The organism is Pedobacter segetis, from assembly GCF_016623585.1.
In the GTDB taxonomy this organism is placed as follows: domain Bacteria; phylum Bacteroidota; class Bacteroidia; order Sphingobacteriales; family Sphingobacteriaceae; genus Pseudopedobacter; species Pseudopedobacter segetis.
On record NZ_JAEHFY010000012.1, the window covers coordinates 57,672 to 113,379 of the forward strand.

The following is a 55,708-nucleotide window of genomic DNA, read 5'->3' on the forward strand; positions in this document are numbered from 1 at the left end:
GCTTTATTTGGCCAGTTATTTTAGAAAGAGTGGTGTACGCATAAATGCAATTTCTGCCGGTTTGGTAATGACAACCTCTGCCGGCGGTATAAACGGAGTAAGGAAGCTTAGAAAATTAGGTAAAATAACCGCTCCTTTGGGTAATATCGCTGCCGCTGATGTTGCCGATGGTGCATTATATTATTTCTCAGATCTATCTAAAAAGGTAACAGGAAACATCCATTTTGTAGATGGAGGTTTTAACATTATGGGAGTTGCAGTTGATGAGGATTGATTTATCAGAAAAAGTTGAAGAAATTACAGAGGGGCAAGATTTTGCAATAGGTAATGATCTGGTGTTTCTCCCTGATTTTGAGAAATCTTTCAATTTGCTGTTTAAGAAGAGGGTTTATACCCAAAAAGAAATTGATTATTGTGATCAATTTGATAACCCGATATTAAGGTACGCATCTACTTGGGCGGCAAAAGAGGCTGTTTATAAATCCATCAAACAGATAATCCCTAAGGCTATTTCGTTTAAGAAAATAGAAATTACGCGTTCTAAAATAGGAGGAAAACCAAGTGTTGTACTACCAGAATTATATAAAAACTTAAAACTTGGTTTAAGCTTAACCCATGATGGAGATTATGTTTGGGCGGTTGTTATCCTAAAATTGATAAATAATTGATAAATAATTTGTTTATCTTAAACAAATGTCTTAAATTTATGGACATAAGTCTAATGTTAAAGATATGGCAACTACTAATAAAGTAAAAGAATACAAAATAGATCAAGAGCTAACTTCGTTTTTTAGTGAGCCAGATGTGATGTATTACAATACCAAGCCAAAAAGTAGTGTTAAATATTCGGATTTTTTGGATGATAAAATGATGATCATTTCTGCAATTAGAACTGGCATCCCGTATTCATTATTTGATGTGATACAAGAGCAGGCTCCATTTACAGAGTCTGATTGGGCTAGTTTTTTAGATGTTTCTACTAAATCTTTACAACGCTATAAGGTTTCTGCTACACATCATTTTAAATCTATACATTCAGAAAAAATAATAGAAATGGCCGAAGTAACTAAGATAGGCTTGGATTTTTTTGGTGATATTGAGAAGCTAAAGTTATGGTTAAATACGCCCAATTTTGCTTTATCTAGTCTAAAACCCATAGAATTACTAAAAGATTCTTATGGTAAAGAATTAGTGTTAAGCGTATTAAACAATATGAGCCATGGCATTTTTGTTTAATGGAGGTTTTTAGGCTTACAAGAGAAAGGTATGCCAATACGTTTTCTGGTAAGGGTGCTTCTATTAAAGGTGCCAGGTGGAATTCTATTGGGGTAGAGCTGATCTATACTGCGGGCAATCGTTCTTTGGCTATGGCAGAGGTTGCTGTTTACCTTACTTTGGCCACTTTGCCAAATGATTATTTGATGTGGACAATTGAAATACCCGATGATATGCCTGTTAAACAAGTTTTACGGAGTGAGCTGCCCCAAAATTGGAACCTTTTCCCTCACCCGTCTGCAACCCAAAAAATAGGAAATGAATTTGTTTATGAAGGCAAGTTTTGTGTGCTAAAAATACCGTCTGTTGTTACGCAAGGCGATTTCAATTTTTTGATCAATCCAAACCATCAAGATTTTAAGTATATAAAAATAGTTAAATCAGAAAAATTTCCCTTTGATAAACGTATTTTCAAATAAAAATGACCGACCATTATTTTGAGAATAGGTTTGTAAAAATGCACTATTATAAATTTGGTGATGGCAATAAGGTAATGCTGTGCTTTCATGGTTATGGGATGCATGGCAAGCAGTTTAAGGTTTTAGAAGATAGTTTAGGTACGGTATATACTTTTTATGGCTTTGATCTGTTTTTTCATAAGGAGACCAAACTGATTGACCAAGGTTTGAATAAAGTAAAACAAGGGATTTCAAAAAGAGAGCTAAGCCATTTGTTTTTAGAATTTTGCGAGTCTTTAGCGATAAAGCGTTTCTCTGTGATTTCTTATTCTATGGGTTCTTTTTATGCCACTGCATTAGTTGAGGAAATCCCAGAAAAAATCGATGAATTTGTTACCGCCGCCCCATCTAGTTTAAATGCGGGCAAATTGATAACCTTTTTAAGTTCTAATAAGTTAGGTAATAAATTCTTAGAACGGTTGGCACTTAGCGATAATGGGATGATTCGCTTACTTTCGGTTTTAAAGAGCTTAAAGGTAATCGATCAAAAAGCGTACGAGATTTTATATCGCGAAATTGCAACTCCAGAATTAAGGTTTTCTTTTTTTGCCTGCACAACCTATATGCGGTTCTTAAAAATCGATATTGGAAAATTTATAGACCAATTAAATGTGCATAAAGTAAGGAGTATTTTTATTTTTGGGAAAAGAGACAAAAGCTATCCTGCTAAGATAGGGGCATCTGTAATCCCCAAGATTAATTTATCCAGGCAGTTGATCATCGATGAGAATCATGATATGATCAATAAGAATTTTGCTCAAAATTTAGTTAGATTGTTAAATGATCATTAAAGCAAAACTACTCCCTGCACCAATTATAAAGGCTACTGCTTATTTTTTGACTTGGATCTTTAGGAAACGGTTTAATAAAATGGTTATTAACGAAATTGGTATCAAAAAGCAGCATTCTTACCTGTTAATGTGCAATCATTTTAGTTTTTGGGATGGCTTTTGGGCAGCTTATCTGTGTCTGCATGCCATACATAAAAAACAAGAAATGACAGGCTTTTATATCATGGTTTTAAAAAAGCAGATGCAGATGAACCCTTGGTTAAGGTATTTTGGATGCTTTTCTGTTGCGCCAGGTACAAGTACGGTAAATGAGAGTTTAAGTTATGCTGCCGAATTATTGAGTAAACCCGGAAACTTGGTATTGATATTCCCGCAAGGGAATTTAGAAAGTAACCATGTTAGGGATATTGTAATGAAAGATGGCATCAACCAGATTGTGCCACAAATAAAAGGAGATTGCCAATTGATTTGGAGCAGTAATTTTATCGAATATTTTGAAAGCCTAAAACCATCCGTATATTTCAATATGTTAGATTGTGGCACCAACCATCATTTTAATTTCGAGGATACAAAATCAAAGATTAATAGCCATCACAAAGCGGCAATGAAAAAGCAGTTCAGGTTTACCGATGATTAAAATTAAACAACCTTAACGCCTTTCCAAAAGGCAACATGATCTTTTATCTCTTTGGCGGCATCTTTTGGGTTTGGATAAAACCATGCTGCGTCTGTATTTTCCTGTCCATCAACTTCTAAGGTATAGTAAGAGGCTTCGCCTTTCCAAGGGCAGCTGGTATGCTTGTTAGAAGGCTTAAAAAACTCTTTTTTTATTGAGGATGCAGGGAAATAATGGTTATTTTCTATAACGATAGTTTCATTGCTTTCTGCTACGGTTTGCCCGTTCCAACTTGCTTTCATGATTTTGAGATTTTATAATTAAACCAATTGATAAATATTTTGTTTTGAGAACCCAAAAATTATGGACTTTTTAATCTAACGATAGAAACGGTATCCTTTTTTCTGTCTTGGGCATTGCTATTTTGAGCGTAGCCGAAGAGAGAGCCGGCGCACAGAAAAAAAGATATAGCGGATAGCCCACCTTTACGGGCAGGCGTGTTAAAACGCCATTCTTAGATTAGAAATCAATGAAATATTATTTTGGTAAAGTTGCTAAAACGCTTATCCCACCTTTAACTATTTCATTTAGGTTAACGTTTATTTTAGAGCCTAGAGGCAAAAAAACATCAACCCTAGAACCAAATTTTATAAAGCCAAATTGTTCGCTTTGTTTAACCGGATCGCCTTCTTTTACATACCAAACAATTCTACGGGCCAAGGCACCTGCAATCTGACGGTATAAAATTTGAAATCCTTTTTCGTTTTCTACAACTGTTGTTGTCCGTTCGTTTTCTGTACTAGATTTTGGGTTCCAAGCCACCAAATATTTGCCGGGATGATATTTGAAGTATTTTACAACGCCGCTTATTGGGTTACGGTTAATATGTACGTTTACCGGCGACATGAACACGGAGATCTGGATCCTTCTATCCTTAAAAAATTCGGTTTCTTCAGTTTCTTCAATTACCACAACCTTTCCATCGGCGGGGCAAATGATCTGCAAATTATTTGTATTCCATTTTCTTAACGGGCTTCTAAAAAACTGTAAAATTGTTAAGAATAAAAAAACAGAAATACCATACCACAACCATATAAACCAAGTTATATCTGGCAGGTAATAATGGATGATCGCGTTGCTTACAAAGATAAATAAGATGCAAATTGCTAATGAGGTATATCCTTCTTTATGGATGGTCATATTAGTTAATTAGTTTATTAGCCATTAGTTTGTAAGGCTTGTATGTTTTTATGATTAGCTTTTTTAACTAATCGATGCTTTTTTTGCGAAAATACTAATAAGTAATTAAATAAAGATAAACAAATATTATGGGTGCTGATAGTAATAAGCCATCAAAACGATCTAGTAAACCGCCATGCCCTGGTAAGATCTTTCCAGAATCTTTTATCTCTATGCTACGTTTAAACATAGATTCTACCAGATCACCCAGGGTGCCAAAACAAGAAATAATGAAGGCCATTATCATCCAATGATAAAAAGCGTAATCTGTGAAATAGATTGATAAAATATAACCTACCAGCATACTGGTAAACACGCCGCCTATGAAGCCTTCCCAAGATTTTTTAGGCGAATGACGCTCAAATAACCGCGTTTTACCAAATTTAACGCCAAATAAGTATGCGCCCGTATCGTTTCCCCAAAGCATCAAAAAGAACCCTAATGCAATATGTAGATTGTAAATCCCAGAAATAAATGCCGACGAAACGTAAAAAACAAAAGGCACCACGGCATAAATTAACCCTAAAAAAGTATAGGCGATATTATTGAAAGGTAGTTTAGATTTTCTGTAAAGCTCCTTAATAAAAATCCCAAAAAATAAAGGAATATTGATCAATAACCATTTGGTTTCAAACTGGAATAAAAATCTGCCGGCGATAGAAAAAAATAGAATTATAGCAGCCACGTACCCTATTGTGCTGTGCGGCCTTAAACCTGTTGTTTTAACCAAGGTAAAAAACTCGATTAAACAAACAAGGCTTAAAAACATATAAAAACCTACAAAAACGTAAGTTCCTGTTAATAATGACGCAAGCATCACCAAAACAAAAATTGATCCTGTAACGGCCCTGGTTTTCAATTATAGATCGTTTTCTAGGATAATTGCTAAAGCTTTATCAAAATTGGTTTGATTAATATGCACTTCAACTTCCCCAAATTTGTAAGAAGAATCTTGTTTATTCATGATGATGGCATCTATATCATGATCTACCAAAACTTGTTTTACTATTTCTGATTGGAAGTATTGGTTTGATGAATATATTTTAACCCATTTATTATCCATAAGTTATTTTTTTGTTTTTTCTTTGGTTTGTTTAAAGAATATGATGAGCAAAACTAAAGTAATTATTGCACTAATTAGATAATTGATGCTATTAAATGAAGCGGTATTATCCAAGCTATCTAAACTTTTACCTTGTTTCTGATAAATATATGCCATTATAACGGCACTTCCGTTGTTTAAAAAATGCCCTAATATAGCTAGCCAAATGCTTTTGCCATAAACCAATACATAACCAAACAATGCCCCTAAAAGCATCCGTGGCAAAAAGCCATAAAATTGCATGTGGATGCTGCTGAAAATAATTGCCGTAACCCAAATTGCAACATGATGATTTTTAAACCATTGGCCAAAAACGTTTTGCATCCCACCTCTAAAAAAAAGCTCTTCCCCTATTGCCGGGATAATGGCAATCATCAAAATATTGATCGCTAAATCGCCATAATCTTTCATTATCAGCATCTTTTTTGTGATAAGGTCTGCTTGGTCTTCGCTTTGCTTCATCCAAATTTCTATGTTTTTTAAAGCGTCTGGCAAACTCATTTTTTGATTTATTAAAGTTATCCATTCAAACAAAGGGATAGAAAACAACATTATGGCAAATACCAAAAGCAATAAAACGCCTCTTAAAGGATTATCGAAATAAAAATAGTGCGAGGGCTTAGTTTCTATCAGATAGGCAAAAGCGATGGGGCCGGCAATAAACATCCCAAAAGAGCTGCTAATTTGTAAAGCCCTTATGAAGCCAATATCCATATTGTTCATGTCTCCTCCGGCCAAGCTTTTTAAATCTATACCGTTTGTGCTTAAAAAGAAATAAAGGAGCAAGCCAATAACGGTAAACACTAATGCTCCAATAATTGCCATCATGATCAAAAATATCAATTGAAAAAAAGGATGATAAGCGTTTGATTTTTGCATGGGTATCATAATAAATTCTTTTTGGTAAATTTGCGGTTAAAATACAGAATAGATTTTTGAATGTCGGTTAAAATTGGAAATATTGATTTAGGGAATTTCCCGCTTTTGCTTGCGCCGATGGAGGATGTAAGCGACCCACCTTTTCGTTTTGTTTGTAAACAGAGCGGTGTTGATATGATGTACACCGAATTTATTTCTTCTGAAGGATTGATTAGGGACGCGGCAAAAAGTCGCCAAAAGCTTGATATTTTTGAATATGAAAGGCCTATTGGCATCCAGATATTTGGATCTGAGATTGATCACATGAGGCAAGCAACAGAAATATCTTCATTGGCAAACCCAGATTTGATAGATATTAATTATGGTTGCCCCGTAAAAAATGTGGCTTGTAAAGGTGCCGGGGCAAGTTTGTTGCAAGATATTGATAAAATGGTAGCCATGACAGCCGCCGTTGTAAAAGCTACCCATTTACCCGTTACTGTAAAAACCCGTTTAGGTTGGGATGATAACACCAAGAACGTTTATGAAGTTGCAGAACGTTTACAAGATGTTGGTATCCAAGCTTTAACCATCCATGGGCGTACACGTTCTCAAATGTACAAAGGTGTTGCCGATTGGAGTTTGATCAGGGATATTAAAAGAAATCCTCGTATAAAAATCCCGATTTTTGGTAACGGCGACATAGACTCGCCAGAGAAAGCTGCCAATTGGAGGTTAGAGTACGAAGTGGATGGGATCATGATCGGGAGGGCCGCAATTGGTTATCCTTGGATATTTAGGGAGATCAAGCATTTTTTTGAAACCGGAGAACATTTAGCAGGGCCAACCTTAGAAGAAAGAATAGATACCTGTAATACCCATTTAATAAAATCTATTGAGTGGAAAGGGCCAAAAACAGGTATATTTGAGATGAGGAGGCACTATGCTAATTATTTTAAAGGGATTCCAAATTTTAAAGAATATAGGATAAAACTGGTTTCTTTAGAGAGCATAGAGCAGATTCAAGAAGTTTTAGAAGAAATAGCTGATAAATTTGAAACAGAAATGGCTTAAATTTTGTTATTTAAGATATTTTCTGATACATTGAAAAAAATCTAAATAGTATGGTTGCAAAAATTACCGAAGGAGTAAAGGTTTCTGTAGAAACAACTTACCAGCCAGAATATTCTAATCCGGCTAACGAGCATTTTATGTTCGCTTACAAGATCATGATTGAAAATTTAAGCGATTATAGCGTTCAGTTAATTAGCAGGCATTGGAATATATTTGATTCTAACGGTACAAAGAGAGAAGTAGAAGGGGAGGGTGTTGTTGGTTTGCAACCGATTATAGAACCTGGGCAGTTTCATGAATATGTTTCTGGATGTAACCTAAAGACAGATATGGGTACCATGCAAGGCACTTACCAAATGAAAAGGTTGGTAGATAATGATTTGTTTGATGTTAAAATCCCAGAATTTAATTTAGTAGCTCCTTTTAAGTTGAATTAGAAATATTCTTGATGTTAAAATATTAGACTTGCTTTTAACGATATTTGATTGATAATCAATAGTTATATCATATAATTGGCCTCATTCTGTTGCGAGTTTTAATAAAATTAACCCTCACTTTGTAATAAAGTTATAAAATGTTTGAAAGAGAGATGCGCAAGCGGTAAGAGATATAGATTGTTACACCTTCCCTATTATTTGGTTCTCCAAATTTATAATTGTTTAGAGTGGTTTGAAAACGAGGTTGAAAACAATATAAAAAAAAGAGGTTTTTCAAACACATAACACTTTAAAATGTCAATCTATTTGGAAAACCTCTAGTTTAATAGAACATTTAATCACATAAAGTTATCGCCAACCACCACCTAATTGTTGGTAAATAGCCGTGATGGCATTAAATTGTTGTTGCTTGGTTTCTATCAGCTCTAGTTTAGATGATAAAGCATCTCTTTGGGTTAAAAGAACTTCCAAATAATCTGCCCTAGCAGATTTGAACAAATCATTAGAGATAGTTATAGATTTGGTAAGCGCATCAACTTCTTTAGATTTTAGATCATAGCTTTTTTCTAAATTAGATACGTTTGAAAGTTGGTTAGAAACTTCCATATAAGCATTTAATACCGTTTTTTGATAATTGTAAAGTGCTTCTAACTGCATTGCATTAGCTGTATTATAAGCTGCTTTTATCGTATTTCTGTTGATCAAAGGCCCTGCTAGATCACCAGCCAAAGAATATAGAACAGATTCTGGGAACTTAAATAAAAAGCTGGGTTTAAAAGCTTGAAACCCGGCAGTTGCAGAAATACCTAAAGAAGGATAAAATTCTGCCCTTGCTACTTTAACATCTAATTTTGCGGCAGTTAATTCTAGTTCGGCTTGTTTGATGTCTGGCCTGTTATTGAGCAACTGTGATGGGATACCACTCAAAATTTTTGAAGGTATAAGTGTTAAAAAATCTGTTTTATCCCTAGGTATTTCTTGCGGATACCTTGCTAATAAAAAATTGATCTTGTTTTCTGTCTCTTTTATTTTTTGGAGAATATCAAATTCTAAACTTTCAGAATTAAAAACCTCTGCCTTAAATTTTTGTACAGCAAGCTCTGTTTCCCTCGCAGCCTCTTTTTGAACTTTGATGATCTCTAGCGCATTTTTTTGAATGGCGATATTTTGTTTAACCACTGCCAATTGATTGTCTAACGATAATAACTCGTAATAAGAATTGGCAACTTCTGCCACCAAATTGGTTACCACAAAGTTTTTGCCTTCAACAGATGCTAAATATCTGCTGATTGCGGCTTTTTTGGCATTGTGTAATTTTTTCCAAACATCCACTTCCCAATTTGCAGAAGCCGCTAAAGTAATATCAGTAAGTGCATCTGGTACAGGTTTTCCCGGCGTAATTTCTGTGGAAGCATCGCCAGCTCCTTGGCTGGTATATCTTCCAACTTTTTCTACGCCCGCTCCAATTCCTGCAATTACAGAAGGCAATAGCTCACCCTGCCTAAATTTAACATCATTTCTCGCAATTTCTATTTCTTGCAGGGTAATTTGTAATTCTTGGTTGTTTTTTAATGCTGTATCAATCAGGTTTACTAGATTTTTATCGGTAAAAAAAGATTGATAAGGTATGGTTGCCACATTATTACTATCACTAGGTAGCCCATAAAATTTCGGGGAAACTTTATTGTTTGCCAATTTTGTAATAGCCGGCACTTTACAGCTAATTACTGCCGAGGATAAGCCCAGCAGTAAAATATATTTATTTATCTTATACATTGTGGTCTATTTCTTCTGTTAACGGATTTTCTTCTTCATCTTTAACTAGGTTATTCCTTTCGGATATTTTACCGAATATGTAGTACAGGCCTGGTATAAGCAATACACCAAAGCCGGTGCCTATCAACATTCCACCTGCAGCGGCAGATCCTATTGTTCTGTTACCTATCGCACCTGGGCCAGATGCTATTACTAAAGGGATCAAACCTGCAATAAAAGCAAATGAGGTCATTAATATGGGGCGAAATCTTACAACTGCACCTTCAATAGCTGCCGCTAATAATGGTTTGCCGGCCCTATGTTTTTGAACTGCAAATTCTATGATCAATACCGCATTTTTACCTAATAAGCCTATAAGCATTATCATAGAAACCTGTGCATAAATGTTGTTTTCTAAACCTAGTAATTTGAGTAATAAAAATGCTCCAAAAATACCTGTGGGTAAAGAAAGTATCACCGGAAAAGGCAGTAGAAAACTTTCATATTGGGCGGCCAAAAGCATATAAACGAAAACCAAGCAGATCAAAAAGATGTAGATTGCTTGGTTGCCCGTTGCAACTTCATCGGCAGATATGCCTGCCCACTCTATACCAAAACCTCTTGGTAAACTAATTTTTGCTACTTCTTCAATCGTTTTTATGGCTTGCCCGCTACTATAACCAGGTGCAGAAGCACCACTTATTTCTGCAGAATTATAAAGATTGTGCCGTGTGATTTCTGATAGGCCGTAAACTTTATCCAGCTTCATAAAAGCAGAAAAAGGTACCATTTCATCCCTATTATTTTTTACATAAAGCTTTAAAATATCTTCTGGCAAGGCTCTATATTGAGGTAAAGCCTGCACCATTACCTTATATTGCCGGCCAAATTTTATAAAACTGGTTTCATAATTACTACCAATTAAGGTAGAAAGTGTGTTCATGGCATTATCAATAGTAACCCCTTTTTGCTGTGCTAGATCATTATCTATCCTTAACATAAATTGAGGGAAACTGGCACTGTAAAAGGTAAATACTTGCGATAGTTCTGGCCTTTTATTTAGCTCTTTCACAAAATCTTTACTCGCTGTTTCCATTTTCTTATAATCGCCGCTACCTGCTTTATCTAATAGGCGAAGCTCAAAACCTCCGCCTGCACCATAACCCGGAACCGCTGGCGGTTGAAAAAACTCTATGGTTGCACCAGAAATATTTTTAGATTTCTCTTCCAGTTCATCAATCACTTGTTGTACAGAATGATTTCTTTGATCCCAACTTTTTAAATTGATCAAACAAGTACCAGAGTTTGATCCCGTTCCTTCAGATAAAATTTCATAACCCGCTAATGATGATACCGATTTTACATCTGGGATTTCTTGTGCGATTTTTTGTAATTGTCTAGAAATTTCATTGGTTCTTTCTAAGGTAGATCCCGGTGGCGTTTGGATAATGGCATAAAACATCCCTTGGTCTTCATTGGGGATAAACCCTGATGGGATAGAGGAGTTTAATGCCCAAATGCCTATACAAAATGCGATCAATAGCCCAAAAGTAACAGTTCTTCTATTTACGATTTTTGTAAGCAGGTTTTGGTAGCTTCCGGTAATCTTGTTAAACTTATTGTTAAAACCTGCCAAAAAGCTATTTAACCATGTTTTCTTTTTAGGCTTGCCATGTTCATTCTTTAGCATCATTGCGCAAAGGGCAGGAGTTAAGGTTAATGCCACCAATCCCGATAGGATAATTGATGTGGCCATGGTAATAGAAAACTGACGATAAAAAATCCCAACCGGGCCAGACATGAAAGCAACAGGGATAAAAACAGCGGCCATTACCAAAGTGATCGCGATAATTGCCCCACTAATTTCATGCATCGCCTCTTCAGTTGCCTTTAATGGCGATAGATTTTTCTCTTCCATTTTAGCATGTACGGCTTCAATTACCACAATGGCATTATCTACCACAATCCCTATAGACAATACCAAAGCAAATAGCGTAATCAGATTGAGGGTAATACCAAAATATTGCATGAAGATAAACGTACCGATCAATGATACGGGAACGGCGATCGCAGGGATAACGGTAGAGCGCCAATCGCCGAGGAAAATAAAAACAACCAAACCAACCAAAATAAACGCCTCTATTAAAGTATGGATTACCTTTTCAATAGAGGCATCCAAAAATTTAGAAACATCATAACTTATTTCATAATCTACGCCTTTAGGGAAAGAGTTTGATTTAATCTCTGCCAATTTGGCCTTTACATCTTCAATTACCTGCGTTGCATTGCTACCATAAGATTGTTTAAGAACAATTGCAGCAGATGATTTCCCGTTTAGATTAGAATAAAGGTCATAATATTCACTTCCAAACTCCACATCGGCAACATCTTTAAGCTTTAAAAGCTCGCCGTTTGCGCTTGATTTTATGATAATATTCTCATATTCTTCTTTTGTTGTAAACCTACCGGGATATTTTAGAACATACTCAAATGATTGGCTTCTTTTTCCAGAGCTTTCGCCTATTTTACCAGGAGATGCTTCTAAACTTTGTTCGTTTAAAGCTTCTAAAACTTCATCTGCCGAAACTTTATGGGCAAGCATTTTATCAGGCCTAAGCCAAACCCTCATGGCATAATCTCGGTTTCCCAAAATATCGGCAAAACCAACGCCCTTTACCCTTTTTAACTCAGATAAGAGATTGATATCTGCAAAGTTGTAAAGAAATTTTTGATCCATCTTAGGGTCCTTGCTATACAAGTTAATGTACATCAGCATATTAGATTCTTCTCTGGTAATCTTTACGCCCTCACGTACAACGGCAGGCGGAAGTTTATTTACTACCGATGCCACCAAATTTTGTACGTTTATAGAAGCTTGGTTAGGATCTGTACCTAAATTAAAAACCACCTGTATGTTTCCCTCGCCATCGTTGCCCGCATCAGACTCAATGTATTTCATCCCCGGAACACCATTTATAGCCCTTTCTAACGGGATGATTACAGATTTGATCATTAATTCTCCGTTTGCACCAGGGTATTCTGCCGTAACGTTTACCTTTGGAGGTGAGATGGATGGAAATTGGGTAACAGGGAGTTGTGTGATTGCCAAAGCTCCCAAAAAAGTAATGATAAGGGATATAACTATTGACAGGACAGGCCTGTGTATGAATTTATTAAACATAGAATTATTTTTTAAGCTATTGCAACACTATTCTGCCTGTAATTGAAGATTATTTATCACTTTTTTTGGAGCAACAAATTTGACCTTGATCTGGTCATCGTCTTTTACTTTTTGTACACCTTCTAATAAGATTTTATCGTTTTCTGATAGTCCACTTGCTACAACGTATAAATCTGATAGTTCACTAGCAATGGTGATTTGTTTAGATTTAACCGTTCCTTTGCTATCAACCAAAAACACGTAAGTTTTATCCTGTATTTCATAAGTGGCTTTTTGTGGGATAACCAAAGCATTCTTGAGCGGGATGGTCATCTGCACCTTGCCGCTTTCCCCGTTCCTTAATAGTTTATCGGGGTTTGGGAATTTTGCCCTAAAGGCGATATTGCCGGTCTCATTATCAAACTGCCCTTCTATGGTCTCTACATCGCCTTTGTATTTTAAAGGCTGATTGTTAGCTAATATCAAGCTTACTTTTTTACTGCCGCGATCGGCAACATCTTGTTGGTAATTCAAATATTCTGGTTCAGAAACATTAAAATAGGCATATACCTGGCTGTTGTCCGATAGGCTTGTCAGTAAGTCGCCTTCATCTACTAGGCTTCCTAATTTTAAAGGAATACGATCAACGGTGCCATTAAACGGTGCTTTTATATCTGTAAAAGATAAGTGAAGCTTTGCCGATGAAACCTCAGCTTTGGCTTGATCTAATTTAGCTTGCATCATTACCTGCTCATTTCTTGAAACTATATTTTTATCTGCCAAGGTTTTGGTGTTCTGCAAATCTACTTCTGCAGATTTTTCCTCTGCCTCTGCTTTTAAAAGATCGTTCTGATACATATTGGGCATGATCTTAAATAATAATTGACCTGCTTTAACAGATTGGCCTTCATCAACATAGATTTTTTGTAAGTAGCCTTTTTCTTGTGCCCTTAATTCTATATTTCTAACAGATTTGATTTGTGATACATATTCTTTTGTAAAAGAAGTATCGATTTTTAACGGACTGGTTACTTCATATTCGGTAGATTCTTCTTTGGCCTGGGTTTTAGGTTTACAGCCTATTTGAATCAATATTGCACAAGCAAGTGCAAGCATTAAGACTTTTTTCATTTGTTTTATGAAATTTTAAAGGATAAAATATGTGAATGGAATAATAAAGTTTGAAACAACAGAAATGAATAAGTGAAATGGACTTATTTCTATTTCAAACTAAATGATGGGTTTATCAAATCCTCAATACCTTTTGCCACAAATATTTAGGGGTGGTGGTATAAGAAAAATCGGTGTTTGGGGTAGATTTATCTGATAAACATGCAGAACAGAAAATTAAAAGCGCCGAGAATAAATAAGTGATTAAATAACGAATTGGCACAATGTGCTTTCTAAAAAACAATAGATCATCATCATCATTATCTGAGCTTAATAAATCATTTTTATCAACAAGAGCATCCGTGTTTTTTAAAACCGGATTATCTTGGTTTTCTGCCTGTAATAAGATATTAGAAAGTGGGTTTTGCTTGATTTCTGCAGATAAATGGTTTTTGAAAACATTTCCTGAAAAGGTGGATAAATACCCAACCAACATCAGAAATAAAAATATCGAAAAGGATAATATTTTAGTCTTCATTTTTTTTGTAAAAGTATCACAAGGATCAGTAAAGTGTTTCTTATGGAATAAATTTGTTTGTCATTATTTTGTAAACATATAATTTGCTTTATTTATTATCGTGGTTAGGGATAATTTCACAAACTTTAACATTAAAGTCTTTCTATTAATCAGAAAGACTTTTTTAATTTAGTGCCTTATGGAAGAACAGAACGATAATCAACTAAATATAGAGCTTTCTGAAGAGATGGCTGAAGGAATTTATGCCAACTTAGCAATTATCACACATTCAAATAGCGAGTTTGTATTGGATTTTATTAGGGTAATGCCCGGTGTACCAAAAGCTAAAGTGAAGAGCAGAATTGTATTGACCCCTGATCATGCGAAGCGTTTATTAAATGCTCTGGCAGATAATATAGAAAAGTTTGAAATGAATAACGGGACTATAAAAGTTGGCGGTAACGATCAAGGTGGGATGCCGTTTAATTTTGGCGGCCCAACTGCGCAGGCTTAGGTTTTATAGATTTTCTCTTTTATAAAAGAAAGGATCTTTTCTTCTTCATCGGGTTTAAACCAAACTACGTCTTTATTTCTTCTGAACCACGTAAGCTGCCTTTTGGCAAAGTTGCGGGTGTTTTGTTTGATTTTATCGATGGCTTGCGCTAATGTCCATTCTCCGTTTAAATAGTTAAATATTTCTGAATAGCCTACGGTTTTAAGGGCGTTTAAATGTTGGTATTCTTTTAAGCTTTCAACTTCTCTTAACAAACCTTTGTTTATCATCAAATCAACCCGATGATTGATTCTTTGATAAAGTGTTTCTCTATGGCTATCTAGCCCGATAATTATGGTATTGAAATTTCTTTGTTTGATTGGTGCGTTGCGGAAAGAAGAAAATGGTTTCCCGGTACTTAAGCAAACTTCTAAAGCTCTGATTACCCTTTGTGGGTTATTGGTATCAACTTGATGGTAATAATCTGGGTCTAATTCTTTTAGTTGGTGTTGAAGTGGCTTAATCCCTGCCTGCTTAAATTGCTGATTTAGGTTTTCTCTGATGTTTTCATCTGCTTTGGGTATCTCATCAAAACCGTATAAAACAGCATTAACGTATAAACCAGAACCACCGGCCATGATCAAAACATCATGTTTAAGAAATAACTGGTCTATTTTGTTTATGGCTTCTTTTTCAAAAGAGCCAACGCTTACTTCTTGGGTTATGGATTGCGAATTGATAAAATGATGTGGAGCGGCGGCGAGTTCTTGCTGATCGGGCTTTGCGGTGCCAATACTCATTTCCCTAAAAAACTGGCGAGAATCGGCAGATATGATTTCTGTTTTGTAATGGTTTGCGAGCGCAATGGCCAACGCCGTTTTACCTATGGCCGTTGGGCCAACAATTGTAATGAGGGTTTTATTGGTTTTTAGATCGATCACCTGCTGGGTTTTTGCATTAGGGATAGTAGCGGCAGCTTTTTGTTGGCTTTTTGGCCAACAAAAACTAAAGCGGATAGCCCGTTAAAATGCCCAAATAAATTATTAAACTCAATCTCCTAGTCCCTTTCTAATTCCTCATCATCGTAACTTTCGTTATCAGAAAATTCATCGGCAAATTCATCGTCCTCGTCTTCTGTGTTTTCTCCTTCGGTGTCTGTATTTAAGCCTTCCAATTCGTCTTCATCGGCAATTTCTACTTCGCTATCATCGATCATATCTTCCTCGTCGCCGATTATATTTTCTGGGGTAAAGTTAGGAAGTACAATTTTTGGTGCCTCGCCAATGGTTTTAAACAAACTTGGCAAAGTTAACTCTGGGTTGTTGTCTAATATTTTGATCAGTTCTACATGAAACTCATAAGGTTTTTCAAAATTATAGATATAGTAAAATTTTTGGTGGGGATCATCTATAAATTTAGAAAATTTCGAGTTTTCCATCAGTGCAACGCTGTTATTGGTCTTTCTCTCGTTAGGAAGATAAGCCAATTCTTCATTTTTGATCCATTGATCGTTGCTCACATAAAATGAAGAGCTTTTTTCTGGATCATAGCCTATGTTTTTCAAAAAGAAATCGTGTAAATCTTTGAAGGTTTGGGTGGATTTGATGTCGATCTCTCTCACTACCTCATCGTAGTCTTCAAAGCTTATCCTAAATCTATAAATTGCCATGCTGCAAAAGTAATTTTTGTTTTTATTTTATCATCAACTAATCTTGTTTACCATCACTAAATTTAGGTTTTTTCCTAAATTTCGCATCAAATTAATTGCTTCTTCCCTGTTGTTTTTTATTTCTCCTTCTAAAATAGCTTCTCTTATCTGATTTTTTATCACCCCAACTTCTCTGCCAGCTTTTAGGTTGAAAGCTTTCATAATATCTTCGCCAGAAATTGGTGGTTGCCAGTTTCTTAGCTTATCACGTTCTTCAACATCTTTGATCTTTTGCTTAACCAGCTCAAAATTAGATCGATATTTCTTTTTCTTGTATTCGTTTTTGGTGGTTACATCGGCATGGCAAAGCTGCATTAGGGCTTCAATGTCTTCTCCGGCCTCAAATAACAAACGTCTCACGGCAGAATCCGTAACTATTTCTTTTGCCAAAACAATTGGGCGCAAATGTAGCAAAACCATCTTTTGCACAAATTTCATTTTGTCGTTTAACGGAAGCTTTAAATCGGCAAAAATTTTGGGTACCATCCTAGCTCCTTTGTCTTCATGGCCGTGAAACGTCCATCCGTGGTTTTTCTCGAACCTTTTTGTGGCTGGCTTTGCAATATCATGTAAAATAGCTGCCCAACGTAACCAAAGATCATCCGTTGTTTGGCAAATGTTATCTAGTACTTCTAAAGTGTGGTAAAAATTATCTTTATGCCCTTTTCCATTGATATACTTTACGCCATATAGATCAGACATGAGCGGAAAAATCTCTTTCAGCAAACCGGTATCAAACAAATAATTAAACCCGATAGAGGGAATAGGGGATAGGATGATTTTATTTAACTCATCCGTTATTCGCTCTTTAGAAACTATCTGTATGCGATTTTTATTTTTTTTGATGGCTTCAACGGCATCATCAGAGATCTTGAAGTTAAGTTGGGTAGCAAACCTTACTGCCCGCATCATTCTCAATGGGTCATCAGAAAAAGTTTCTCCCGGGTTTAAAGGTGTGATTAAAATTCTTTCTCGCAAATGTTGCATACCATTAAAGGGATCAAGCAATTCGCCAAAATTATCTTTAGAGAGATTAATTGCCATGGCGTTAATGGTAAAATCGCGACGTTTTTGGTCATCTTCTAAAGTGCCATCTTCTACAATAGGTTTGCGAGAATCTATGCGATAGGATTCTTTTCTTGCGCCCACAAATTCTACCTCTAGATCTTGGTGTTTAAGCATTGCCGTACCAAAACTTTTAAAAATATTTAGAGGCACATTTAGTTCTTTGGCTACCGCCGATGCAAAATCGGGACCGTTACCTAAAACTACGATATCAACATCTTTAGAGGGTCTGTTTAAAAAAATATCCCTCACAAAACCGCCAATCACAAAACTTTCTACATCTAATTGTGCAGCTACTTTTGATATGATCTTGAATACAGGGTGTGTAAGGTGGTTTTTCAAATTAAGAATTAAGGATATTTTCTTTTTTGCAAATATAATAATATAGCCCAAGGTTTTAACCTTGGGCTATATAGTTTGGTTATTTCTTTATAAAAGCAAACTGCCCAGCAGCACCCAATTTAATAATGGTAGATGATTGTTTTTCTTCTGTACTTTCTTGCTCCAGATCAACCACGTAGTCAACACCGTTTAAAATCTCATCAGAAATTTGAAAAAAATTGAAGGGTGTAGGTTCCCCGCTAATATTAGGCGAAGTAGAAACTATGGGTTTCCGAAAACGCTGGATCAGTTGCTCGCAAAAATCATGTTTTGGAATGCGTATGGCAACGCTGCCGTCTTCATTGATCAAGTTCTTGGCCAAATTTTTTGCGCCATCGTAAATGATGGTCAAAGGTTTTTCTGTGTATTCTATTAAATCATAAGCAACATCGGGGATCTCTGAAACATAACTTTGCAACTTGTTTTCCGTATCGATAAGAAAGATCAAACTTTTGCTATCTACCCGCTTTTTTAGAGCAAATATTTTAGCCACCGCTTCTTCATTTGTTGCATCGCAACCCAAACCCCAAGCGGTATCTGTTGGGAAAACGATAATTCCCCCAGCTTTTAATACCTCTAGTGCTTTGTTGATTTCTTCTTTTAGCATTATTAAACCTCAAACTGTAAAGCACTCAAATGTTTATACAAACCATCTTGGTTTTGCAAAAGTTGCTGATGGTTTCCGCTTTCCACAATTTGGCCTTTATCCAAAACTATAATTTGATCGGCCTCTCTAATAGTAGATAAACGGTGCGCAATAATGATAGAGGTTCTTCCTTTCATCAAAATCTCTAAGGCTTCTTGTACCAATCTTTCAGATTCTGAATCTAAGGAAGAAGTTGCTTCATCTAAAATTAATATAGCAGGATTTTTTAATAAAGCCCTTGCAATGGCAATTCTTTGCCTTTGCCCACCTGAAAGCTTTACACCTCTTTCGCCAACTACGGTTTCATAACCTTCCGGGAAACCGGTTATAAATAAATGTGCATTTGCTTTTTTAGCAGCATCTGCAATTTCCTCATCTGTTGCGGTTAATTTGCCATAGGCGATATTCTCTTTGATCGTTCCGCCAAATAAAATCACATCTTGCGGCACAATGGCTACTTGATTTCTAATATCCGTTAATGCAAAACTGCTGAATGGTTTCCCATCAAAAAGGATTTCTCCGTTTTGGGCATGGTAAAAACCCAAAATTAAGCTGGCAATGGTAGATTTTCCGGCACCTGATGGGCCAACAACGGCAATTTTTTCTCCGGCTTTTGCAGTAAATGAAACACCATCTAAAACTATAATGTCTTTCCTTGAGGGATAACTGAAATGGACATTGTTGAAATTCAAATCTCCATAAATAACATCTTTTATTTTATGGTCTGTTTGATGGATGGATATAGGTTCATTTTCTTCTTTTAATATTTCTAAAACTCTTTCAGAGGCACCTAATGCTTTTTGAACGTTTGCATAAAGCTCTGGGAAACTCCCCATCGCCGCACCTACAAAAACAGAATAAAGCATATAAGCCAATAAATCGCCGACTGATAAACCACCCTGTTGCACCAAAATAGAACCGTACCAAATTACGCCCATAATAGCCCCGAAGAGGCAAAATATAATGAAAGATGCAAAACCACCGCGATAATTAGAACCTCTTACGGCAATTTTCACTACTTCTCTTAAGCTTTTATCATATCTTTTGGCTTCATAAGGTTCATTCACAAAAGCTTTCACGTTAGAAATCCCTTGCAGGGTTTCTTCCACAATGGTGTTAGATTCTGCCAATTTATCTTGTGCTTGTCGCGATATTTTTCTGATGGCCTTACCGAAGAAAACCCCGGCGACCACAATAACGGGAAGTATAGATAAATTGAATAAAGTAAGTTTACCAGAAACCACTATCAATATAGAAATACCGCCAATTAATAAAATGATCTGCCGGATCATTTCTGCCAAGGTAGTAGTTAAAGTATCTTGTATTTGCGATAAATCGGCCGATATTCTGCTATTTAACTCTCCAACCCTTCTGTTTGCAAAGAAATTCATGGGCAGGGTAATCATTTTGAAATAAGTATCCCTTCTAATATCTGCCAAAGCTTTTTCTGCAACTTCTACAAATAGCCTTATCCTAAAAAAAGAAACAAAGGCCTGTACAAATAAAATTGCGAAGGCAATATAACCGATGGTGTTTACAGAATTTGGCATTCCATAATCTGCTTTGATACCTTGGGCAACATCAACCATCACTTTGATCAATGCAGGAAATGCCAAGCCGGTTAAACTTGATAAAAGCAAAAAAACCATACCCAACGCAAACTTCGTTCGGTATGGCTTAAGGTATTTTAAAAGTTCTGATATTTTTTGGAGATTCTCTTTGTTGATCTTTGATTTTGTAAATTCTTGCCCAGGGGTTGAGCTGCTGTTTAATCCGTTTCTCGCCATTCTAAATTTTATTTTTCAGCATTAAAAATGCTTTAGGCTTGCAAAATAGGCATATAAAAAACAAGCTATGATCTTTTTGGAGAAATTTTACGGAATACAAACAGAGCAAAGCTGATGATAGCCAATCCTAGCGCATAAGAAACAATTTGGAAAAACTTTTTGCTCTTTTTATTGCTTTCTGATTCTTTAACCAATTTTTCGTTTTCTGTTTGTAACTTATTGATGGTGTGCATATAAGCCAAGTTCTTAGATTCGTAATCTTTACCTTGGTTGGCAACCTGCTCTTGCTGAAATGTTTTGAAGTCTAGCAGGGTTTTGGTTTCCCTCAAAATATCGTTATCGGTTTTGATGATATCCGTTAAGATATCCATACTCTTTTGCATATCTTTTTTGGTTTTAAAACCAAAAATACCGGTATGCTGGCTTAGGCTATTATCAAACTGGCCAAATTTGGCACTTCTTGCATCCAGCATCCCATTAATTTTATTCCTTTGCAAGTTATAGGTTAAACTATCCACATTTTGAAATGCGTTTGCAAAAAAGCTGCTCAATATTAAAACACATAATATAAAATATCTCATCTCTTGTTTTTTATGATAAACTCCACGCTTCGGCTTTTTCCTTAAATAAAGGTTTTACCTGCTTCCAAGTAGTTATAAATAAATCAGAATTTCTGTAGTTTTCTAAAGCAGCTTCATTTGCCCAATGGCTGATCGTAAAAAATATCTCTGGATTTTTGATGTCTTGATGGAGATCAACCTGCAAACAACCTTGCATAGATATAATTTTAGGTTTTGCCATTTCAAAAACCGATTTAAAACTATCTATTTTATCTTTTTTGAGATTCATTTTCACTAAACGCACCATCATCAATGAAATTCTATCCTAATCATGTCATTGGCTTTTAAACCTAATAACCCGCTTGCTTTACCTTTGTTAATGGCAATTTCTAAATGATCAGAGATGCCAAACAAGCATAATTTCTCTCCTTCTTGTACCTCGTCGTAATGCCAACTTAACTGATTGATGGTTTCGTTTCGCCTAAAAAAAAGCGTAAAATTTCTACCGTTTTGCACCTTGGTAAATAAATCTTTGGTAACGTTGGTTACTACGTTCTCAAAAGAATCTATAAAAATTACGCAACCTTTTATCTGGTTTTTTTCTACCACGGGGTTAAAATTCATCCTATGCTCAATCTCGAAAGTTGGATCACCAATTTCTTTTAACTCGCCACCAGATGCTAAATGACAGGCCGCTTTCACAAAAATATCCGCTAAAGGGAAATGTAAAAATTTTAAGCTTTGCAAAATATTTAACTCTACAACTTCTTGTGGCGTTTCTTCAAATATCAATGAAAATATGCCATTATCAGATCCTACAAAGTAATGGTCGCGATATTTAACGGCCAAATATTTGTTAGAGGCACTGTAAACTGTATCTATACCAATTAAATGTACGGTATATTTTGGAAAATAATAAAAGCTGTTTTTTAATAAAAATGCAGCCTTAGAAATATTAAAAGCTTCAATTTCATGTGTAATGTCGATAATATTCACGTTAGGCAAAGTATTTAGGATACTTCCCTTTAATGCCGCCTGATAAAAATCTTTATAACCTAAGTCGGTTGTTAAAGTAATAATTGCCATTAATATTGTGAATATTTATTCTTAATCTTGTATCTCAAGATTAATGCTACAAATATTAAATTTTTAATTTACTTTCATATCAGAAACATAAAATCTCTAGCTTGAACGAACTTAAAATCATTTTAGAATCTGTAAACCCAGTTGTATTATGGGGGCCAAACAACGAGTATTACGATATTATAAAACGCTCATTTCCAAAGCTTAAAATAGTTACCAGGGGCAACGAGGTAAAAGCCTTGGGCGATGAAAGCGAACTTGTTAATTTTAATGAAAAACTAAATGCCATAATTTCACATCTCGATAAGTATCAAAACTTATCTACTGGTGATATAGATTCAATTTTAGGTACAGACAGTTCTGCCAGGTTAGCGCAAGTAAAAGAGGGAGAAGCACCGGCCTCAGCTTCTGAGGTTATTGTTTTTGGGCCCAATGGGATAATGGTAAAAGCGAGAACTGCCAACCAGCGTAAAATGGTTAGCAGTATAGTAAAAAACGATGTTTTATTTGCCATTGGCCCTGCCGGAACGGGAAAAACCTACACGGCAGTTGCTTTGGCAGTAAGGGCTTTAAAAAACAAAGAAATTAAAAGAATCATCTTAACTCGCCCGGCGGTTGAGGCCGGAGAGAATCTAGGTTTTTTACCGGGCGATCTAAAAGAAAAAATAGACCCTTATTTGCGCCCTTTGTACGATGCCTTGGACGATATGATACCTGCGGATAAACTAAAAACTTATTTAGAAAACAGAACTATTGAGATTGCACCTTTAGCTTTTATGCGTGGTAGAACCTTGGATAATTGCTTCGTGATTTTAGATGAAGCCCAAAACGCCACAGATATGCAATTGAAAATGTTTTTAACCCGGATGGGGCCAACGGCAAAATTCATAGTTACCGGAGATGTTACCCAAATTGATTTACCCAAAAAGCAACAATCGGGCTTGTTTAACGCCCTCAGGATTTTAGAAGGTATTAAAGGAATTGATATAATTTACTTGAGCGGTAAAGATGTGGTGCGCCATAAGCTGGTGATTAAAATATTAGAGGCCTACGGGGATATTCAGTAAGGTAAAAGGCTTAAGGCACCTTATGATTGGCATATAATAGTTCGTTTTTTTAATATCAACAAATCTAAAAAGAAAAAATAATTTTGAAAGTTTTTTGGCTTTTAGCCTTAAGCTTTCAGCATAAAAGGAATGCAAGCAATAAAAGAAACAAATTATAAATTCCCACAACAAACCAATTTTTACAAGGGTAAAGTGCGGGATGTGTACACCATCAATGATCAATATCTAGTAATGGTAGTGAGCGATCGCATATCTGCATTTGATGTGGTTTTGCCAGAGGCGATTCCTTTTAAGGGGCAAGTGCTTAATCAAATAGCTGCGATTTTTTTAGAGGCCACAAAAGACATTGTGCCAAATTGGGTAATCAATGTTCCAGATCCTAGCGTTACCATAGGCAGAATTTGCTCGCCTTTTAAGGTAGAAATGGTTATTAGAGGATATTTGGCAGGCCATGCAGCAAGGGAATATGCTTTAGGTAAGAGAGAGGTTTGTGGTGTAAAATTACCCGAAGGCTTAAAAGAAAACGATAAACTGCCAGAGCCGATCATAACACCTACAACAAAGGCAGCCTTTGGCCACGATGAAGATATATCTAGAGAAGACATTCTCAAAAAAGGGATAGTAAGCGAGCAAGATTATACTCAATTAGAAAAATATACCAGGGCTTTATACCAAAGAGGAACAGAAATTGCCGCAGAAAGAGGGTTGATATTAGTTGATACTAAATATGAATTTGGCAAAGCCGATGGTATAATTTATTTGATAGATGAAATTCACACACCAGATTCATCACGATATTTCTATAAAGACGGGTATAGCGAACTGCAAAAAAACGGCGGAGCGCAAAAGCAGTTATCAAAAGAATTTGTAAGGAAATGGTTGATAGAAAATGGTTTCCAAGGTAAAGAAGGGCAACAAGTACCACCGATGGACGAAGAAAAAGTAAAATCGATATCTGATAGATACATAGAACTTTTTGAAAAAATTACTGGTAAACCTTTTAAAAAAGAAGCCCATCAGAATATCTACGAAAGGGTAGAAAACAATATAAACCAAGCGTTAATTGCTATTCAAAATAATTGATTTTATTTTAAAAGAAAATAATTAACTTAGACACCACGCTAAGATTATGAAATTTACAATAGATAAACACGAAAAATACATTCTCATTAAACTTAATGAGGATAAGCTGAACTCGTTGGTTTCCCCACAGCTTAAATCAGAATTGATTTTAACAAACACAGAAGGGCAAAGGAATATTATTTTAGATATGTCTAACATTAAATATGCTGATTCTAGTGGTTTGAGCAGTTTATTGGTAGGGCATAGATTATGTAAAAATTCTGATGGTGTTTTTATCCTTACCGGGATTAACGATGCCGTTACCAGATTGATAAATATCTCCCAATTGGATAATGTGATAACAATTGTACCTAAAGTGGAAGAAGCTATTGATCTGATTTTTATGGAAGAAGTTGAAAAACAATTGAAAAAGGAGATAAAATAAAGCTATCTCCAAAACATAAATCCCAACCCGAACATGAAATTTGAGGTCACGATTTTGGGCAGCAGTTCGGCAACACCAATATTTCACAGAAACCCTACTTCCCAAATACTTAATGTAAACGAAAAGCTATTGATGATTGACTGTGGTGAGGGCACCCAGCAACAAATGCTTCGTTTTGGGATCAAGTACCATAAAATAGATTATATTTTCATCAGCCACCTACATGGCGATCATTACTTTGGGCTAGTTGGTTTAATATCTTCAATGCACTTAAATGGGCGCAAAAAACCACTTTATCTATTTGCCCCCAAAGAAATAAAAGAAATCTTAGAAGTTCAATTTAAGCACTCTGCAACAGTTATCAAATTCCCTATTGAATATTACGCAACGCAAAACAATACCTCAGAAGTTATTCTAGAAACTAATGATGTTGTTGTAGAAACCATTTTACTTAACCATCGCATACCAACAACGGGCTTCTTATTTAAAGAAAAACAGCGTTTAAGAAAGGTCAATAAAGAGTTGGTAGAGGGTTTAAATATCCCACAAGAGTATTACCAGCTGTTAAAGAAGGGCATAGATTTTAAAGACGAAAAGGGTAAACTACATAAGGCAATAGATTTAACTATTGAGGCCGATATACCCAAAAGTTATGCTTACTGTTCTGATACGCTAGCAGACGGAACTTATTTACCTCAAATACAAGGAGTTGATTTGCTTTATCATGAATCTACATTTATGCATGATATGGTTGATAGGGCAAAGGAAACTTACCATACCACAGCGTTAGAGGCTGCAACAATTGCCAAAGAATGCGTAGTAAAAAAACTGTTGATCGGGCATTTTTCTGCTCGTTACCGCGATCTTTCTCCACTATTAATGGAAGCCAAGGAAGTTTTTCCAGAATCTTACTTAGCAATTGAAGGAGAAACGGTTTTGATTTGATTTAGATCAAAATTTAGTTCAATCTTCTTCTAAAATCTCTTGTACCCTACCTACTTGTCCATCATCAAGCATAACTTTAATCCCTCTATGATGTTTTGGTGCGCTGGTTAATAAGCGTTTAACAATACCTTCTGTTAATACGCCAGAACGTTGGTCTTTTTTTAAAACTATGTTTACCAGCATCCCTGGTTTTATGTTTGCTCTTACTGTACCGTCCATTTATCAAATAATTAATCTTACGCCCCCTAATTCTTCTACCCTGTAAGGAAAGCGATCACCGGGCGAACCCACAAACATAAAATTAGCAGGAATATTCCACTCTGCAGATAACCTATCAATTAATTCTGGCCCAAACTTATCCACCATCTTAATAAATTCGATGTCAATTTCTGGGTACATCCTATCCAAAACATCAATGTCTGTTTCTAAGTTTTCGGCAACTTTTTCTTTATCTTTCAAAACAGTTACTATTTTAATTTTTTTAGTATGCTCGTTATTTCTAATATAAGTCATCACATGGTTAAGGTTAGCCACATTATCTCCTTTAGTAAAAAAAACAAATTCTTGCTGGTTTATTCTGTTGATGTTGCTTTGTAAGCCCCTGTTGATATATATGATAGCCCTTCTTAATGGGATTTCTAATTTGCTATTATCAATAGCTTTCCTAATGGGTTTAAAAAGATATTGCACAAAGTTGATCAAAAACTCTAGCAAGGTTGTTCTATTGAGCATTATTACCAAAAACAATATGGTTGGTATAAAATACTCTAAAAAAACCACAATATTTCTTGGTTCTGATGGGTCTTCGGGCACAATCAAGATATTTCCAACTATGGCACATATAACTGCTGCCAAAGCAAAAAGAAGTGCACTCCATTTTGCTTTTTCTGGCCTAGGCAACCTTTTCCGCTTAACCTTCAATAACATATTGCCTATTACAAACAATGCCATTACAGATAAAAAAGAAAGTGTATAAACACCAGCCAACAATTCTACCTCTCCTTTGGTAATGATCAATACAGAAACACTCAATAAAAAGAATAATATAATGATACGGTAAGAACTTCCTTTTTTATTTTTCTTTAAGAAGAAATTGGGCATAATACGATCTAAGGTCATCCTTTCTAATAGACCAGATACGCCAACAAAAGAAGTTAATACGGCGCCGCTCAATACCAAAACGGCATCAATAGAAATGATAAACGCTAGCCATTCTCCGGTACTCACTAATCCAATTTGGCTTAGTAAAGCATTGCTATATAATTTTATTTCAGGAATTGGTAAAACACAAATAGCCAAAAATGCAATAAGTGGGTTAAGTACGCTAACCACAATCCACATATTTCTTAAGGTTTTTGGGAAAACACCTTTCTTTTGCTCTTCTACAAAATTGGCCGAGCTTTCGAAGCCAGATATACCCAACATGGAAGCTGCAAAGCCAAAGAAAATGGCCATTCCAATACTCCCAAAAGTTAAAGGGCTGTGCCAATTGGCTAAAAGTTTATCAAATCCTATGTTAAAAATATAAAACACGATAGAACCTATAAGCACTACCATGGTGGTTAAATGGAATAAAAATATACCTATCGCCACTTTTGCCGACTCGGTAATTCCGGATATGGTAAGGAATGCAAAAATCCCTAAAATTACAACTGTGGCAATTATAATTGGCAAAGATGGGATAAGATGCGCCAAATAGTGCATAGCCTCGTTTGCAGAAATAACTGCGGTAGCCATATATGATAGGATGGTTAAACAAGCGGCCAAAGAAGCTAATGATTTGCTTGTAGTATTTAATAAGGCATTGTAAGCACCACCGTTCAAGGGCAAAGCACCAACTACTTCGCCGTAGATTTTTCTAAAGGTAAAAAGTACCACGGCAACGATCAATAATGTTACCCAGGCGTATTGGCCAGCAAAGCTGATAGCCAATGCAGATACATAAAGTACAGAAGAACTAATATCATTCCCGCAGATAGCTGTTGAGGCTAGTTCGCCTAATTTTTTTTCTTCTTTCATCTAATTTTTTGATTTATTAACCCTCCCAATGGTAGCTTCGTCTTTTAAAATAATTGGGATACCGGCTTGGCCACCATATATTTTTAATTCTTGGATATCGGCTGGTAAGCCATAACCTTTTTCTGTTAAATCTTTTTTAACCTGATTTATTACCAGCCCTTTAGTTACCATGGCCGCCTTTCTAAAATCTTTGGTATCTGCCCAAAACAGTACTTTTAAGTTTACTGTACTTGTTGCCAATTGATCTTCAATAACAAAATTTTCATGCTCGCTATCAGAAATTAAATCGGGGTGGTTGTTTAGCACTTCCATAATTTCTCTTTTCGCACCATCAATATCATCTTCATAGGCAATGCCCACCACAAATTCTAGCCTATAAAAACCATCTTCGGTGTAATTGTAAACCGGTAGCGTTAAAACATCGGCATTTGGGATGTAAACATCTTTTCCATCAAAGGTCTTAATTTTGGTATAACGAAGTTCTAGTGCTTTAACCTTACCAAAAATATCGTTTATCTTAATGGTATCATCTACATTGAAGGGCCTGTTAAAAGCCAATATAAACCCAGCTATAAAATTTTCGCCAATATCTTTAAAGGCAAATCCCAAAACTACTGCCCCTGCGCCGGCAGCGGCCAATATACCAGCAGCAATGCCACCAAAACCACCAGCGTAAAGGGCCATCATAATTATAAAAATGATAAAAATCATCTTTAAGGCTTTTGTTAAAAACTTGGCGGTTAAGGGGTCTTTTGAGGTTTTTAGTAAACGTTTTTGGATTAAGCCCGAAATGAGGTTACTCATTAGGATGCCAATTACTATTATCGCAACTGCGGTAATCAGTTTGGGCAATGATAAAATAAAAGAGTTCCAATAATGATTGATGGCATTTGTAAACTCGTTTGTAAAAGTATTCATAGATACAATTTATATCAGGTTTTTAATATAAGAAAAAAGCCCAAATAATTATTATTTAAGCTTTCAAATATTCGTCCAAAATCAAAATCGACTAAATTTAGTCTGTAACGATGGTTAAAAAGTGCTTAATAAAGCTGCTTTTCTAAATCAGAATATTAAAATGGTTATAATAAAGATAAAATTTAACAATTCTTTTATCTTTGAACGATTTATACAATCAGTCCTTTAAAGGGCATCAAACAAACTTCAATAACAGTATTACACATGTCAAACTCATCAAAAATTATCTACACCAAAACAGACGAAGCCCCATTATTGGCTACCTATTCTTTTTTACCCATTGTACAAGCTTTTACAGCTTCTGCGGATATTGATGTGGAAACAAGGGATATCTCTTTGGCAGGTAGAGTTTTAGCAAATTTTCCTGAGTTTTTGAATGATGACCAAAAAATTGGAGATGCGCTGGCAGAGTTGGGTGATTTGGCAACAACACCAGAAGCCAATATCATCAAATTACCTAATATTTCCGCTTCTATCCCACAGTTAAAAGCAGCAATCGCTGAACTGCAATCTCAAGGTTTTGCATTGCCAAATTATCCGGAAGATGCACAAACAGAACAAGAAAAAAACATAAAAGCTAAATATTCTAAAGTTTTGGGTTCTGCCGTAAACCCAGTTCTTCGCGAAGGTAACTCAGATCGTAGAGCACCAAAAGCAGTAAAAAATTATGTAAAAGCAAACCCACACTCTATGGGCGCTTGGTCGGCAGGTTCTAAGACTAAAGTGGCCAGCATGAGCGGGGGCGATTTTTATGGTTCAGAAAAATCTGTTACCGTAGAGAGCGATTCTAAATTTAAGATAGATTTCATAAATGCTGATGGTGGCGTTACCGAATTAAAGGGATTAGCCAATTTAAAAGCAGGTGAGGTTATTGATAGCTCAGTCTTGAGCATTTCTAAATTAAAAACTTTTGTAGCCGAAGCTATTAAGGAAGCTAAAGCTGATGGGGTTTTGCTTTCTGCACATTTAAAAGCTACGATGATGAAGGTTTCGGACCCTTTGATTTTCGGTGCAATTGTAGAAGTTTACTTTGCAGATGTTTTTAAAAAATATGCAGAGCTTTTCAAAACCTTAGGAGTTGATACCAGTAATGGTTTAGGGGATGTTTACTCAAAAATAATTGGTAACCCAAAAGAAGCAGAAGTGAAAGTAGCAATAGATGAAGCTATTGTAAACGGGCCAGCTATTGCAATGGTTAACTCTGATAAAGGCATTACCAATTTACACGTTCCTTCAGATGTAATTGTAGATGCTTCTATGCCGGCAATGATCCGTACTTCGGGCCAGATGTGGAATAAAGAGGGCAAACTACAAGATACTTTAGCATTAATTCCGGATAGGAGTTACGCTGGTGTTTACTCTGCAACCATTAACGATTGCAAAAAACACGGAGCTTTTGATCCCACTACAATGGGATCTGTACCAAACGTTGGTTTGATGGCCCAAAAGGCAGAAGAATATGGTTCTCATGATAAAACTTTTCAAGCTAAATCTTCAGGATTTATCCGCGTAAGTGATGCTTCTGGAAATGTGTTTTTTGAGCAGCCGGTAAGTAGCGGCGATATATTCCGTATGTGCCAAACAAAAGATGCACCTATCCAAGATTGGGTTAAACTAGCGGTTAACAGATCTCGTTTATCTAATACGCCAGCGGTTTTTTGGTTAGATGAAAACAGAGCGCATGATAGAGAAATCATCAAAAAAGTAAATAAATATTTACCAAATTACGATACCAAAGGATTAGATATCCGCATTCTCTCGCCAATTGAAGCCACAAAATTTACTTTAGAACGTATCCGCAAAGGGGAGGATACTATTTCTGTAACTGGCAACGTATTACGTGATTATTTAACCGATTTATTCCCAATCCTAGAGCTAGGAACTTCAGCAAAAATGCTTTCTATTGTACCTTTAATGAATGGCGGTGGTTTGTTTGAAACTGGCGCAGGTGGTTCTGCACCTAAACATGTAGAACAATTTATAAAAGAAGGTTATTTACGTTGGGATTCATTAGGCGAATTTTTGGCCTTACAAGCTTCATTAGAGCATTTGGCACAAACCCAGAATAATAGTAAAGCGCAAGTTTTGGCAGACGCCTTAGATGAAGCCAACTCAAAATTTTTGGCAAATGATAAATCTCCGGGCAGAAAATTAGGAACAAACGATAACCGTGGTTCTCATTTTTACTTAGCGTTATACTGGGCCGAGGCTTTGGCGGCACAAACAAAAGACGCAACTTTGAAGGCAAGATTTGCTCCGTTTGCAAAAACATTGGCCCAAAATGAAACTAAAATTTCTGCAGAATTAATAGCAGCGCAAGGAAAGCCCCAAGAAATTGGCGGTTATTACAACCCAAGTGATAACTTAGCATCTAAAGCGATGCGCCCGAGTGTTACCTTTAATAATGCTTTGACAGGATTGTAAGTATTATCATAAGCTGATTTAAAACGGTTTGAGCGAGAACTCAAACCGTTTTTTGGTTTGTAGGATTCTGTTTTGATACAAGCTATCCAAATATCGCTTGTTTTTTAACTGGGTTCTCACTGTACTGCTTTTCCTTCTTAGCAGAGTTGACGGTGATGTGTAGTGGTTTTTCCTGCAGGGCAAATTCGATTTTCCTGCAGAGCGGATTCGATTTTTCTGGCGAACGAAAGTGTTTGTTCTGAAGAGCGAAGGTGTTTGTTCTAAAGAGCGAAGTCGATTGTCATGCAGAGCGAGGGTGTTTGTTCTGAAGAGCGAAGTCGATTGTCATGCAGAGCGAAGTCGAAGCATAAAACCCAACGCACTCCCCCTTTTTAATCCGCTCAAGGTAACATTCCCATTTTTACTTTATTGGTATGAGGTTTTCTTTTTATTTTACCCATGATCACACCTCGTCTTAAAAAAGAACGCCAAAAATCTCATAAAACTTTCAATTGGCATATTTATGGTATCACTTAAACAAAATCAATAAGAAAACATCATGGAAAATAAAAAAGAAACTACCGATAATGAAAGCTTTGAAAGAAACGGAGAATCTAATTTAAACGATAACGAAGCTAGAAATTTAAAGTACAACGAGGAAGAAAACAGTTACGAGCTAGACGTGGAGCCTGAAGATGAAGATTACCAACATGCCGATCCTTACGATACTGCTGCAGATAATGGAGATGATATGGATTCTGATTATGATGAGGCAAATCCTTATGTTGGGGATGAATACGAAAGAAAGCACAGTTTAAAAGACGATATCAATAAACTAGGGATGCACAAAACTGATGCTGATCATCTTAAAATGAGCAAAAGAGATGAGAAAAACAGCCATGTACCAGAGGACGACCGTAGTGACTTGGATCAAGAAGGGTATCCTAAGAACTCATAATCAATTTACAAAAGCCTTTGAAGATAACAGTTGAATTTTAATTGAAATTATATTCAACTTCTAATTTCACGGCGCATAAAAAAATAATAAGAAATTGCAAAACAACTTATAGTTGATGCGATTAGCCCGCTAACTTGTGGCCAAACAATTAAAAGACTTTCCCTAAAAGGTAAAGGAGATGGAATGGCACCAGCCATTTGCTCCGTAGTTAAGGGGCCAAGGCTTCTTATAGATGGTATCAAAAGAGTTGTAGAGGCATCGGTATAAAGCCGGTTTGGCGATATTCTAAGTATATCTAAGATTAAATCATTATAGCTCAACACCTCTTGAGATGAAAGATAGGAAGGATCGGGAAGAAAAGTCTTTATCAATAGGGTAACCAAGATTTGATAAAACACCGTAAAAAATATCCAAATGCCTATTGCAGTAAGTGCCGAGGTTGCCGCTTGTTTAAACGCTATAGAAAGTAAAACAGAAAGACTTAACCAAAAAGCTACGTAAACGATGGTAATAACCATAAAAGTGAGTATCCTTAGCAGCTCCTGTGGTTCTATCCTCACACCTGTCCAAACTAATCCGCCACCAAGCATCAACAAAACCAGCACTAAAAAAAGCGAACCTATCATGATAAATGAAGAAGTAAACTTAGCCAGCAACAAATTATCACGATAAACAGGTTGTGCCATCAGCCTACCGAGTGTCCCATTATTTTGTTCGGCGTTAATGGCATCAAAACCTAAACCAATACCCAAAAGAGGAGCTAGAAAACTTAGCAGGATATGAAAAGGAGGTAATGAGTTATCTGTGGCAGTTAATAGCTTGAGGTACAGGAAACCATGATTCGGGTCGTTCGTATTCTCTACCGCTGTGCGGATATTACCCATAGATGCATATATAGAGGCAATAAAAGTAAGCAGTATCAATGTGATAAGCACTATAAAACGCCAACTTCGTATATGATCGGCAATTTCTTTGTTAACCATTACCATAAACAAACTTTGGTATTTAGACTTCTTCAATTTATCTTTATTTGCTAAACCGTGAAAAAAAGGATTTCTTAAAGACGCTACTAGACTTTTCATTAACCGTGTTTTCTGTTAAACTATTTTCAAAATATTTTTGATAAATCTCCTCGAGACCATAATTTCTTTGCCGAACGCCTAGGATGTTGTATCCTCTTTCTGCTAGGGTACGTACAATTAATGGGGTCATGTTTCTCCTATTGCAGGTAAATTCTATTGATTGCCCTTCTACTTTTATAGCCTTAATACCTTCTAGTGCCAAAAGTTCGTTTTCATGCGGTAAAATTCCGGTGATTTTTTCTTCTAGATCAACCCAAGTAACATGATCTTGCCCAGCAAAAAGCTTTTCGGAAAGCGATGCTATATTACCTTTTACCAATAGTTTTCCTTTTACAAATATCCCTACTTGATCACAAACCTGTTGCACATGATGTAAATGGTGAGAAGAAAGCAGTACCGTGAGCCCATTTTCTCTACTAAGCTGCTTGATTAACAAAAGAAAATCGCGTACACCGCTAGGATCTATACCCAAAGTAGGTTCGTCAAGAATAATCACTTCTGGTCTTTTGATCAACACATCCGCAAGACCCAACCTTTGTTTCATCCCTCGTGAGTAAGCCCCTGTTTTTAGGTGCATATCTTGGCCAAGCCCAACTATCTCCATTACCTCAACTGCTCTATAACTTAGTTCTTTTTCATCTATTCCGTTAAGCCTACCAATATACTCTAGGTTTTCGAGCGCAGTTAGGTTATCATAAAAACCAACACTGTCTGGCATATAGCCTACTCGTTTTTTTACATTAATGGGATTGCTTGTGGCATCAAAGCCACAAACCATCGCATTCCCAGAGCTAGGTTCCGTAAGTCCTAGCATCATCAGTATGGTTGTGGTTTTTCCCGCTCCGTTAGGCCCCAGTAAACCAAAGATCTCTCCTTTACTTATATCAAGGTTAAGGTTATCTACCGCTACCTTGGTGCCATAATTTTTACTAAGGTTTTTTAATTGTATAATAGAACTCATCACAAATAAAGGCTTTACGCTGAAACTTATCTTCTACCGTATTTTCTGATTAAATAGTACACAATACCAATAGCTAGCAAAATAACCAATACGCCAGCCCAACCTGTTAACAATGAAGTCTTTATCTCCAGCCTAAAATCTGTTTTAGCATTAGAATTGCTATTTGTTGCAGTAAAAGTAGCCGCATAATCGCCTGCAATTGTTTTATCTGGCACTTTCAGGTTGGCATTTATCGTGATGGATTTCCCGGGCGCTAACTTATCTAACCTCGATGGTTCAAAGCTGCACTCCCATCCGGTAGGTAATTGTGAGGTAAAGTCTATTGCGGTAAACGGAAGCGTACCCAAATTGCTAACTACCAATTGGATTTGTTTTGTGCTGCCAGAGGTTAGCTCTTCATTCAATTTCCCGGTAGGAGTGCTTAAAGAAAGCGAATATGAGCCTTTTACTACTGCTTCTAAACTTAAAGATAGCGTGTCTGTACCGCTTATTGCTTTTACTGGGATGATGTATTTTTTTGGAGACGCATTAGGAGATGCCCCAATTTCAATGGAAATATCCTGCGATTTGCCAGACTCCATATTTATGGAGGTCACTTGGCTTCCATTTACCGTGTAAGTGATGGTCCAACCGGGCGATAGTTTGGCTTCCAAATCATAAACCAATGCTTTGTTCGATGAGTTTTGAAGCGTGGTGTTAAAACGAAAAGGTTCGTTTGTTGGTTCCTCTAAATTTATCAGTTTGGCCTTAAAAGTTGATCCTTTAGATGAAATGTTGGTGGGTTTTTGGGCAAGTAGCAACTGTGCGGAAAGCACAAAGTTTATTATTAGAAATGCAATTTTTTGCCATTTGTGAGAAGAGATGAATGATAATTCTGTTAACATGATTCTACAACTAAAATTTATTATTAATAGCTTTAAAAATGTGCTTTCAATAGGTCGATTTGGAGATTGTGTTTCAAATTAAGAAAGGAAAAATTGTTTTTCAAACCTGTTTAACACTTTTTAACATAGGATGTGTTTCTGGTTTTGCCTGCTTTAAGCTTAAGCCAAGCTTTGTTGGTATTGATAAATGTTTGGTTAAAACCTTAAAAATTTAATCTGGCAATTGTAATTACCACTTGTTTATTTAACAGAAAAACAATTGTAATGCAGGCATCGTGATAAAAACTTTCCAATTGGCTAAGTCAACCAAAGTGGGCCTAAAAAAAAACAATATCGAATATCATTTAATTTGCGATAAATTAAGTTTGCGTTAATCTAGATCCAAATTAAAAACCCTTCTAAAATCATCTAATTTGGGGTTCTTTTCTAAAAGATGTTGGTATTTGTCTTTAGATGTATAAAGCTTTTTTTCTTGGGGTTTATCAACTATGATGGGTTCTAAAGTAATTTGGAAGTTTTTAAGGTTGGTTCTCAAATAATTCATTAGATCAACTTTTTCAAATAAAAGCTCATCAACTAATATTTTGCTTTCCACTTGTAGCTCAACATGAAAATCATCTTTTAGAATAGGAGTGTAATTATCCATCAAAGCAGATAGTTTCATCTTATTCTGGTTTTTCATCTGGCTAGAATATTTAGACCATAGTTCTAAAAACGCCTCTTTTGTGAAAGGATTTTTTTCGCTACCGGTTAATTCAACTTTTTCTTCCTCTTTTTCTTGTTCAGATTTTATCCCGTGAGGGTCTTTAAGATTTGGAATTAACGTATTCCCTGTTTTAGGAATAAACGACTTTGAAATATTAGGCTTTACTTCTTCTGTTTTCTCTACTTTTAAATCAGGGTTATCATTTGCTTTGTATAATTCTTCCTTTTCATTAAAAGCAGTTGTTGTTGGCTCAAATTCTGTCTTCTCAGATAGATTGTTTCCTTTCCCTACTAAATTTTCAGGTTTTTTTTTTTGTTGCTCAGTAATTTGCTGAACTTGATCTGATTGGCCCAATTGTAAAGCATTTGCCAAATGACTTATTTTTATCAGCGTAAGCTCTACCTGTAACCTTTGGTTCTTACTTATCCGATAGTTTAAATCGCATTGGTTGGCAATATTTAAACCACTGATCAAAAACGAGGCAGGAGATTTTTTTGCCTGTTCTAAATATTTTTGTTTGATATTATCGCTAACTTCTAACAACCTTGTGGTAGCTGCATCTTTACAGATCAAAACATTTCTTAGGTGTGAAGCCAACCCTGTGATAAAATGGTTTCCATCAAAACCATTGTTTAGTATCTCATCAAATAGCAATAATGAGCCAGCGGTATTCTGGGATAATAATTGATCGGTTAGCTTAAAATAATAATCGTAATCTAAGATATTCAGATTATCTATTACCGCTTGGTAACTTAACTCTCTGTTAGAAAAACTTACAATTTGATCAAACATAGATAAAGCATCCCGCAAACCACCATCTGCTTTTTGCGCAATTAAATGAAGACCATCAATATCAAACTTTACGTTTTCTTTTGCAGCGATGCTTGCCAGGTGGTTGGCCATATCTTCAACCCTTATCCTATTGAAATCAAAAATTTGGCATCTCGATAAGATAGTAGGTAAAATTTTGTGCTTCTCTGTTGTTGCCAAAATAAAAATCGCATAAGATGGTGGTTCTTCTAGCGTTTTCAAAAAAGCATTAAAAGCACTCTGGGAGAGCATATGAACCTCATCTATAATATATACTTTGTATTTGCCTGCTTGCGGTGGTATTCTAACTTGATCTATCAAGTTTCTTATATCATCTACAGAATTGTTAGACGCAGCATCTAGTTCATGTACATTAAAAGAATTGCCGTTTTGAAAAGATTTGCAACTATCACAAACTCCACAAGCCTCGTTGCCATCGGTTAAATTGGTACAATTGATGGTTTTTGCCAAAATACGGGCGCAAGTAGTTTTCCCAACCCCTCTTGGTCCGCAAAAGAGGAAAGCTTGTGCTAGTTGGTTGTTTTTAATAGCATTTTTTAGTGTATTAGTAATATGCTGTTGCCCAACAACGCTATCAAATAAAACAGGTCTGTATTTTCTTGCAGAAACAATAAAGTTTTCCATTGCGGCTAAATTATAAAGATGGCGGCATTAAAGCAATTTTTTGCGACTTATGTGGATAATTGGCCTTAACTGTTTCTTGGTATTTTTAAAAATACCTAATAATTGGTATTAGTTAATGGTTTAAATTTATGATTTTTAAAACTGCAATCAAACATTCAAAGTTTTAAAGATGCTATATCAACCATTTAAGCAGTTTGTTCTTTATAAAACCAGGATGTTGGTTAATAAGATTAATGGCTTACCATTCTCAAACGCTTAACTGCCCTTAGATTTTTAAATAGAGCCGCTAAAAGCGGTAAGTTTCCCAAACCTTAACCGCTTTTTTTGTAGATTTTTGTTAGGATAAGAATTTTTGTGATCTAGAATTATATAAAACCCTGAATAAGAATTTTTCATGTTTAAAACTCAAATATATTTAATTTCATTCTAGTGTGCCAGAGGTTAAATGATTGTTTAAAGCAATGATTTACATTTAATTAACAAGAAAGGCGTTTTAATGCGGTATAAATTAAAGCGGGCCAAAACAACAACAGTTCTTATTTTTAATACCTCCGTTATAAGCCCATAAAACTAGTTAAAACCTTCGTTTTTTTAAGCCAAAGCCTATCCTCAAAAAAAAATAGAAAAATAAGTGCGTAAGTATTTGATAATTAATAAGTGTTTCCTATCTTTGCCGTCCGCTAATGAGCGGATATTATATCCACCTTGAACGAAGCCCTACTGCTTCGATGGGTGTTAATTAAATTAAGAAATGTCAGGAATTATTGGAAAAAAAGTAGGAATGACCAGCATATTCGACGCAGACGGTAAAAACATACCATGTACTGTTATAGAGGCTGGACCTTGTGTAGTGACACAAGTAAAAACCATCGAGAATGATGGCTACGCATCAGTGCAATTAGCTTACGATGAGAAAAAAGAAAAAAACACTACTGCTCCCCTAAAAGGTCATTTTGAAAAAGCTGGTACAACTCCAAAGCGTAAAGTAGTGGAGTTTAAGTATTTTACAGAAGAAAAAACCTTAGGAGAAACAGTTGATGTCAATCTTTTTGTAGAAGGCGATTACGTAGATGTAGTGGGTACTTCTAAAGGAAAAGGTTTTCAAGGTGTTGTTAAACGCCATGGTTTTAGCGGTGTGGGTATGCAAACTCACGGTCAGCATAACCGTTTAAGAGCCCCAGGTTCTTTGGGTGCTTCTTCTTATCCATCAAGGGTTTTTAAAGGAATGAGAATGGCTGGCAGAACCGGAGGTGATAGGGTAAAAATTCAAAATCTCCAAGTCGTTAAGATTTTTGCAGAGCAAAATTTATTAGTAGTAAGCGGTTCAATCCCGGGAGCTAAAGGTTCTTATGTTTTAATAGAAAAGTAAGATGGAAGTTAAAGTTTTAAACATATCAGGTAAAGAAACAGGTGCCAAGGTGCAGCTTTCTAAAGATATCTTCGGTATCGAACCAAATGACCATGCTATCTATTTAGATGTTAAGCAATTTTTGGCTAACCAACGCCAAGGTACGCACAAGTCTAAGCAACGTAATGAGATTGCTGGATCTACCCGTAAGCTTTATAAGCAAAAAGGAACAGGTGGCGCAAGAGCGGGAAGTATTAAATCTCCATTATTTAATGGTGGTGGTAGAATCTTCGGCCCTCAACCACGTGATTACAGTTTCAAGCTAAATAAAAAACTGAAAGCTTTGGCCCGTAAATCTGCATTAGCTTACAAGGCAAAAGACAATAACGTTGTAATTTTAGAAGATTTCAATTTCGATACAGCTAAGACTAAAAACTTTACCAGTTTATTAGGAGCATTAAATTTCACAGGTCAAAAAACCTTATTGGTTTTATCCGATGCAAATAAAAATGTTTACCTAGCTAGTAGGAATATACAAGGTGCTAAAGTGGTGGTTGCAAGTGATTTAAACACTTATGATGTCTTGAACGCAAGAAAATTAGTATTCACAACCGGTTCGGTTAAAACATTGGAGGAGGCATTAGCCAAGTAATATGGAAATTTTAAGAAAACCTGTATTGACAGAAAAAGCTACTATGTTAACTGAAAAGTTGAACCGTTATACTTTTCAATGTGATCAAAGAGCAAACAAATTGCAAATCAAATCTGCAATAGAAGCCATGTATGGCGTAAATATCGATTCAGTAAATACAATGGTTGTTGTTGGTAAATTAAAAACCAGATCAACCAAAGCTGGTATGGTATCAGGTAGGGCTGCTAAATACAAAAAAGCAGTGGTTACCTTAAAAGAAGGTGAAGTTATTGACTTTTACAGCAATATTTAATTAAATTATGGGCTTAAGAAAATTTAAACCAGTAACCCCCGGAACTCGTTTCAGAGTTGGTAACGATTTTAGTGAAATCACTACCAACGTACCTGAAAAATCGCTTGTTGTGAAACAAAGCAAGTCTGGTGGTAGAAACAATACTGGTAAAATGACTATGCGTTATGTCGGTGGGGGTCACAAGCAATTGTACCGACTAATAGATTTTAAACGCGATAAAAAAGATATCCCCGCAACAGTAGCAACTATAGAATACGATCCAAATCGTACTGCCCACATTGCACTGTTACATTATGCAGACGGAGAAAAGAGATACATGATCGCTCCGGAAGGAATCAAAGTTGGCGATAAAGTTGTTGCCGGTGATGCCGTTGCCCCTGAATTGGGTAACAACATTAAACTGGCTAATATCCCACTGGGTTCTATTATTCATGCTATTGAATTAAACCCTGGCAGAGGAGCACAAATTGCAAGAAGTGCTGGTTCTTATGCTCAATTAGCAGCAAGAGACGGAAAATATGCAACCATTAAAATGCCTTCTGGCGAAACTCGTTTGATCTTAGTTACTTGCACAGCAACTATCGGAACGGTATCTAACTCAGAACATTCAAATGAAGTGTTAGGTAAAGCGGGTAGAAAACGTTGGTTAGGTCGCAGGCCAAGAGTAAGAGGTGTTGCCATGAACCCGGTAGATCACCCAATGGGTGGTGGTGAAGGTAGGTCATCAGGTGGGCATCCACGCTCAAGAAAAGGCTTATTATCTAAAGGTTACAAAACCCGTGATAAGAAAAAGAACTCAAATCGTTTAATCATAGCTAGGAGGAAGAAATAATGGCTCGTTCGATTAAAAAAGGACCTTATATAGATCATAACGTAGATAAGAAAGTTTCTACAATGAATGATGCAGGTAAAAAGACCGTAATTAAAACATGGTCTAGAAGATCAATGATATCTCCGGATTTCGTAGGTCATACATTTGCGGTGCACAACGGGAATAAATTTATCCCTGTGTACGTAACAGAAAACATGGTTGGCCATAAATTAGGAGAATTTGCACCAACCAGAACATTTAGAGGGCATTCTGATAAGAAAAGATAAAAGCAATGGAAGCAATAGCAAAATTAAATAATTGCCCCACTTCACCTCGTAAAATGAGACTGGTTGTAGATTTGATCAGAGGTGAGCGTGTAGAAAAGGCACTTTACATATTAAAATTTACCAACAAAGAAGCAGCTATAAGAGTTGAGAAACTTTTATTGTCGGCCATTAAAAATTGGGAATCAAAAAATGAGGGGCAACGCCCAGAAGAAGCGGAGTTATTCGTTAAAACCGTAATGGTGGATGGCGGCCGTCAACTAAAGCGCTTGAGACCAGCTCCACAAGGTCGTGGATACAGAATACGCAAGCGTTCTAACCATGTAACTTTGGTAGTAGATAGTAAGAATGTAGAACCTCAAACTAATTAAGTAGAAATGGGACAAAAAGCTAATCCAATAGGACTAAGGTTAGGCATCGTAAGAGGATGGGATTCTAACTGGTACGGCGGTAACAACTACGCTGATAAATTAGTTGAGGACGAAAAAATCAGGAAATATCTATCTGCTCGTATAGCAAAAGGTGGTGTTTCTAAAGTGGTTATCGAAAGAACTTTAAAGCGTATAACCGTAACTATTCACACAGCTCGTCCGGGTATTGTGATAGGAAAAGGTGGTTCAGAGGTTGATAAAATCAAAGAAGAGTTAAAGAAATTAACTAAGAAAGATGTTCAAATCAACATATTTGAAATCAAACGCCCAGAGCTTGATGCTCAATTAGTTGCAGACGGGGTTGCCAAACAATTAGAGGCAAGAATATCTTTCAGAAGAGCCATGAAAACTTCTATCGCAGCAACCATGAGAATGGGGGCAGAGGGGATTAAGATTATGTGTTCTGGTAGATTAGGTGGAGCAGAGATGGCTCGTAGCGAACAATATAAAGATGGAAGAACTCCATTACATACTTTGAGAGCTGACATTGACTATGCTTTAGGCGAAGCTTTAACCACTTATGGTAAAATAGGGGTTAAGGTTTGGATTTGTAAAGGCGAAGTTTATGGTAAGAGAGATCTTTCTCCTAACATAGGTGCAAACACTGGTAAAGGCGATAAGCCAGGTGCTAACTTTTCTCCACGCGGTGATCGTAACGACCGTGGTGGCGATAGAAAAGGCGGCAACCGTGGTGGAAACAACAGAGGTGGTGCAGGTGCTCCAAGAGGAAAAAGATAATTAAAAAACCATCGTTTAACGATTTAAAGATTAAGTAATGTTACAGCCAAAAAGAACGAAGTTCAGAAAGATGCAAAAAGGCAGGATGAAGGGTTTAGCTACCCGTGGTGCTGAGTTATCATTCGGTTCATTCGGAATAAAATCATTAGAAGAAAGCTGGATTACCAGCCGCCAGATAGAAGCTGCTCGTATTGCCGTAACTCGTTTCATGAAACGTGAGGGTCAGGTTTGGATCCGCATATTTCCTGATAAACCAGTTACTAAAAAGCCAGCTGAAGTGCGTATGGGTAAAGGTAAAGGTGCCCCAGAATATTGGGTAGCCGTTGTGAGACCAGGTAGGATCCTTTTCGAGGCCGAAGGTGTGCCTTTTGAAGTAGCCAAAGAAGCAATGCGTTTAGCTGCCCAGAAATTACCAGTTCAAACGAAATTTGTAGTACGTAGAGATTACGTAGAAGCATAATTATAATAACGATGAAATACTCAGAAATTAAAGAGCTGTCTAACGAAGAGATCGTTGCCAGAATTCAGGACGAGAAAGCAACCTTGACAAAATTAAAGTTTGCCCATACAGTTTCTGCTATAGAAAATCCTACAAGAATTAAAAATGCGAGAAAAGTAGTGGCTCGCCTAAATACTGAATTAACTCAGCGTAAAGCTAAGGCAACCTCTGAAAGTAATTCATAATTTTTACAGTTGAAATGGAAAGAAAATTAAGAAAAACAAGAACAGGGTTGGTAATGAGCAACAAGATGGATAAATCTATCGTTGTGGCAGTTGAGAGAAAAGTGAAACACCCTATTTATGGTAAGTTTGTTAAGACAACTACCAAATTTATGGCTCATGACGAGAAGAATGATTGCGGTATCGGTGATACTGTATTGATCATGGAGACACGTCCGCTGAGTAAGAACAAAAACTGGAGATTAGTTGAAATTTTAGAAAGGGCTAAGTAAAAAATGGTACAACAGGAATCAAGATTGAATGTTGCCGACAATTCGGGTGCTAAACAGGTTTTAGTAATTAGAGTGTTGGGCGGTACCGGTAAAAGATATGCCTCAATTGGAGACAAAGTGGTTGTAACCGTAAAAAGTGCATTACCATCAGGAAACATCAAAAAAGGTACAGTGTCTAAGGCCGTAGTTGTAAGAACTAAAAAAGAAATTAGAAGAAAAGACGGTTCTTATATCCGTTTTGATGATAATGCAGCCGTTTTGTTGAATGCACAAGACGAGCCAAGAGGAACCCGTATTTTCGGCCCTGTTGCAAGAGAGCTGCGTGAGAAACAATTCATGAAAATTGTGTCATTAGCACCGGAGGTATTGTAATATGGAAAAGACAAAAAAAGTAAAGCTAAACATTCGTAAAGGAGATTTAGTAAAAGTAATAGCCGGAGATTCAAAAGGTCAGAAAGGTAAAGTAGTTGAAGTGATTACCAAAACTAATCGCGTGATAGTAGAAGGTGCTAATATGGTATCTAAACATACTAAACCAAACGCTGCTAACCCAAACGGTGGTATAAACAAAATGGAAGCCCCAATACATATTTCTAACGTAATGTTAGTAGATCCTAAATCAGGTAATGCTACTCGTATCGCTAGAAAAAGAAATGAGGATGGGAAAATAACTAGAATAGCTAAAAAATCTGGGGAGGAAATTAAGTAATGGCTTACGCACCAAGATTAAAGAATAAATATAAAGAGGAAGTTGTATCTGCTCTTAAGGAAAAATTCCAATATAAGAGCATAATGCAAGTACCTAAGTTACAAAAGATAGCTATCAACCAAGGTGTTGGTGCTGGTGTAACTGATAAAAAAGTTGTAGAATCGGCAATTACCGAATTGACTACTATTACGGGTCAACAAGCAATTTCTGCCAAATCTAAGAAGGATATTTCGAACTTCAAGTTGCGTAAAGGTATGCCGGTTGGTGTGCGTGTTACGCTACGTGATAATAATATGTTCGAGTTTTTAGATCGTTTGATCTCAGTTGCATTGCCTCGTATCCGTGATTTTAAAGGTATCAATGATAAAGGTTTTGATGGTAAAGGAAATTATACCTTAGGTATATCAGAGCAAATCATATTCCCAGAAATTAATATTGATAAAATAAACAAAATACAAGGAATGGATATTACTTTTGTGACTTCTGCAAATACAGATGTTGAGGCACTTGAGTTATTAAAGGCATTCGGTTTACCTTTCAAAAATCATAATATAGTTCATAATGGCTAAAGAAGGAATAAAAGCTCGCGAATTAAAGCGTCAGAAAATGGTAGCTAAATACGCTGATAAAAGAGAAGCGTTAAAAGCCGCCGGAGATTACGAAGGATTAGATAAATTACCAAAAAACTCTTCTGCTGTTCGTTTACATAATAGATGTAAATTAACCGGTCGTCCAAGAGGGTATATGCGTCAATTCGGTATTTCAAGGGTTACTTTCCGCGAGATGGCATTGGCAGGAAAAATCCCAGGGATTACCAAAGCCAGTTGGTAACACTAAGGTTTAAAATGTAAATTTGAAACTCAAGAATCTATTGTTCTGGGGCTCAAATTTATTTTCTAATATAAAGAATTTAACAGATGGAAGGTCTTTGCCACAAGCGGTCATAGAAACCACCATCATAAACAATAATAATGTACACAGATCCAATCGCAGATTATCTTACAAGAGTAAGGAATGCCATTAAGGCCAACCATAGGGTTGTAGAAATTCCTGCATCAAACCTTAAAAAAGAGATTACGAAAGTTCTTTTTGAGAAAGGTTACATCACAAACTACAAATTTGAGGATAATGATGTTCAGGGAACAATAAAAGTTGCTTTAAAGTATCACCCAATTACTAAAATCCCAGCAATACGCAACATTGATAGGATCAGTAAGCCGGGTTTGAGAAAATATGCAGGAATGGGCAATATGCCTAGGGTATTAAATGGTTTAGGTATTGCCATCATGTCAACTTCAAAAGGTGTTATGACCGATAAAGAAGCTAAACAGTTAAATGTAGGTGGTGAGGTTTTATGTTACGTTTACTAATAGGAGGAGAAAGCAATGTCAAGAATAGGTAAAGCGCCCATATTAATCCCCAACGGTGTTACATTAAAAATTTCGGCGGATAACGAAGTGACTGTTAAAGGTCCAAAAGGAGAATTATCTCAAAAAGTAGATTCGGATATAAAAGTTTCTGAAGAAGATGGAAACATCATTGTATCACGTCCTACTGAGCAAAAAAGGCACAAAGCCCTACATGGTTTGTATCGTTCATTAATCAATAACATGGTGGTTGGCGTTACAGAAGGTTATAAAATACAACAAGAGCTTGTTGGTGTTGGTTATAGAGCAACAAATCAGGGCAACACCTTGGATTTGGTTTTAGGATTTTCACACCATATCATTTTCTCACTTCCACCAGAAATTAAGGTAGAAACAACAGCAGAAAAAGGTAAAAACCCAACTATTATTTTAGAATCAATCGATAAACAATTATTGGGACAAGTTGCTGCAAAAATTCGCTCATTAAGAGCACCAGAGCCTTATAAAGGTAAGGGTATCAAGTTTGTTGGCGAGCAGTTGAGAAGAAAAGCTGGTAAGTCAGCATCTAAAAAATAACGATCATGGCAGGAAAAATTAAATTATCCCGTAGGGAAAGAATAAAAAAAGGAATCAGAAAAAGAATTACTGGTTCTAACGAACGTCCACGTTTATCCGTATTTAGAAGTAACAAAGGTATATATGCTCAAATCATCAATGATGTTGACGGTAGAACATTAGTTGCTGCTTCATCTGCTGAAAAGGATTTTAGTACAACTGGTACCAAGATAGATCAATCCAAAGAAGTGGGTAAAAAGGTTGCAGAAAAGGCCATTGCTGCTGGGATTACAGAAGTAGTTTTTGATAGAAATGGTTACCTGTATCATGGTCGTATAAAATCATTGGCCGATGGTGCTCGTGAAGGTGGTTTAATCTTTTAATTAAAGTAGAAAATGTCAACTATAAATATAAAGAGAGTAAAAGCAAACGAGATAGAATTAAAAGATCGTTTGGTAAGCATCCAACGTGTTGCAAAGGTTACCAAGGGAGGTCGTACATTCAGTTTCTCGGCAATAGTAGTGGTAGGTGATGAAAACGGCGTAGTGGGTTACGGTTTAGGAAAGGCTAAAGAGGTAACTGAGGCTATTTCTAAAGGTATAGATGATGCCAAAAAGAACTTGGTTAAAGTCCCTATCATAAACAGTACTATCCCGCATGAGCAGATTGGTAAGTTTTCTGGAGGGTTTGTGTTTTTAAAACCAGCTGCAAATGGTACCGGAGTTATTGCTGGTGGTGCGATGAGGGCTGTTTTAGAATCTGCAGGTGTACATAATGTATTAGCTAAGTCTAAAGGGTCTTCTAATCCTCATAACGTGGTTAAAGCAACAATTTCTGCTTTATCTAAATTAAGAGATGCGCAAACCGTAGCTCAACATAGAGGTGTTTCATTAAATAAAGTTTTTAACGGTTAAAAAAATGGCAAAAATCAAAATTACCCAGATTAAGAGCGTTATTGATAGAAGCGAGCGCCAAAAAAGAACTATGCAAGCCTTAGGGTTAAGAAAAATGAACGCTAGCGTAGAAGTAGAAGCTAATCCGGCTATTATCGGAATGGTTAAAAAAGTAAACCATTTGGTAGCCATAGAAAAAGTATAATTACCATGAATTTAAGTAATTTAAAACCTGCAGAAGGTTCAATAAAAAATAGAAAAAGAATTGGTCGTGGTACCGGTTCTGGCCGTGGTGGAACATCAACAAAAGGGCATAAGGGAGCGCAATCCCGTTCTGGCTATTCTTCAAAGGTCGGTTTTGAAGGCGGTCAGATGCCATTACAACGTCGTGTACCAAAAGTAGGTTTCAAAAACCCTAACAGGGTAGAGTACGTGGGTGTTAACCTTGATGTTTTACAGAAATTGGTAGAGAAGTTTGATTTAAAAACCATAGATTTTGCCGCATTAAAAGAACATGGCCTGGTTTCAAAAAATGATGTTGTGAAAATCATGGGTAGGGGCGAAGTTAAAGTTAAATTAGACGTTAAAGCACACGCATTTACAGTAGCAGCCCAAAAAGCAATTGAGGCATTAGGCGGTTCTGTAGAAAAAATATAATTAATGAAGAAGCTTTTCACAACTTTATCCAATATTTGGAAAATTGAGGAATTAAGAGTGCGTATTTTATACACACTCTTAATTCTTTTGGTGTACAGGATAGGATCTTTCATCGTATTGCCAGGTGTAGATCACAATTCCCTATCTAATCAATCTGCAAAAGAGGGCTTGCTTGGCTTGTTAAATATGTTTGCAGGAGGTTCATTCTCTAGGGCATCCATTTTTGCACTTGGAGTAATGCCTTACATTTCTGCATCTATCGTAGTTCAGTTATTGGGTATCGCGGTACCTTATTTTCAAAAAATGCAAAAAGAAGGTGAGAGCGGAAGGAAAAAAATTGACCAAATTACCCGTTATTTAACAATCGGAATTACAGCGTTGCAAGCAATTGGGTATGTTAAATCTCAAATAGCACCAGAAGCTAGGTTGTTCAGCGATCCTTTGTTTACCATTTCATCGGTTTTCATCCTAACGGCTGGAACTATGTTTGTGATGTGGATGGGAGAAAAAATTACAGATAAAGGTATTGGAAATGGTATTTCAATATTGATCATGGTTGGCATCATCGCACAATTGCCTTACGGTATTGGAGCCGAGTTTATGAGCAGACAAAATGGACAAGGAGGTTTAATAGCATTCTTTATTGAGTTTGTAGCGTTATTTGGCGTAGTGATATTTACGGTTTTAGTAATCCAAGGAACCAGAAAAGTTCCCGTACAATATGCCAAAAAAATCGTTGGTAATAAACAATATGGTGGAGTTAGGCAATATATTCCTTTGAAGCTTAACGCTGCTGGGGTAATGCCGATCATTTTTGCACAAGCAATTATGTTTATTCCTTCTACTATTGGTCAGTTTTTCCCAAATGCGCAATCATCTTGGCTGGCTTCTTTTAGTGATTATACATCTTTTACCTATAATTTTACTTTTGCTATTTTAATTATTCTATTTACCTTTTTCTATACTGCCATTACAATTAATCCTAATCAAATGGCAGATGATATGAAAAAGAACGGAGGTTTTGTGCCAGGTGTTAAGCCAGGTAAAACAACAGCCGATTTTATAGATGCAATCATATCGAGGATCACTTTTCCAGGTTCGATATTTTTAGCGGTTATAGCAATCTTGCCTGCTTTTGCAATAATTGCAGGTGTTAATTCTCAGTTCGCCCATTTCTTTGGAGGAACATCTTTATTGATCTTGGTAGCAGTTGTTTTGGATACATTGCAACAAGTTGAAAGTCATTTATTGATGCGCCATTATGATGGTTTGATGAAAACGGGAAGAATTAAAGGACGTACTCCCTCTGCCGTAGCAGGTACCGGAACCGTAATTTAGTTCTACAATGTCGAGCAAAATCATCTATAAAACAGCCGAACAGATTGAATTAATAAGACATAGCTCTTTATTAGTTGGTAAAAGCCACGCAGAGGTTGCCAAGTTGATCGCACCCGGTGTTACAACAAAAGCCCTAGACAAAGTAGCAGAAGAATTTATAAGGGATAATGGCGGTAAACCTGCATTTTTGAACTATAATGGCTTTCCAGCCTCTCTATGTATTAGCTTGAATGATCAAGTTGTTCACGGTTTTCCAAGTAATTATCAACTTAAAGAAGGAGATGTGCTTTCTGTAGATTGTGGTGTGGTAAAGAATGGTTATTATGGAGACTCTGCCTATACCTATGCCATTGGTGAGATTAGCCAAGAAGATGAGCTTTTATTAAAAGTAACTAAAGAATGCCTTTATTTAGGAATAGAAAAAGCTGTTGTGGGAAATAGATTAGGAGATATAGGTTATGCCATACAACATCACGCAGAGAGTTTTGGTTTTGGGGTGGTAAAAGAATTGGTAGGACATGGTGTTGGCGTTAAATTACATGAAAAACCGGATGTTGCAAATTACGGCAGAAGGGGTAACGGCATCAAGTTGGAAGAGGGGATGGTTATCGCCATAGAACCAATGATCAACGCGGGTAAAGCAGGGGTAAAATTTTGGGATGATGGATGGACAGTTTCTACTATTGATAAAAAATCGTCTGCACATTACGAGCATACAGTTGCAATAAAGAAGGGCAAAGCCGATGTTCTTTCGTCTTTTGAAGAGATAGAACAAGTTTTAAATAAAAAATAGGATTTTAAAAATATTTGCTTAATTTTGCGTCCCGCTTTAGGCGGTGCTAATTAAGTAAAAATCAAAGAAATATGGCAAAACAATCCTCTATTGAACAAGACGGTATCATAAAAGAAGCATTATCAAATGCAATGTTCCGTGTTGAGTTAGAGAATGGTCATGAGATTATTGCCCATATATCAGGCAAAATGAGGATGCACTACATCAAAATTTTGCCAGGAGATAGGGTTAAATTAGAAATGTCTCCTTATGATCTTACAAAAGGTAGAATAACTTATAGGTATAAATAAAATGAAAGTTAGAGCATCCATTAAAAAACGCAGCGCTGATTGCAAGGTGATCCGTAGAAAAGGAAAATTGTACGTGATCAATAAAAAGAACCCGAAGTTTAAGCAGCGTCAAGGTTAATTTTAAAAAATCAATAAATATTAAATGGCAAGGATAGCAGGTATTGATTTACCAAAAAACAAAAGAGGAGAAATCGGCCTTACTTATATCTTCGGAATTGGAAGAAGCACTGCTCAATCTATATTGAAGCAAGCTGAAATCAGCGTTGATAAAAAAGTTCAAGATTGGACCGATGAAGAATTAACAGCAATCCGTAACATCATCAATGAATCTATCAAAGTGGAAGGGCAACTTCGCTCTGAAGTTCAATTAAACATCAAACGTTTAATGGATATTGGATGTTACAGAGGACTACGTCACAGGAAAGGTTTACCACTACGTGGGCAAAGGACCAAAAATAATTCTCGTACCCGTAAAGGAAAGAGAAAAACTGTTGCTAATAAGAAAAAAGCTACTAAATAATTAATTGATTTAAAAGATGGCTAAGTCAAAGAAAGTTACTAAAAAGCGTTTAGTTATTGTTGAGCCTGTTGGGCAAGCACATATCAACGCTACCTTTAATAACATTATCATTACCCTTACAAACAATCAAGGCCAAACAATTTCTTGGTCTTCGGCAGGTAAACAAGGGTTTAAAGGTTCTAAAAAGAACACTCCGTATGCAGCTTCACAAGCAGCAATAGATTGCGGTAAGGCAGCTCATGATTTGGGTTTACGTAAAGTGGAAGTTTTTGTTAAAGGGCCAGGTTCTGGTCGTGAATCAGCGATCCGTACTTTACAAAACTCAGGTTTAGAAGTTACTACAATCAAGGACATTACTCCACTTCCGCACAACGGATGTCGTCCTCCAAAAAGAAGAAGAGTTTAATTAATCAATTTTAAAGATAAGATTCTCCCGATTGAGTTGGGAAGATACTTTAAAGACAAAACAATGGCAAGATATACAGGACCAAAATCCAAGATCGCCCGTAAATTCAGAGAACCAATTTTTGGTCCTGATAAGGCACTAGATAGAAAAAACTATCCCCCAGGACAGCATGGTGCTTCTAAAAGAAGAGGAAAGCAGTCTGAATACGCAACCCAGTTACAAGAGAAGCAAAAAGTAAAATACACTTATGGTGTATTAGAAAAACAATTCTCTAATCTTTTCAAAAAAGCCTCAGCAAGAGAAGGTATTACGGGAACAAACTTACTGCAATTGCTAGAAGCTAGGTTAGATAATGCGGTTTACCGTTTAGGTATTTCCCCAACAAGGTCTGGTGCTCGCCAATTAGTATCTCATAGGCATATTTTAGTAAACGGTGAATTGGTGAATATACCATCTTATACTTTAAAGGCTGGCGATGTTGTAGAAGTAAGAGAGAAATCTAAAGCATTAGAAATTATCACAAACTCTGTTGCCGCTCGTACAATAAACAAGTATAACTGGTTAGAATGGGATGCAAAATCTTTATCTGGTAAATTTTTACAATATCCAGAGCGTGAAAGTATTCCTGAAAACATCAAGGAAAACTTAATCGTCGAGTTGTACTCTAAATAATGATATTATTGAATTGCCGATTAATTCGGCAATTCTTATTTATCCAAAATTAACATTAACAAAAGGCAAATAAATGACAATTTTAGCATTTCAGAGACCCGATAAAGTTATTATGCAAAAATCTACGGATTTTGATGGTACGTTTGAATTTAGACCATTGGAACCTGGTTTTGGCGTTACCATAGGTAACTCACTAAGAAGAATCTTACTTTCTTCATTAGAGGGTTTTGCAATTACTTCAGTTCGTTTTTCAGGTGTTTCTCACGAATTTTCTACTATCAAAGGTGTGGCAGAAGATGTTGTTGATATCATTTTGAATCTTAAACAGGTACGCTTTAAGAAAACCGGCGATTCTGGCGATAACGAAAAAATATTTGTGATCATCAGCAATCAAGAATCTTTTAAGGCTGGAGATATTACCAAATTCTCTAACAACTTTGAGGTGTTAAATCCTGATTTTGTTGTTTGTAACATGGAAAGCTCTGTTACTTTAGAAATAGAATTGACCATTAACAAAGGTAGGGGTTACGTAGCTGCAGAAGAAAACAAGAATATGGATGCACCGGTTGGTGTGATTGCCATAGACTCTATTTATACGCCTATCAAAAATGTAAAATATACCATTGAGAACTTTAGGGTAGAGCAAAAAACCGATTACGAAAAATTGGTTTTAGATATCACTACTGATGGTTCTATACATCCAGAAGAAGCACTAAAAGAAGCCGCTAAGATATTAATACAACACTTTATGCTGTTCTCTGATGAGAACTTAGTATTGGAATCTCAAGCTAAAGAAGAAACTAAAGAGGTTGACGAAGAAGTTTTACACATGCGTAAAATCTTGAAAACAGAATTAGTGGATCTTGATCTTTCTGTTAGAGCATTAAATTGCTTAAAAGCTGCAGATATTAGATCATTGGCCGAGTTGGTTTCTTATGATGTTGCTGATATGTTAAAATTCAGGAACTTTGGTAAAAAATCATTAACAGAGATTCAAGAATTAGTAAAGTCTAAAGGTTTATCTTTTGGAATGAACTTGTCTAAATTTAAGTTAGACGAAGAATAAATAGTGAAAATTACGCATAATTCCCGGTTCGCCATATTGGCTAGAGCTGACGGTATGCGCAAATATTAGAATAATGAGACACGGAAAGAAATTTAATCACTTAGGTCGTAAAACCGCCCACAGAAAAGCAATGTTGGCAAATATGGCCTCTTCGCTTATCGAACACAAACGTATCACTACCACTTTGGCTAAAGCTAAAGCATTACGTGTTTATGTTGAACCAATCATCACAAAATCAAAAAACGATACTACTCATTCACGTCGTACTGTATTTGCTTATTTGCAAAACAAAGAAGTTGTAACTACTCTGTTTCGTGAGGTTGCGGAGAAAGTGGCTAACCGCCCCGGTGGTTACACTCGTATTGTAAAGTTACCTAATCGTTTAGGAGATAATGCCGAAATGGCATTAATTGAATTGGTTGACTTTAATGATGTTTACAACAAGGATACCAAGGTAGAGAAAAAATCTACTCGTAGAAGAGGTTCTGGATCAAAAGCTAAAGCAACAGATGTTAAAGCTGATACTAAGAAAGACGAAGTTGTAGCTGAAGAAACTACTGACACAGAAGTTAAAGAAGAAGCACCAAAAACAGAAGCTAAAGTTGAAGAAGCTCCTGAAACCGAAGAAGGTTCTGATTCTAAAGATGAAAAATCTGCTGAGTAATTAGTTTCATAAATATTTTAAAAGCCTTTAACATTTAGTTGTTAGAGGTTTTTTTTATTTTATATAATCAGAAACTTAATTTATTGTTGATTTTTTAACAGATATTTTAATAAAAAAATCCCATTTCTAAAATTATAAGAAATGGGATTTTATATAAATTGGGACATCTACTTTATAATTTGCTTATCTCATCAATGGTTTTTTGAGTCTCTTTTATTTGAGCATCAATATTTTGCTTATCACTCTCTTTAGCTTTTTCTAAATCATTTTGCTTGCTCTTAACCACATTATTGAGCATTACGTTTACATATCTATCCACACCATAGGTTTTGTATTGTTTAGCCATAGATTTTAATTCTGCCAATCCTTTCTTGAGGTTATCTAAATTGTCGACATTCATTAATATACTCGCAAAACCTGGTATCAATTGAAATTTTGTTTGCACACCCGCTTCGGTAAAAGATTTATAAACGTACGGAAACTCTTCATCTCCACCTTCTACGCTGTAAACATTAACAATTGCTGTGGCTAAAGGCCCTTTACTATCTTTTTCTAAAGTTTTGGCTAATATTTTAGCTTGCGACATATCTAATGCGGCAATTGAGTTTAGTGCAGCACCATCAATTGCATAAGATGGATTTTTTAATGCGTCAGTAAATAATGCCATGTAATTTTTATCCTGAAGGTTCCCCAAAGACTCTATAGCCGCAGCCCTAACCAAAGTTTTAGGATCTGTTTTGGCAATGTTTATAATAGTTGAAAGAATCTGCTTTTTAACATCTTCGTTATCTAGCTTCAAATTGTTGATGGCATCAATACGCAATCCATAGTAAGGGTCTTTTAAGGCGGCAATTAAAATATCTAGTCCTTCTTTAGTTTTAATATTTTTGATGGCCGCTTGTATAGCTTCTAATCTATCTACATATAAAGGTGCATTTTTGTACTGGAATGCAAATTCTTGGATGGTTTTATTGTCCTTTTTGCTCATCAACAAAATTTTATCGGCATCTACGTTTACCAGATCTGGTTTGTTATTTAAAGGGAAACAGATAGAATCTGTTTTGCTTTTCATCCAATAATTCTGGGTAAATTTTTTACCGTTGGCATAAACATCAATTTTCATGGGCAAGATAAACGCATCTGCTTTTTGTTTCTGGGTTAGGTAAACAGTTTCGGTTTTGGCCGTTTCATTCCATTTATAATCTATCGTTAGATCGGGATTGCCCGCACCGTAATACCATTGGTTAAAGAACCAGTTTAAATCTTTACCACTAACTTGTTCTAAGGCTAAACGTAGTTGTTGGGCTTCTCCGCTACCAAAAGCATTGGTTTTTAGGTAAAGGCTTAATCCTTTAAAAAAAGCATCCTCACCTAAATAATTCCTCAACATATTTAATATCCTACCTCCTTTTTGATAAGTTACCACATCAAACATATCTTCTTTATCGTTATAATGGAAACGAATTAAGTCTTTTGTTTTAGCATCCGGAGTGCCTAGATAAGCTTGCATAGATTCATAGTTATGCGCATCGCCCGCATCTCTGCCTTCAGAATGTTCTGCCCATAAAGTCTCGCTAAAATCAGCAAAAGATTCGTTTACCGATAAATTGCTCCAACTCTCGGTAGTTACATAATCTCCAAACCATTGATGAAAAAGTTCGTGGGCAATGGTTTCTTCGCCGTTACTGCCATCCAATAATTCTCTTTTGGTTTGTTGCACATATTCGCCGTGTAAAGTTGCGGTGGTATTTTCCATGGCACCACTAACATAATCCCTTACCACAATTTGGGCATATTTATTCCATGGGTATTCTACGCCTAATTTTTTAGAGTAGAAAGCGATCATCTCTGGCGTTTTACCAAAAATATCTTTTGCATAAGGCGCATAAGCTGGTTCTAAATAATAATCTACCGGGATATTTTTATATTTATCATGATAGATTTTAAAATCGCCAACAGCCATCATAAACAAATATGGCGAGTGAGGTTTATCCATTTTCCAAGTGTCTGTTCTGGTACCATCGTTATTTTTCTTTTGGGATATTAAAGCCCCGTTAGAGAGCGTAACATATTTGGCAGGAACCGTCATGATGATTTCTTCAGTAGTTTTTTGGTTTGGATGATCTATTGTAGGGAACCAAACCGAAGAGCCTTCTGTTTCTCCTTGTGTCCAAATCTGAACAGGTTTACCTTTTACGGTACTATCCGGATTGATAAAATACAGGCCTTTGGCATCAGTAATGGCCTGGCTACCTTTGGTCTTAAATTCATTAGGTTTAGAGGTATAGGCAATATAAATGGTGTAATTTTCTGATGAGGTATAAGTTTTGCCCAAATTAATTTTGAGCTGCAAACTATCATAGGTAAACTTCAACGGGCTATTGATACTTCCGTTCAATATAGAAACGTTTTTAATGTCCATCCCTTTGGCATCTAACGTGAGCGAATTTGTAGGATAAAAATGAGGTTTTAAGGTTATCCAGGCCTTACCATACAGATAGGCTTTTTTATAATCAAACTTTACATCTAGTTTGGTATTTACTAAATCGTTTATTTTATCTGGAGTTGCCCTGTAAATTTTTTCGGCCGTATTTAAACTATCTTTTTCTTGCGCTTTGAGCAAAGAAAAAGATGAAACCAAAAATACTGTTAGTAAGATTCTTTGAGAATTTGATTTTAACATTTTATATTTTTTATACTATAGAAAATTTATTTAATGAGGATAACAAATATAATTAAACTAGCCAGTTTGAAATTAGTTTTACCATTTAAAATTAATTTGCCAATCGTTTATTTTTGTAAAAAGCATTTAAAATTTAATATATTTAAGTTTACTTAGCAGGTTTAAGGTTTATTAGTTGTTTCTTAATAAACTCAATCATCACTACTTTTATTTAGAAAAAAATATTGATGATAAATTCATCTTCGATAATATTATAAGCTTAAATTAATGTTTCACATACAATGCTTATGAATTTTAAATCGCAAAAATTCTTTTTTTTCTTTTTAACCATTGCTCTTTTTTTCTCTTTACAAACCATATTCTGTTTTGCGGATCCAAAAACAACTGATCAAGATTCTGTTAAACTAGGAAAGTACCTATCGATTTTAAAAAAAATTGACCCCAAGAATGTTGATAGCATAATTGCCATATCAGATAAAGCTATCTTAGATTTTAAACATCAAAAT

At 36.0% G+C, this 55,708-nt stretch carries 70 protein-coding genes (2 of these 70 only partly in view); 45 read left to right on the plus strand and 25 right to left on the minus strand.

The window, feature by feature from the left end:
- The 6 genes from I5M32_RS09600 to I5M32_RS09625 all read left to right on the plus strand — a co-directional run.
- Positions 1-274, plus strand: the final stretch of a protein-coding gene (locus tag I5M32_RS09600; RefSeq protein ID WP_200586020.1) for an enoyl-ACP reductase FabI. 539 nt of this gene lie to the left of the window's left edge; 274 of the gene's 813 nt are visible here — the last part of the coding sequence; its start codon lies beyond the left edge, outside the window; it ends in the stop codon at positions 272-274.
- Positions 231-668: a holo-ACP synthase gene (locus I5M32_RS09605; protein WP_234461923.1), complete on the plus strand. Its 438-nt coding sequence runs from the start codon at positions 231-233 to the stop codon at positions 666-668. The genes I5M32_RS09600 and I5M32_RS09605 overlap by 44 nt, the downstream gene beginning before the upstream one ends.
- A gap of 64 nt (positions 669-732) precedes the next feature.
- The gene (gene parS / locus I5M32_RS09610; protein WP_200586021.1) at positions 733-1,236 is read left to right on the plus strand and encodes a type II RES/Xre toxin-antitoxin system antitoxin; all 504 of its coding nucleotides are present in this window, start codon (positions 733-735) and stop codon (positions 1,234-1,236) included.
- Positions 1,236-1,694: an RES family NAD+ phosphorylase gene (locus tag I5M32_RS09615; RefSeq protein ID WP_200586022.1), complete on the plus strand. Its 459-nt coding sequence runs from the start codon at positions 1,236-1,238 to the stop codon at positions 1,692-1,694. Before parS ends, I5M32_RS09615 begins: the two co-directional genes overlap by 1 nt.
- A 2-nt stretch (positions 1,695-1,696) precedes the next feature.
- Positions 1,697-2,524: an alpha/beta fold hydrolase gene (locus I5M32_RS09620; protein ID WP_200586023.1), complete on the plus strand. Its 828-nt coding sequence runs from the start codon at positions 1,697-1,699 to the stop codon at positions 2,522-2,524.
- Positions 2,514-3,161: a 1-acyl-sn-glycerol-3-phosphate acyltransferase gene (locus I5M32_RS09625; RefSeq protein ID WP_200586024.1), complete on the plus strand. Its 648-nt coding sequence runs from the start codon at positions 2,514-2,516 to the stop codon at positions 3,159-3,161. Before I5M32_RS09620 ends, I5M32_RS09625 begins: the two co-directional genes overlap by 11 nt.
- Positions 3,162-3,163: 2 nt before the next feature.
- Here I5M32_RS09625 and I5M32_RS09630 read toward each other — a convergent pair whose 3' ends face one another.
- The 5 genes from I5M32_RS09630 to I5M32_RS09650 all read right to left on the minus strand — a co-directional run bounded on the left by I5M32_RS09630 (position 3,164) and on the right by I5M32_RS09650 (position 6,360).
- Positions 3,164-3,442: a DUF427 domain-containing protein gene (locus I5M32_RS09630; RefSeq protein WP_200586025.1), complete on the minus strand. Its 279-nt coding sequence runs from the start codon at positions 3,440-3,442 to the stop codon at positions 3,164-3,166.
- 235 nt (positions 3,443-3,677) lie between these two features.
- On the minus strand, positions 3,678-4,340 hold the full coding sequence (locus I5M32_RS09635) for a phosphatidylserine decarboxylase family protein (RefSeq protein ID WP_200586026.1): 663 nt from the start codon (positions 4,338-4,340) through the stop codon (positions 3,678-3,680).
- Positions 4,341-4,434: 94 nt separating this feature from the next.
- Entirely contained in the window at positions 4,435-5,238 is an 804-nt protein-coding gene (locus I5M32_RS09640) for a phosphatidate cytidylyltransferase (protein ID WP_200586027.1), read from the minus strand.
- Positions 5,239-5,442, minus strand: a complete 204-nt coding sequence (locus tag I5M32_RS09645) for a putative signal transducing protein (protein WP_200586028.1) — start codon at positions 5,440-5,442, stop codon at positions 5,239-5,241.
- Between the two features lie 3 nt (positions 5,443-5,445).
- Entirely contained in the window at positions 5,446-6,360 is a 915-nt protein-coding gene (locus I5M32_RS09650; RefSeq protein ID WP_200586029.1) for a CPBP family intramembrane glutamic endopeptidase, read from the minus strand.
- A gap of 60 nt (positions 6,361-6,420) precedes the next feature.
- On the opposite strand from I5M32_RS09650, the gene dusB reads away from it, so the two are divergent.
- Both dusB and apaG read left to right on the plus strand, forming a co-directional pair.
- Positions 6,421-7,413, plus strand: coding sequence for a tRNA dihydrouridine synthase DusB (gene dusB / locus I5M32_RS09655; protein WP_200586030.1), 993 nt, complete (start codon positions 6,421-6,423; stop codon positions 7,411-7,413).
- Positions 7,414-7,463: 50 nt separating this feature from the next.
- Entirely contained in the window at positions 7,464-7,850 is a 387-nt protein-coding gene (gene apaG / locus I5M32_RS09660) for a Co2+/Mg2+ efflux protein ApaG (RefSeq protein ID WP_200586031.1), read from the plus strand.
- 348 nt (positions 7,851-8,198) lie between these two features.
- On the opposite strand, the gene I5M32_RS09665 is transcribed toward apaG, so the two are convergent.
- The 4 genes from I5M32_RS09665 to I5M32_RS09680 all read right to left on the minus strand — a co-directional run bounded on the left by I5M32_RS09665 (position 8,199) and on the right by I5M32_RS09680 (position 14,413).
- Positions 8,199-9,626, minus strand: coding sequence for a TolC family protein (locus I5M32_RS09665; protein WP_200586032.1), 1,428 nt, complete (start codon positions 9,624-9,626; stop codon positions 8,199-8,201).
- A complete protein-coding gene (locus I5M32_RS09670; RefSeq protein WP_200586033.1) occupies positions 9,619-12,786 on the minus strand; it encodes an efflux RND transporter permease subunit in 3,168 nt (1,055 codons plus the stop codon). Before I5M32_RS09670 ends, I5M32_RS09665 begins: the two co-directional genes overlap by 8 nt.
- Positions 12,787-12,813: 27 nt before the next feature.
- Positions 12,814-13,896, minus strand: a complete 1,083-nt coding sequence (locus I5M32_RS09675) for an efflux RND transporter periplasmic adaptor subunit (protein WP_200586034.1) — start codon at positions 13,894-13,896, stop codon at positions 12,814-12,816.
- Between the two features lie 115 nt (positions 13,897-14,011).
- Entirely contained in the window at positions 14,012-14,413 is a 402-nt protein-coding gene (locus I5M32_RS09680) for a hypothetical protein (protein WP_200586035.1), read from the minus strand.
- A 178-nt stretch (positions 14,414-14,591) separates the two neighbouring features.
- Here I5M32_RS09680 and I5M32_RS09685 point away from each other — a divergent pair, with 178 nt between their 5' ends.
- Entirely contained in the window at positions 14,592-14,906 is a 315-nt protein-coding gene (locus I5M32_RS09685) for a DUF3467 domain-containing protein (protein ID WP_200586036.1), read from the plus strand.
- Here I5M32_RS09685 and miaA read toward each other — a convergent pair.
- The 8 genes from miaA to I5M32_RS09725 all read right to left on the minus strand — a co-directional run bounded on the left by miaA (position 14,903) and on the right by I5M32_RS09725 (position 22,118).
- On the minus strand, positions 14,903-15,826 hold the full coding sequence (miaA, locus tag I5M32_RS09690) for a tRNA (adenosine(37)-N6)-dimethylallyltransferase MiaA (RefSeq protein WP_317193117.1): 924 nt from the start codon (positions 15,824-15,826) through the stop codon (positions 14,903-14,905). The genes I5M32_RS09685 and miaA overlap by 4 nt on opposite strands.
- A gap of 116 nt (positions 15,827-15,942) precedes the next feature.
- Positions 15,943-16,554, minus strand: coding sequence for an IS1096 element passenger TnpR family protein (locus tag I5M32_RS09695; RefSeq protein ID WP_200586037.1), 612 nt, complete (start codon positions 16,552-16,554; stop codon positions 15,943-15,945).
- 33 nt (positions 16,555-16,587) lie between these two features.
- Entirely contained in the window at positions 16,588-18,000 is a 1,413-nt protein-coding gene (locus I5M32_RS09700) for a CCA tRNA nucleotidyltransferase (protein WP_200586038.1), read from the minus strand.
- A 79-nt stretch (positions 18,001-18,079) separates the two neighbouring features.
- On the minus strand, positions 18,080-18,646 hold the full coding sequence (locus I5M32_RS09705; protein ID WP_200586039.1) for an L-threonylcarbamoyladenylate synthase: 567 nt from the start codon (positions 18,644-18,646) through the stop codon (positions 18,080-18,082).
- Positions 18,647-18,648: 2 nt separating this feature from the next.
- A complete protein-coding gene (locus I5M32_RS09710) occupies positions 18,649-20,472 on the minus strand; it encodes an ABC transporter ATP-binding protein (RefSeq protein ID WP_200586040.1) in 1,824 nt (607 codons plus the stop codon).
- A gap of 65 nt (positions 20,473-20,537) precedes the next feature.
- Complete coding sequence (locus tag I5M32_RS09715; protein ID WP_200586041.1) at positions 20,538-21,053, minus strand: hypothetical protein; 516 nt, start codon at positions 21,051-21,053, stop codon at positions 20,538-20,540.
- Between the two features lie 10 nt (positions 21,054-21,063).
- Positions 21,064-21,342 (minus strand): putative quinol monooxygenase, encoded by a 279-nt coding sequence (locus tag I5M32_RS09720; protein ID WP_317193118.1) that lies wholly within the window; start codon positions 21,340-21,342, stop codon positions 21,064-21,066.
- Complete coding sequence (locus I5M32_RS09725) at positions 21,342-22,118, minus strand: SAM hydrolase/SAM-dependent halogenase family protein (RefSeq protein WP_200586043.1); 777 nt, start codon at positions 22,116-22,118, stop codon at positions 21,342-21,344. Before I5M32_RS09725 ends, I5M32_RS09720 begins: the two co-directional genes overlap by 1 nt.
- Positions 22,119-22,219: 101 nt before the next feature.
- Between I5M32_RS09725 and I5M32_RS09730 the strand changes: the two genes are divergently transcribed.
- The 4 genes from I5M32_RS09730 to I5M32_RS09745 all read left to right on the plus strand — a co-directional run bounded on the left by I5M32_RS09730 (position 22,220) and on the right by I5M32_RS09745 (position 25,634).
- Entirely contained in the window at positions 22,220-23,182 is a 963-nt protein-coding gene (locus I5M32_RS09730; RefSeq protein WP_200586044.1) for a PhoH family protein, read from the plus strand.
- Between the two features lie 129 nt (positions 23,183-23,311).
- A complete protein-coding gene (locus I5M32_RS09735; protein ID WP_200586045.1) occupies positions 23,312-24,265 on the plus strand; it encodes a phosphoribosylaminoimidazolesuccinocarboxamide synthase in 954 nt (317 codons plus the stop codon).
- A gap of 46 nt (positions 24,266-24,311) precedes the next feature.
- On the plus strand, positions 24,312-24,689 hold the full coding sequence (locus I5M32_RS09740; protein WP_200586046.1) for an STAS domain-containing protein: 378 nt from the start codon (positions 24,312-24,314) through the stop codon (positions 24,687-24,689).
- Between the two features lie 33 nt (positions 24,690-24,722).
- The gene (locus I5M32_RS09745; protein ID WP_200586047.1) at positions 24,723-25,634 is read left to right on the plus strand and encodes a ribonuclease Z; all 912 of its coding nucleotides are present in this window, start codon (positions 24,723-24,725) and stop codon (positions 25,632-25,634) included.
- An 18-nt stretch (positions 25,635-25,652) separates the two neighbouring features.
- Here I5M32_RS09745 and I5M32_RS09750 read toward each other — a convergent pair whose 3' ends face one another.
- The 3 genes from I5M32_RS09750 to I5M32_RS09760 are packed head-to-tail and all read right to left on the minus strand — an operon-like array spanning position 25,653 to position 28,571.
- Positions 25,653-25,853, minus strand: a complete 201-nt coding sequence (locus I5M32_RS09750) for a YwbE family protein (RefSeq protein ID WP_200586048.1) — start codon at positions 25,851-25,853, stop codon at positions 25,653-25,655.
- A gap of 3 nt (positions 25,854-25,856) precedes the next feature.
- Positions 25,857-27,653 carry an APC family permease gene (locus tag I5M32_RS09755; RefSeq protein ID WP_200586049.1) on the minus strand — a complete coding sequence of 599 codons (1,797 nt, stop codon included), beginning with the start codon at positions 27,651-27,653 and terminating at the stop codon, positions 25,857-25,859.
- Positions 27,654-28,571, minus strand: a complete 918-nt coding sequence (locus I5M32_RS09760) for a mechanosensitive ion channel family protein (RefSeq protein ID WP_200586050.1) — start codon at positions 28,569-28,571, stop codon at positions 27,654-27,656.
- Positions 28,572-28,835: 264 nt separating this feature from the next.
- On the opposite strand from I5M32_RS09760, the gene I5M32_RS09765 reads away from it, so the two are divergent.
- On the plus strand, positions 28,836-31,055 hold the full coding sequence (locus tag I5M32_RS09765) for an NADP-dependent isocitrate dehydrogenase (RefSeq protein ID WP_200586051.1): 2,220 nt from the start codon (positions 28,836-28,838) through the stop codon (positions 31,053-31,055).
- Between the two features lie 538 nt (positions 31,056-31,593).
- Positions 31,594-31,992, plus strand: a complete 399-nt coding sequence (locus I5M32_RS09770; RefSeq protein ID WP_200586052.1) for a hypothetical protein — start codon at positions 31,594-31,596, stop codon at positions 31,990-31,992.
- 53 nt (positions 31,993-32,045) lie between these two features.
- On the opposite strand, the gene I5M32_RS09775 is transcribed toward I5M32_RS09770, so the two are convergent.
- The 4 genes from I5M32_RS09775 to I5M32_RS09790 form a co-directional block, all read right to left on the minus strand.
- Positions 32,046-33,074 (minus strand): ABC transporter permease, encoded by a 1,029-nt coding sequence (locus tag I5M32_RS09775; protein WP_234461924.1) that lies wholly within the window; start codon positions 33,072-33,074, stop codon positions 32,046-32,048.
- Positions 33,019-34,035: an ABC transporter ATP-binding protein gene (locus I5M32_RS09780; RefSeq protein WP_234461925.1), complete on the minus strand. Its 1,017-nt coding sequence runs from the start codon at positions 34,033-34,035 to the stop codon at positions 33,019-33,021. Before I5M32_RS09780 ends, I5M32_RS09775 begins: the two co-directional genes overlap by 56 nt.
- A gap of 26 nt (positions 34,036-34,061) precedes the next feature.
- Positions 34,062-34,919: a COG1470 family protein gene (locus I5M32_RS09785; protein ID WP_200586054.1), complete on the minus strand. Its 858-nt coding sequence runs from the start codon at positions 34,917-34,919 to the stop codon at positions 34,062-34,064.
- 370 nt (positions 34,920-35,289) lie between these two features.
- Positions 35,290-37,080 carry a DNA polymerase III subunit gamma/tau gene (locus tag I5M32_RS09790; RefSeq protein ID WP_200586055.1) on the minus strand — a complete coding sequence of 597 codons (1,791 nt, stop codon included), beginning with the start codon at positions 37,078-37,080 and terminating at the stop codon, positions 35,290-35,292.
- Between the two features lie 751 nt (positions 37,081-37,831).
- Here I5M32_RS09790 and rplC point away from each other — a divergent pair.
- The 29 genes from rplC (at position 37,832) to rplQ (ending at position 52,519) form a co-directional block, all read left to right on the plus strand.
- On the plus strand, positions 37,832-38,449 hold the full coding sequence (gene rplC / locus I5M32_RS09795) for a 50S ribosomal protein L3 (protein ID WP_200586056.1): 618 nt from the start codon (positions 37,832-37,834) through the stop codon (positions 38,447-38,449).
- A gap of 1 nt (position 38,450) precedes the next feature.
- Entirely contained in the window at positions 38,451-39,080 is a 630-nt protein-coding gene (gene rplD, locus I5M32_RS09800; RefSeq protein ID WP_200586057.1) for a 50S ribosomal protein L4, read from the plus strand.
- Between the two features lies 1 nt (position 39,081).
- Positions 39,082-39,372, plus strand: coding sequence for a 50S ribosomal protein L23 (rplW, locus tag I5M32_RS09805; protein WP_200586058.1), 291 nt, complete (start codon positions 39,082-39,084; stop codon positions 39,370-39,372).
- Between the two features lie 7 nt (positions 39,373-39,379).
- Positions 39,380-40,204, plus strand: coding sequence for a 50S ribosomal protein L2 (gene rplB / locus I5M32_RS09810; protein ID WP_200586059.1), 825 nt, complete (start codon positions 39,380-39,382; stop codon positions 40,202-40,204).
- The gene (gene rpsS / locus I5M32_RS09815; RefSeq protein WP_200586060.1) at positions 40,204-40,470 is read left to right on the plus strand and encodes a 30S ribosomal protein S19; all 267 of its coding nucleotides are present in this window, start codon (positions 40,204-40,206) and stop codon (positions 40,468-40,470) included. The genes rplB and rpsS overlap by 1 nt, the downstream gene beginning before the upstream one ends.
- Positions 40,471-40,475: 5 nt before the next feature.
- Positions 40,476-40,838, plus strand: coding sequence for a 50S ribosomal protein L22 (gene rplV, locus I5M32_RS09820; protein ID WP_200586061.1), 363 nt, complete (start codon positions 40,476-40,478; stop codon positions 40,836-40,838).
- A 6-nt stretch (positions 40,839-40,844) separates the two neighbouring features.
- Positions 40,845-41,636 carry a 30S ribosomal protein S3 gene (gene rpsC / locus I5M32_RS09825; RefSeq protein WP_200586062.1) on the plus strand — a complete coding sequence of 264 codons (792 nt, stop codon included), beginning with the start codon at positions 40,845-40,847 and terminating at the stop codon, positions 41,634-41,636.
- Positions 41,637-41,673: 37 nt separating this feature from the next.
- Positions 41,674-42,096: a 50S ribosomal protein L16 gene (gene rplP / locus I5M32_RS09830; protein WP_200586063.1), complete on the plus strand. Its 423-nt coding sequence runs from the start codon at positions 41,674-41,676 to the stop codon at positions 42,094-42,096.
- Between the two features lie 11 nt (positions 42,097-42,107).
- A complete protein-coding gene (rpmC, locus tag I5M32_RS09835) occupies positions 42,108-42,320 on the plus strand; it encodes a 50S ribosomal protein L29 (RefSeq protein ID WP_200586064.1) in 213 nt (70 codons plus the stop codon).
- A 14-nt stretch (positions 42,321-42,334) separates the two neighbouring features.
- A complete protein-coding gene (gene rpsQ, locus I5M32_RS09840; protein ID WP_200586065.1) occupies positions 42,335-42,589 on the plus strand; it encodes a 30S ribosomal protein S17 in 255 nt (84 codons plus the stop codon).
- A 3-nt stretch (positions 42,590-42,592) separates the two neighbouring features.
- Positions 42,593-42,961 (plus strand): 50S ribosomal protein L14, encoded by a 369-nt coding sequence (gene rplN / locus I5M32_RS09845; protein ID WP_199120978.1) that lies wholly within the window; start codon positions 42,593-42,595, stop codon positions 42,959-42,961.
- A gap of 1 nt (position 42,962) precedes the next feature.
- Complete coding sequence (gene rplX, locus I5M32_RS09850; RefSeq protein ID WP_200586066.1) at positions 42,963-43,298, plus strand: 50S ribosomal protein L24; 336 nt, start codon at positions 42,963-42,965, stop codon at positions 43,296-43,298.
- Positions 43,298-43,867 (plus strand): 50S ribosomal protein L5, encoded by a 570-nt coding sequence (rplE, locus tag I5M32_RS09855; RefSeq protein ID WP_200586067.1) that lies wholly within the window; start codon positions 43,298-43,300, stop codon positions 43,865-43,867. Before rplX ends, rplE begins: the two co-directional genes overlap by 1 nt.
- Entirely contained in the window at positions 43,860-44,129 is a 270-nt protein-coding gene (gene rpsN / locus I5M32_RS09860) for a 30S ribosomal protein S14 (protein WP_200586068.1), read from the plus strand. The genes rplE and rpsN overlap by 8 nt, the downstream gene beginning before the upstream one ends.
- A gap of 140 nt (positions 44,130-44,269) precedes the next feature.
- A complete protein-coding gene (gene rpsH, locus I5M32_RS09865; protein WP_200586069.1) occupies positions 44,270-44,668 on the plus strand; it encodes a 30S ribosomal protein S8 in 399 nt (132 codons plus the stop codon).
- 15 nt (positions 44,669-44,683) lie between these two features.
- Positions 44,684-45,241 (plus strand): 50S ribosomal protein L6, encoded by a 558-nt coding sequence (gene rplF / locus I5M32_RS09870; protein ID WP_200586070.1) that lies wholly within the window; start codon positions 44,684-44,686, stop codon positions 45,239-45,241.
- Positions 45,242-45,246: 5 nt separating this feature from the next.
- A complete protein-coding gene (rplR, locus tag I5M32_RS09875; RefSeq protein WP_200586071.1) occupies positions 45,247-45,603 on the plus strand; it encodes a 50S ribosomal protein L18 in 357 nt (118 codons plus the stop codon).
- Positions 45,604-45,615: 12 nt separating this feature from the next.
- Positions 45,616-46,134, plus strand: a complete 519-nt coding sequence (gene rpsE, locus I5M32_RS09880) for a 30S ribosomal protein S5 (protein WP_200586072.1) — start codon at positions 45,616-45,618, stop codon at positions 46,132-46,134.
- A gap of 4 nt (positions 46,135-46,138) precedes the next feature.
- Positions 46,139-46,318, plus strand: coding sequence for a 50S ribosomal protein L30 (gene rpmD / locus I5M32_RS09885; RefSeq protein ID WP_200586073.1), 180 nt, complete (start codon positions 46,139-46,141; stop codon positions 46,316-46,318).
- A gap of 5 nt (positions 46,319-46,323) precedes the next feature.
- Positions 46,324-46,770 (plus strand): 50S ribosomal protein L15, encoded by a 447-nt coding sequence (rplO, locus tag I5M32_RS09890; protein WP_200586074.1) that lies wholly within the window; start codon positions 46,324-46,326, stop codon positions 46,768-46,770.
- 3 nt (positions 46,771-46,773) lie between these two features.
- On the plus strand, positions 46,774-48,108 hold the full coding sequence (gene secY, locus I5M32_RS09895; RefSeq protein ID WP_200586075.1) for a preprotein translocase subunit SecY: 1,335 nt from the start codon (positions 46,774-46,776) through the stop codon (positions 48,106-48,108).
- Positions 48,109-48,115: 7 nt separating this feature from the next.
- Positions 48,116-48,901, plus strand: a complete 786-nt coding sequence (gene map, locus I5M32_RS09900) for a type I methionyl aminopeptidase (RefSeq protein WP_200586076.1) — start codon at positions 48,116-48,118, stop codon at positions 48,899-48,901.
- A gap of 71 nt (positions 48,902-48,972) precedes the next feature.
- Positions 48,973-49,191 (plus strand): translation initiation factor IF-1, encoded by a 219-nt coding sequence (gene infA / locus I5M32_RS09905; RefSeq protein WP_017257530.1) that lies wholly within the window; start codon positions 48,973-48,975, stop codon positions 49,189-49,191.
- Between the two features lies 1 nt (position 49,192).
- The gene (gene ykgO / locus I5M32_RS09910; RefSeq protein WP_081701372.1) at positions 49,193-49,309 is read left to right on the plus strand and encodes a type B 50S ribosomal protein L36; all 117 of its coding nucleotides are present in this window, start codon (positions 49,193-49,195) and stop codon (positions 49,307-49,309) included.
- Between the two features lie 24 nt (positions 49,310-49,333).
- A complete protein-coding gene (gene rpsM / locus I5M32_RS09915) occupies positions 49,334-49,711 on the plus strand; it encodes a 30S ribosomal protein S13 (protein WP_200586077.1) in 378 nt (125 codons plus the stop codon).
- A gap of 16 nt (positions 49,712-49,727) precedes the next feature.
- Positions 49,728-50,117, plus strand: coding sequence for a 30S ribosomal protein S11 (rpsK, locus tag I5M32_RS09920; RefSeq protein WP_200586078.1), 390 nt, complete (start codon positions 49,728-49,730; stop codon positions 50,115-50,117).
- A gap of 63 nt (positions 50,118-50,180) precedes the next feature.
- On the plus strand, positions 50,181-50,789 hold the full coding sequence (gene rpsD / locus I5M32_RS09925) for a 30S ribosomal protein S4 (protein WP_200586079.1): 609 nt from the start codon (positions 50,181-50,183) through the stop codon (positions 50,787-50,789).
- 73 nt (positions 50,790-50,862) lie between these two features.
- Positions 50,863-51,855 carry a DNA-directed RNA polymerase subunit alpha gene (locus tag I5M32_RS09930; protein WP_200586080.1) on the plus strand — a complete coding sequence of 331 codons (993 nt, stop codon included), beginning with the start codon at positions 50,863-50,865 and terminating at the stop codon, positions 51,853-51,855.
- A 73-nt stretch (positions 51,856-51,928) separates the two neighbouring features.
- The gene (gene rplQ / locus I5M32_RS09935; RefSeq protein WP_200586081.1) at positions 51,929-52,519 is read left to right on the plus strand and encodes a 50S ribosomal protein L17; all 591 of its coding nucleotides are present in this window, start codon (positions 51,929-51,931) and stop codon (positions 52,517-52,519) included.
- A gap of 172 nt (positions 52,520-52,691) precedes the next feature.
- On the opposite strand, the gene I5M32_RS09940 is transcribed toward rplQ, so the two are convergent.
- Entirely contained in the window at positions 52,692-55,202 is a 2,511-nt protein-coding gene (locus tag I5M32_RS09940; protein WP_200586082.1) for a M1 family aminopeptidase, read from the minus strand.
- 287 nt (positions 55,203-55,489) lie between these two features.
- On the opposite strand from I5M32_RS09940, the gene I5M32_RS09945 reads away from it, so the two are divergent.
- Positions 55,490-55,708 carry the beginning of a tetratricopeptide repeat-containing sensor histidine kinase gene (locus I5M32_RS09945; RefSeq protein WP_200586083.1) on the plus strand. 1,755 nt of this gene lie beyond the right edge of the window, so only the first 219 of its 1,974 coding nucleotides appear in the window; it begins with the start codon at positions 55,490-55,492; the stop codon falls past the right edge of the window.

Coding starts and splice junctions, on each gene's coding strand:
- I5M32_RS09605 (WP_234461923.1), top strand. CDS start 231: ATGGAGGTTTTAACATTATGGGAGTTGCAGTTGATGAGGATTGATTTA.
- parS (WP_200586021.1), top strand. CDS start 733: ATGGCAACTACTAATAAAGTAAAAGAATACAAAATAGATCAAGAGCTA.
- I5M32_RS09615 (WP_200586022.1), top strand. CDS start 1,236: ATGGAGGTTTTTAGGCTTACAAGAGAAAGGTATGCCAATACGTTTTCT.
- I5M32_RS09620 (WP_200586023.1), top strand. CDS start 1,697: ATGACCGACCATTATTTTGAGAATAGGTTTGTAAAAATGCACTATTAT.
- I5M32_RS09625 (WP_200586024.1), top strand. CDS start 2,514: ATGATCATTAAAGCAAAACTACTCCCTGCACCAATTATAAAGGCTACT.
- I5M32_RS09630 (WP_200586025.1), bottom strand. CDS start 3,442: ATGAAAGCAAGTTGGAACGGGCAAACCGTAGCAGAAAGCAATGAAACT.
- I5M32_RS09635 (WP_200586026.1), bottom strand. CDS start 4,340: ATGACCATCCATAAAGAAGGATATACCTCATTAGCAATTTGCATCTTA.
- I5M32_RS09645 (WP_200586028.1), bottom strand. CDS start 5,442: ATGGATAATAAATGGGTTAAAATATATTCATCAAACCAATACTTCCAA.
- I5M32_RS09650 (WP_200586029.1), bottom strand. CDS start 6,360: ATGCAAAAATCAAACGCTTATCATCCTTTTTTTCAATTGATATTTTTG.
- dusB (WP_200586030.1), top strand. CDS start 6,421: ATGTCGGTTAAAATTGGAAATATTGATTTAGGGAATTTCCCGCTTTTG.
- apaG (WP_200586031.1), top strand. CDS start 7,464: ATGGTTGCAAAAATTACCGAAGGAGTAAAGGTTTCTGTAGAAACAACT.
- I5M32_RS09665 (WP_200586032.1), bottom strand. CDS start 9,626: ATGTATAAGATAAATAAATATATTTTACTGCTGGGCTTATCCTCGGCA.
- I5M32_RS09670 (WP_200586033.1), bottom strand. CDS start 12,786: ATGTTTAATAAATTCATACACAGGCCTGTCCTGTCAATAGTTATATCC.
- I5M32_RS09675 (WP_200586034.1), bottom strand. CDS start 13,896: ATGAAAAAAGTCTTAATGCTTGCACTTGCTTGTGCAATATTGATTCAA.
- I5M32_RS09680 (WP_200586035.1), bottom strand. CDS start 14,413: ATGAAGACTAAAATATTATCCTTTTCGATATTTTTATTTCTGATGTTG.
- I5M32_RS09685 (WP_200586036.1), top strand. CDS start 14,592: ATGGAAGAACAGAACGATAATCAACTAAATATAGAGCTTTCTGAAGAG.
- I5M32_RS09695 (WP_200586037.1), bottom strand. CDS start 16,554: ATGGCAATTTATAGATTTAGGATAAGCTTTGAAGACTACGATGAGGTA.
- I5M32_RS09705 (WP_200586039.1), bottom strand. CDS start 18,646: ATGCTAAAAGAAGAAATCAACAAAGCACTAGAGGTATTAAAAGCTGGG.
- I5M32_RS09710 (WP_200586040.1), bottom strand. CDS start 20,472: ATGGCGAGAAACGGATTAAACAGCAGCTCAACCCCTGGGCAAGAATTT.
- I5M32_RS09715 (WP_200586041.1), bottom strand. CDS start 21,053: ATGAGATATTTTATATTATGTGTTTTAATATTGAGCAGCTTTTTTGCA.
- I5M32_RS09720 (WP_317193118.1), bottom strand. CDS start 21,342: ATGATGGTGCGTTTAGTGAAAATGAATCTCAAAAAAGATAAAATAGAT.
- I5M32_RS09725 (WP_200586043.1), bottom strand. CDS start 22,118: ATGGCAATTATTACTTTAACAACCGACTTAGGTTATAAAGATTTTTAT.
- I5M32_RS09735 (WP_200586045.1), top strand. CDS start 23,312: ATGCAAGCAATAAAAGAAACAAATTATAAATTCCCACAACAAACCAAT.
- I5M32_RS09740 (WP_200586046.1), top strand. CDS start 24,312: ATGAAATTTACAATAGATAAACACGAAAAATACATTCTCATTAAACTT.
- I5M32_RS09745 (WP_200586047.1), top strand. CDS start 24,723: ATGAAATTTGAGGTCACGATTTTGGGCAGCAGTTCGGCAACACCAATA.
- I5M32_RS09750 (WP_200586048.1), bottom strand. CDS start 25,853: ATGGACGGTACAGTAAGAGCAAACATAAAACCAGGGATGCTGGTAAAC.
- I5M32_RS09755 (WP_200586049.1), bottom strand. CDS start 27,653: ATGAAAGAAGAAAAAAAATTAGGCGAACTAGCCTCAACAGCTATCTGC.
- I5M32_RS09760 (WP_200586050.1), bottom strand. CDS start 28,571: ATGAATACTTTTACAAACGAGTTTACAAATGCCATCAATCATTATTGG.
- I5M32_RS09765 (WP_200586051.1), top strand. CDS start 28,836: ATGTCAAACTCATCAAAAATTATCTACACCAAAACAGACGAAGCCCCA.
- I5M32_RS09770 (WP_200586052.1), top strand. CDS start 31,594: ATGGAAAATAAAAAAGAAACTACCGATAATGAAAGCTTTGAAAGAAAC.
- I5M32_RS09775 (WP_234461924.1), bottom strand. CDS start 33,074: ATGAAAAGTCTAGTAGCGTCTTTAAGAAATCCTTTTTTTCACGGTTTA.
- I5M32_RS09780 (WP_234461925.1), bottom strand. CDS start 34,035: ATGAGTTCTATTATACAATTAAAAAACCTTAGTAAAAATTATGGCACC.
- I5M32_RS09785 (WP_200586054.1), bottom strand. CDS start 34,919: ATGTTAACAGAATTATCATTCATCTCTTCTCACAAATGGCAAAAAATT.
- I5M32_RS09790 (WP_200586055.1), bottom strand. CDS start 37,080: ATGGAAAACTTTATTGTTTCTGCAAGAAAATACAGACCTGTTTTATTT.
- rplC (WP_200586056.1), top strand. CDS start 37,832: ATGTCAGGAATTATTGGAAAAAAAGTAGGAATGACCAGCATATTCGAC.
- rplD (WP_200586057.1), top strand. CDS start 38,451: ATGGAAGTTAAAGTTTTAAACATATCAGGTAAAGAAACAGGTGCCAAG.
- rplW (WP_200586058.1), top strand. CDS start 39,082: ATGGAAATTTTAAGAAAACCTGTATTGACAGAAAAAGCTACTATGTTA.
- rplB (WP_200586059.1), top strand. CDS start 39,380: ATGGGCTTAAGAAAATTTAAACCAGTAACCCCCGGAACTCGTTTCAGA.
- rpsS (WP_200586060.1), top strand. CDS start 40,204: ATGGCTCGTTCGATTAAAAAAGGACCTTATATAGATCATAACGTAGAT.
- rplV (WP_200586061.1), top strand. CDS start 40,476: ATGGAAGCAATAGCAAAATTAAATAATTGCCCCACTTCACCTCGTAAA.
- rpsC (WP_200586062.1), top strand. CDS start 40,845: ATGGGACAAAAAGCTAATCCAATAGGACTAAGGTTAGGCATCGTAAGA.
- rplP (WP_200586063.1), top strand. CDS start 41,674: ATGTTACAGCCAAAAAGAACGAAGTTCAGAAAGATGCAAAAAGGCAGG.
- rpmC (WP_200586064.1), top strand. CDS start 42,108: ATGAAATACTCAGAAATTAAAGAGCTGTCTAACGAAGAGATCGTTGCC.
- rpsQ (WP_200586065.1), top strand. CDS start 42,335: ATGGAAAGAAAATTAAGAAAAACAAGAACAGGGTTGGTAATGAGCAAC.
- rplN (WP_199120978.1), top strand. CDS start 42,593: ATGGTACAACAGGAATCAAGATTGAATGTTGCCGACAATTCGGGTGCT.
- rplX (WP_200586066.1), top strand. CDS start 42,963: ATGGAAAAGACAAAAAAAGTAAAGCTAAACATTCGTAAAGGAGATTTA.
- rplE (WP_200586067.1), top strand. CDS start 43,298: ATGGCTTACGCACCAAGATTAAAGAATAAATATAAAGAGGAAGTTGTA.
- rpsN (WP_200586068.1), top strand. CDS start 43,860: ATGGCTAAAGAAGGAATAAAAGCTCGCGAATTAAAGCGTCAGAAAATG.
- rpsH (WP_200586069.1), top strand. CDS start 44,270: ATGTACACAGATCCAATCGCAGATTATCTTACAAGAGTAAGGAATGCC.
- rplF (WP_200586070.1), top strand. CDS start 44,684: ATGTCAAGAATAGGTAAAGCGCCCATATTAATCCCCAACGGTGTTACA.
- rplR (WP_200586071.1), top strand. CDS start 45,247: ATGGCAGGAAAAATTAAATTATCCCGTAGGGAAAGAATAAAAAAAGGA.
- rpsE (WP_200586072.1), top strand. CDS start 45,616: ATGTCAACTATAAATATAAAGAGAGTAAAAGCAAACGAGATAGAATTA.
- rpmD (WP_200586073.1), top strand. CDS start 46,139: ATGGCAAAAATCAAAATTACCCAGATTAAGAGCGTTATTGATAGAAGC.
- rplO (WP_200586074.1), top strand. CDS start 46,324: ATGAATTTAAGTAATTTAAAACCTGCAGAAGGTTCAATAAAAAATAGA.
- secY (WP_200586075.1), top strand. CDS start 46,774: ATGAAGAAGCTTTTCACAACTTTATCCAATATTTGGAAAATTGAGGAA.
- map (WP_200586076.1), top strand. CDS start 48,116: ATGTCGAGCAAAATCATCTATAAAACAGCCGAACAGATTGAATTAATA.
- infA (WP_017257530.1), top strand. CDS start 48,973: ATGGCAAAACAATCCTCTATTGAACAAGACGGTATCATAAAAGAAGCA.
- ykgO (WP_081701372.1), top strand. CDS start 49,193: ATGAAAGTTAGAGCATCCATTAAAAAACGCAGCGCTGATTGCAAGGTG.
- rpsM (WP_200586077.1), top strand. CDS start 49,334: ATGGCAAGGATAGCAGGTATTGATTTACCAAAAAACAAAAGAGGAGAA.
- rpsK (WP_200586078.1), top strand. CDS start 49,728: ATGGCTAAGTCAAAGAAAGTTACTAAAAAGCGTTTAGTTATTGTTGAG.
- rpsD (WP_200586079.1), top strand. CDS start 50,181: ATGGCAAGATATACAGGACCAAAATCCAAGATCGCCCGTAAATTCAGA.
- I5M32_RS09930 (WP_200586080.1), top strand. CDS start 50,863: ATGACAATTTTAGCATTTCAGAGACCCGATAAAGTTATTATGCAAAAA.
- rplQ (WP_200586081.1), top strand. CDS start 51,929: ATGAGACACGGAAAGAAATTTAATCACTTAGGTCGTAAAACCGCCCAC.
- I5M32_RS09940 (WP_200586082.1), bottom strand. CDS start 55,202: ATGTTAAAATCAAATTCTCAAAGAATCTTACTAACAGTATTTTTGGTT.